The 44,449-nt window shown below is 51.0% G+C and carries 36 protein-coding genes (1 of these 36 running past the window's edge); 20 read left to right on the forward strand and 16 right to left on the reverse strand.

The features are described from left to right. From BS639_RS06455 to BS639_RS06475, 5 genes are all read right to left on the reverse strand, one after another. Positions 1-249, reverse strand: partial view of an MDR family MFS transporter gene (locus BS639_RS06455; RefSeq protein ID WP_267893480.1) — the start only. The gene continues 1,209 nt to the left of window position 1, outside the view; the window shows 249 of its 1,458 coding nt (coding positions 1-249); the start codon lies at positions 247-249; its stop codon lies beyond the left edge, outside the window. 280 nt (positions 250-529) lie between these two features. Then, complete coding sequence (gene bioD, locus BS639_RS06460) at positions 530-1,234, reverse strand: dethiobiotin synthase (RefSeq protein WP_055772330.1); 705 nt, start codon at positions 1,232-1,234, stop codon at positions 530-532. Positions 1,235-1,557: 323 nt separating this feature from the next. Further along, positions 1,558-1,953 (reverse strand): hypothetical protein, encoded by a 396-nt coding sequence (locus tag BS639_RS06465; RefSeq protein WP_084982598.1) that lies wholly within the window; start codon positions 1,951-1,953, stop codon positions 1,558-1,560. A 244-nt stretch (positions 1,954-2,197) separates the two neighbouring features. Further along, entirely contained in the window at positions 2,198-3,415 is a 1,218-nt protein-coding gene (mlc, locus tag BS639_RS06470; protein ID WP_084982599.1) for a sugar metabolism global transcriptional regulator Mlc, read from the reverse strand. Positions 3,416-3,563: 148 nt separating this feature from the next. Continuing rightward, the gene (locus BS639_RS06475; RefSeq protein ID WP_084982601.1) at positions 3,564-4,466 is read right to left on the reverse strand and encodes a LysR substrate-binding domain-containing protein; all 903 of its coding nucleotides are present in this window, start codon (positions 4,464-4,466) and stop codon (positions 3,564-3,566) included. A 128-nt stretch (positions 4,467-4,594) separates the two neighbouring features. On the opposite strand from BS639_RS06475, the gene BS639_RS06480 reads away from it, so the two are divergent. Together BS639_RS06480 and tus are read left to right on the forward strand one after the other, a co-directional pair. Beyond that, the gene (locus BS639_RS06480) at positions 4,595-5,896 is read left to right on the forward strand and encodes an MFS transporter (protein ID WP_084982602.1); all 1,302 of its coding nucleotides are present in this window, start codon (positions 4,595-4,597) and stop codon (positions 5,894-5,896) included. Between the two features lie 274 nt (positions 5,897-6,170). Continuing rightward, complete coding sequence (gene tus, locus BS639_RS06485; protein ID WP_084982604.1) at positions 6,171-7,106, forward strand: DNA replication terminus site-binding protein; 936 nt, start codon at positions 6,171-6,173, stop codon at positions 7,104-7,106. A gap of 88 nt (positions 7,107-7,194) precedes the next feature. Here the strand turns inward: tus and fumC are convergent, their stop codons facing one another. After that, entirely contained in the window at positions 7,195-8,592 is a 1,398-nt protein-coding gene (gene fumC, locus BS639_RS06490; protein WP_055772343.1) for a class II fumarate hydratase, read from the reverse strand. A 227-nt stretch (positions 8,593-8,819) separates the two neighbouring features. On the opposite strand from fumC, the gene manA reads away from it, so the two are divergent. After that, positions 8,820-9,998: a mannose-6-phosphate isomerase gene (manA, locus tag BS639_RS06495; protein ID WP_084982605.1), complete on the forward strand. Its 1,179-nt coding sequence runs from the start codon at positions 8,820-8,822 to the stop codon at positions 9,996-9,998. 167 nt (positions 9,999-10,165) lie between these two features. After that, complete coding sequence (locus BS639_RS06500; RefSeq protein ID WP_084982607.1) at positions 10,166-11,716, forward strand: YdgA family protein; 1,551 nt, start codon at positions 10,166-10,168, stop codon at positions 11,714-11,716. Between the two features lie 55 nt (positions 11,717-11,771). Here the strand turns inward: BS639_RS06500 and malI are convergent, their stop codons facing one another. After that, on the reverse strand, positions 11,772-12,806 hold the full coding sequence (gene malI, locus BS639_RS06505; protein WP_084982608.1) for a Mal regulon transcriptional regulator MalI: 1,035 nt from the start codon (positions 12,804-12,806) through the stop codon (positions 11,772-11,774). 240 nt (positions 12,807-13,046) lie between these two features. Here malI and malX point away from each other — a divergent pair, with 240 nt between their 5' ends. The 5 genes from malX to BS639_RS06530 all read left to right on the forward strand — a co-directional run bounded on the left by malX (position 13,047) and on the right by BS639_RS06530 (position 22,239). Next, on the forward strand, positions 13,047-14,660 hold the full coding sequence (gene malX / locus BS639_RS06510; protein WP_084982609.1) for a maltose/glucose-specific PTS transporter subunit IIBC: 1,614 nt from the start codon (positions 13,047-13,049) through the stop codon (positions 14,658-14,660). Between the two features lie 80 nt (positions 14,661-14,740). Further along, the gene (locus tag BS639_RS06515; protein WP_084982610.1) at positions 14,741-15,928 is read left to right on the forward strand and encodes a MalY/PatB family protein; all 1,188 of its coding nucleotides are present in this window, start codon (positions 14,741-14,743) and stop codon (positions 15,926-15,928) included. A gap of 168 nt (positions 15,929-16,096) precedes the next feature. Continuing rightward, positions 16,097-17,095, forward strand: coding sequence for an adenosine deaminase (gene add, locus BS639_RS06520; protein WP_084982611.1), 999 nt, complete (start codon positions 16,097-16,099; stop codon positions 17,093-17,095). 285 nt (positions 17,096-17,380) lie between these two features. Next, the gene (locus BS639_RS06525; protein ID WP_139804050.1) at positions 17,381-19,036 is read left to right on the forward strand and encodes a hypothetical protein; all 1,656 of its coding nucleotides are present in this window, start codon (positions 17,381-17,383) and stop codon (positions 19,034-19,036) included. Continuing rightward, a complete protein-coding gene (locus BS639_RS06530; protein ID WP_084982614.1) occupies positions 19,027-22,239 on the forward strand; it encodes a hypothetical protein in 3,213 nt (1,070 codons plus the stop codon). The genes BS639_RS06525 and BS639_RS06530 overlap by 10 nt, the downstream gene beginning before the upstream one ends. A 162-nt stretch (positions 22,240-22,401) precedes the next feature. On the opposite strand, the gene BS639_RS06535 is transcribed toward BS639_RS06530, so the two are convergent. The 7 genes from BS639_RS06535 to BS639_RS06565 form a co-directional block, all read right to left on the reverse strand. Then, entirely contained in the window at positions 22,402-23,448 is a 1,047-nt protein-coding gene (locus BS639_RS06535) for an oxidoreductase (RefSeq protein WP_084982616.1), read from the reverse strand. Positions 23,449-23,560: 112 nt separating this feature from the next. Then, positions 23,561-25,045 (reverse strand): alpha-amylase, encoded by a 1,485-nt coding sequence (gene amyA / locus BS639_RS06540; RefSeq protein ID WP_084982617.1) that lies wholly within the window; start codon positions 25,043-25,045, stop codon positions 23,561-23,563. A gap of 178 nt (positions 25,046-25,223) precedes the next feature. Continuing rightward, entirely contained in the window at positions 25,224-26,510 is a 1,287-nt protein-coding gene (locus BS639_RS06545) for a hypothetical protein (RefSeq protein WP_139804051.1), read from the reverse strand. A 95-nt stretch (positions 26,511-26,605) separates the two neighbouring features. Beyond that, the gene (gene araC / locus BS639_RS06550; protein ID WP_084982620.1) at positions 26,606-27,529 is read right to left on the reverse strand and encodes an arabinose operon transcriptional regulator AraC; all 924 of its coding nucleotides are present in this window, start codon (positions 27,527-27,529) and stop codon (positions 26,606-26,608) included. Positions 27,530-27,671: 142 nt separating this feature from the next. Next, positions 27,672-28,676: an L-arabinose ABC transporter permease AraH gene (araH, locus tag BS639_RS06555; RefSeq protein ID WP_055779552.1), complete on the reverse strand. Its 1,005-nt coding sequence runs from the start codon at positions 28,674-28,676 to the stop codon at positions 27,672-27,674. Positions 28,677-28,718: 42 nt separating this feature from the next. After that, positions 28,719-30,308: an L-arabinose ABC transporter ATP-binding protein AraG gene (araG, locus tag BS639_RS06560; RefSeq protein WP_055779555.1), complete on the reverse strand. Its 1,590-nt coding sequence runs from the start codon at positions 30,306-30,308 to the stop codon at positions 28,719-28,721. A 101-nt stretch (positions 30,309-30,409) separates the two neighbouring features. Then, positions 30,410-31,399: an arabinose ABC transporter substrate-binding protein gene (locus tag BS639_RS06565; RefSeq protein ID WP_084982621.1), complete on the reverse strand. Its 990-nt coding sequence runs from the start codon at positions 31,397-31,399 to the stop codon at positions 30,410-30,412. A 416-nt stretch (positions 31,400-31,815) separates the two neighbouring features. Here BS639_RS06565 and BS639_RS06570 point away from each other — a divergent pair, with 416 nt between their 5' ends. The 10 genes from BS639_RS06570 (at position 31,816) to nth (ending at position 42,123) form a co-directional block, all read left to right on the forward strand. Continuing rightward, positions 31,816-33,495 (forward strand): ribulokinase, encoded by a 1,680-nt coding sequence (locus BS639_RS06570; RefSeq protein WP_084982622.1) that lies wholly within the window; start codon positions 31,816-31,818, stop codon positions 33,493-33,495. Positions 33,496-33,555: 60 nt separating this feature from the next. Beyond that, positions 33,556-35,061, forward strand: a complete 1,506-nt coding sequence (gene araA, locus BS639_RS06575) for an L-arabinose isomerase (protein WP_084982623.1) — start codon at positions 33,556-33,558, stop codon at positions 35,059-35,061. A 315-nt stretch (positions 35,062-35,376) separates the two neighbouring features. Next, complete coding sequence (locus BS639_RS06580) at positions 35,377-35,817, forward strand: DUF2569 domain-containing protein (RefSeq protein ID WP_055779567.1); 441 nt, start codon at positions 35,377-35,379, stop codon at positions 35,815-35,817. A 12-nt stretch (positions 35,818-35,829) separates the two neighbouring features. After that, positions 35,830-36,411 carry an electron transport complex subunit RsxA gene (gene rsxA / locus BS639_RS06585; RefSeq protein ID WP_055779570.1) on the forward strand — a complete coding sequence of 194 codons (582 nt, stop codon included), beginning with the start codon at positions 35,830-35,832 and terminating at the stop codon, positions 36,409-36,411. Then, positions 36,411-36,977, forward strand: coding sequence for an electron transport complex subunit RsxB (gene rsxB, locus BS639_RS06590; protein ID WP_084982624.1), 567 nt, complete (start codon positions 36,411-36,413; stop codon positions 36,975-36,977). Before rsxA ends, rsxB begins: the two co-directional genes overlap by 1 nt. 1 nt (position 36,978) lies before the next feature. Further along, the gene (gene rsxC / locus BS639_RS06595) at positions 36,979-39,099 is read left to right on the forward strand and encodes an electron transport complex subunit RsxC (RefSeq protein WP_084982625.1); all 2,121 of its coding nucleotides are present in this window, start codon (positions 36,979-36,981) and stop codon (positions 39,097-39,099) included. Beyond that, a complete protein-coding gene (rsxD, locus tag BS639_RS06600) occupies positions 39,100-40,152 on the forward strand; it encodes an electron transport complex subunit RsxD (protein ID WP_084982626.1) in 1,053 nt (350 codons plus the stop codon). A gap of 9 nt (positions 40,153-40,161) precedes the next feature. Beyond that, positions 40,162-40,794 carry an electron transport complex subunit RsxG gene (gene rsxG, locus BS639_RS06605; RefSeq protein WP_084982627.1) on the forward strand — a complete coding sequence of 211 codons (633 nt, stop codon included), beginning with the start codon at positions 40,162-40,164 and terminating at the stop codon, positions 40,792-40,794. Further along, positions 40,787-41,479 carry an electron transport complex subunit E gene (locus BS639_RS06610; RefSeq protein WP_084982628.1) on the forward strand — a complete coding sequence of 231 codons (693 nt, stop codon included), beginning with the start codon at positions 40,787-40,789 and terminating at the stop codon, positions 41,477-41,479. Before rsxG ends, BS639_RS06610 begins: the two co-directional genes overlap by 8 nt. Further along, positions 41,479-42,123 (forward strand): endonuclease III, encoded by a 645-nt coding sequence (nth, locus tag BS639_RS06615; RefSeq protein WP_055779590.1) that lies wholly within the window; start codon positions 41,479-41,481, stop codon positions 42,121-42,123. Before BS639_RS06610 ends, nth begins: the two co-directional genes overlap by 1 nt. Before the next feature lie 124 nt (positions 42,124-42,247). Here the strand turns inward: nth and BS639_RS06620 are convergent, their stop codons facing one another. Further along, positions 42,248-42,751, reverse strand: coding sequence for a DUF2501 domain-containing protein (locus BS639_RS06620; RefSeq protein WP_055779593.1), 504 nt, complete (start codon positions 42,749-42,751; stop codon positions 42,248-42,250). A gap of 129 nt (positions 42,752-42,880) precedes the next feature. After that, complete coding sequence (locus BS639_RS06625; RefSeq protein WP_055780948.1) at positions 42,881-43,801, reverse strand: LysR family transcriptional regulator; 921 nt, start codon at positions 43,799-43,801, stop codon at positions 42,881-42,883. Positions 43,802-44,223: 422 nt separating this feature from the next. On the opposite strand from BS639_RS06625, the gene BS639_RS06630 reads away from it, so the two are divergent. Beyond that, on the forward strand, positions 44,224-44,449 hold a 226-nt coding region (locus tag BS639_RS06630; protein WP_158086924.1), incomplete at its 3' end, for an acyltransferase family protein.

Here is a 44,449-nt window from a genome sequence, read left to right on the forward strand (position 1 = left end):
AAGAAACGTGCCAATAAAAAACATTTTTCTACAGCCGTAAAGGTCCGCCAATCGGCCGTAGATAGGCACAGTGATAGCCTGGGTCAGCAAATAAATGGCGAACACCCAGCCAAGCAGCGAAAAACCACCAAGTTCTGCAATAATACTTGGCATCGCAGTGGCAACAATGGTCACTTCTACCGCCGCCATAAACATTGACAGCATGCAGGCGGTGAGGACTAAGGGACGGTGACGGCTGTTGACGTGGATGTCAGGTAAGGTATTAGTAGCGATGGTCTTTCTCCTGTTTCGTTCAATGGATCAGTATATCAGCGAGCTCTGAAGTGATAAGCGCTTATCGTATCAATTTGGGAGATGGATCCAGGCAATTTATTTGAAATAAATAGCGAGTATATTTTATTCAAAAGAGGAGCAGTGACGAGCAGATTGTCGATGTTTTACGATAGAGTAAAGCAGATAAAGTGACGTAGAAAAGTAAGTTAAACGGCCAAAGGGGTCACTTACTCAGGCCGTTCTGCTCGGTTAAGAATTACTTATTATTAGTCGCAGCTTTCGCTAAGGACGATTGGCCGACCAAGGGTGACAGGTCAAGAAATTTAGCCATTTCGCGCGACTCAGCACGGGGAAGATAAGGGATTTCACCTAACAGGGGAGCCTCTATATTTTGCCTAATGGCGGCAATGGTTTCGCCATAGTGAGCCAGACAGGGGTTAATTCTATTGGCAACCCACCCTAACAGGCACACGCCATCGGCAATGATAGACTGCGCCGCCATTAACGCCTGACTCACGCAGCCTTCCTGGATACCAACCACCAAAACCACCGGCATTTGGCTTTGTACCACCCATTCAGAATAGGACTGAGCGGGAGTGATTAATGTTCGCCATCCGTCACAGCCTTCTACCACCACGGTATCGGCCTCAAGGCGCATAAACTGTAGGCCTGCTGTTATCTGGTCGAAGAGATCTAGCGGCAGTTCGCTGGTAAAAATGTCCTCGTCGGATAAAGCAAACGGGGTTATTTTTGCAAGCGGATAAGATATTGAAGAGGATTTTTGTAGGGTAACCGCATCTTTATTACGTACACCATCCGCCAGTTCCTGACTACCGGTTGCAATAGGTTTATAACCTAGTACAATTTTCCCCTGCGCCGACATTGCCTGTAACAGAGCGCGCGAAACAATGGTTTTACCTACACGGGAATCCGTACCCGTTACAAAAAAATGCGTTAACATAGTCCAGTTTACTCCAAAATAACTCCATTTAATAATTAATCGCCTTGAGAGAAAGCGGCAAATGTGTATTTTAAATGACCAAATATGCGTAAATTCTAGGTGATTGTTAAAGTGAGCAACTTGCGTTAGCGCAATGTTTTGTCGAGTTAAGGTTTTGTTGTGGTATCACAGCAAAATAGCTCATCATTAAGATAGTCAATCTCAAGTTTACGAGTCATTATTTATGCAGGAAATACCTCAGCTGTACTACTCCGGGAAACTGCTCGCGAGATAGTTCTCTTTACTCAAGGTGAGAAAATGCAGGTGGCGAAAATTTAAAGAATTTAGAATGAACCATCGGGATTTTTTATTAAAAGGGTGTAGGTTTTATCGAACTCACCCGTTCTGGATAACATCCCGCCCCCTAACCCACCAGATACGCGTATTTTCACAATTCCTCCCTTCGTTGGAACACCTGTGATCTGGACACAATTGTTGGACACTGCTTCATCACAATATTTTATCTCAAGCCCAATGTTGTCCGGAGTGATATCAGCAAAAAATACCTTTTTACCTTCCATAGAATAAGAAAGAACACGACCACCTATTACTGTAACTTGCTCGTTATAATTCTTACCTATCGTACCATCATTAAGCTTATTTTTTTCCGGAATGAAGTCTGCATGCAGTGTACAAGCTGACAATCCAAACAGAAAAAATGAAAGCAGGATATTTTTCATGTTATTTTAATGATTTAAAAACCATTCCTCCGAAAAAGCGCTTGATAAAAAAAGACAGATCCCTACTTGGTTTGATCTGGTCAAAAACCTCACCCCATGAAAATAATTTCAAATTAACAGTTCCATTGGTTTGCTGTGTTAACGGCCCCTCCCAAACAATCCAGTGCGTAGGTAACAAAACGCTTATTTTATCGAATTTTCACTTATTGTTGCCGTATGGTTGAGGTTGTCATGCAACAGACACTTAACCTTGTAACAGCTTAACCAGAAGTGAGCCGTTATACAGTGCGTCTTTTACTAACGCCGCGCCGGGCATAGTTCCGTGGTTAAAGAACTGAGTGGATTCTAACTGGATATTCTCACTATAGGCGGGTAAACACTGCTGCTGAATACAGGACATAATCGCCGGGTGCAGTATCGCTTTTGCTTGATTCAACGGTGAGCCGATCAAGACTTTTTCTGGATTAAACAGATTGACCATAATAGCCAGAATTCTGCCAACGTTCTGCCCTACACCAATGATAACATCGCGCGCCAGTGCATCACCGCGGTTGGCGGCATCACACAGATTTTCTACCGTAATGAGCTGCGAATTTAGCAGCGAGTTATTAGCCACAGCAAGCCGCTGACGGACCAGTTCGAGAATATTATCAATGCTGGCGAGAGTTTCAAGACACCCGTGATTGCCGCAGTAACAGCGTTTACCGTAAGGATCAACCTGGGTATGCCCAATCTCAACTACGCTGCTGGTATTGCCGTGTAATACCTGCCCCCCCGTGATGACGCCAGCGCCGACGTTATCGTCAATAACGACTTGAATAACGTTGCGATAGCCCCGCGACGCTCCATACAGTGATTCGGCCTTGGTCCATGCCGCAATGTCGTGCTGAATAAATACCGGTAGACCACTGCGTTCGGCCAACACAGGACCCAGTGGCACCGATTCAACAGGATAGAAAGGCATTTTATGAATAATGCCGCGCGGAGCATCAATCATGCCCGGCAAGGTTATTGCCATTGCCGTGAGGCGTTCGAGCTTGCGCTGATGAAGAATAAAGAAGCTGTCGATATGCGCAACAACGCGGTCCAAGAAAGGCACGGGGTTTTCGGCAGGTAGAGGTACGATGTCTTCAACAACCAGTTTACTGCTCAGATCGCGCAGGCTAAGCGTAAGCGTGCCCAGACTGATGCGTGCAGAAAGGTAATGCCACGCCTGGGTGTCGAGAATAAGCCCCACCGCAGGTCGACCTCGACTGCCCGGCTCCTGATATTCAGTTTCCTGAACTAAATGGGCCTGCAAAAGCTCGCGAACAATTTTGGTTATGCTGGCGGGGGCAAGCTGGGCCTTCTTGGAGAGTTCGATGCGGGAAATTGGACCAAACTGGTCTATTAGTCGGTAGACTGTACCGGCATTAATTTGCTTAATTTGGTCAATGTGTCCCGGCTGGCCTTCCACTATCACTCAACTTGCCTCGTTATTTTTCGCGCTTCGAAATAAATATTAAAGGTTATGTTGTGGCTTTTGTCATTTATCTTCAACTATTTGATTCGATATGTGATTTAGAGCACACAATACCTTTGTCAATGCGGGAAATTTCAGCATTTCGCTTTTAATCGCCCTCCTCCATCATCATTTTAGCCAGTGCTGAGGCAGGAGCAGAAAGTGGCCGGTGTCGATGGCTGACCAGCCACACTTGCGTATTAACTTGCTCGTCTTTGAACGAAAGATATTTGACGCCGTCAACCTGTATTCGTTTATAGGATGCTGGCAGAATGGAAACGCCTAAACCGGCTGAAATGAGGCCAATAATGGTCAGCGCTTCCCCGACCTCTTGGGTAATAAAGGGCGTAATGCCTGCCTGAGCAAGGCGCTGCAATATGTCGTCATATAAAGATGTCCCTACATCTTTTGAGAAAAATACGAACGGTTGATCGGCCAAATGACTGAAAGTTAGTTCACCCAAAGGGAGTTTCGTCAGTTGATGATCCGCGGGTACTACCGCCACGAGAGGTTCTGATCTGAGTATGTGGTGCTGCAATACGTCAGGCAATATGCCGTTACGCATAACACCGAGATCGAGCGTCCCAGCAACTAAAGGTGCCATCTGCTGCTGACTGTTTAGTTCTTCTATACGAATATTCACCTGAGGATGGGCCATGCGGAATCGCTGAAAAGTGCGCGAGATTTTCTTCAGAAATGGTGCCGACGAAGTCAGTCCTATGGTCAATTTCCCCTCCTCGCCGCGATGGATACGTGCCGCCTGCTCCGAGATGTCATGCACTTTTCCAACTATGCCCTTAGCCTCTTTCAAAAACATCTCTCCGGCTTGGGTCAGTCGTACGCTGCGATTGTTACGATAAAGCAGAACGGCACCGATTTGCGATTCAAGTGATTGAATTTGCTGGCTCAAAGGGGGTTGAGACATGTTTAGCTTATCTGCTGCACGTCCAAAATGAAGCTCCTCGGCCACGGCAATGAAATAGCGTAGATGCCTTAGTTCAATATTGTTCACAAAAACCTCATTGAGATCTTTAAGATATCAAATGATAGTAATTAATATATTAGAAAAAGTATTCAATTCTGCGTAAAATTTTTTGACACCGCCTTTATGGTTTCAAAGTATTCTACTAAGGATAAAAAGTGAACATCACGCATCGGCAGTCCGCAACCCCAGCGGCTGGCCAATCGGTAAATGATGACGAACTGCAAGTTTCAATACCGCACGTATCGCCGCAAGAAAAAGACCTGTTCATTAAACGTGGTACGCCACAGTTTATTCGTGTAACACTGGCATTGTTCTCGGCTGGACTGGCTACCTTTGCCCTACTTTACTGCGTGCAACCGATAATGCCTGTACTTTCCCTGGATTTCGGTGTGTCGCCGGCGGCAAGCAGCCTTTCACTTTCCGCGGCAACGGGCCTGATGGCCATCGGTTTGCTGTTCACAGGGCCTATTTCGGATGCTGTTGGTCGTAAAAATGTAATGGTTGTAGGCCTAATGCTTGCCGCTGCCTGCACATTAATCTGTTCGGTGATGACCAGTTGGCACGCTATTTTGGTGATGCGTGCTTTGGTTGGCCTCTCGCTAAGCGGCGTTGCCGCGGTGGCAATGACTTATCTGAGTGAAGAGATACATCCTAGCGTAGTCGCCTTCTCAATGGGATTGTACATTAGCGGTAATTCAATTGGCGGGATGAGTGGTCGTCTGGTGACGGGTGTACTGACCGATTTTGTCTCTTGGCGCGTCGCTATAGCCTTTATCGGCGTATTAGCCTTACTCTCCGCCAGTATGTTTTGGAAAATACTTCCCGCTTCTCGTCATTTTCGAGCCAGCTCACTGAGCCTACGCAAGTTAGTGATAAATTTCAGGATCCACTGGCGTGACAGCGGGCTTCCCTTGCTGTTTGCCGAAGGATTTCTGCTAATGGGCAGCTTCGTGACCATGTTTAACTACATTGGTTATCGACTGCTTGGCGCGCCCTATCACCTCAGCCAGGCGCTGGTAGGTATTCTGTCGATTGCCTACCTAATGGGGACCTATAGCTCGCCAAAAGCGGGGGCATTAACCGCCGTCTACGGCCGTGGACCCATCTTGATTGGTGCACTGATCATGATGCTGGTTGGGATATTGGTCACTGCATTTACGTCAGTTTGGTTAGTATTTATCGGCATGGCGATGGTCACGGCGGGATTCTTTGCCGCTCACTCGGTAGCAAGCGGCTGGATTGGTAAACGCGCCCGCCGAGCCAAAGGCCAGGCATCATCACTTTACCTGTTTTGCTACTACGCCGGCTCTAGCGTTGCGGGTACATTAGGCGGCGTATTCTGGAATAAATTTTCCTGGACTGGGATCACCGGCTATATCTGCGTAATGCTGATTATTGCGGTTGGCATTGGATATCGACTGATGAAACTGCCGGAATCGCGCATTATCCGCAGTTAAAATGTCGCACAGAGTCACTAAAGGGTTGAGTTGAGTCGCAACCCTTTCCCACGCAATCAACCTCGCTTAACGTTCAAATCCCTTTCTATCTTACAAAGCGAATCAAGCTTTGACGCTGAGGTGTGCACTGTACTTTATCAACCGATAAATGTATGTTGTAACTAAATTATGTTGGTTGATGGTTATTGGCAGGCATTATTCTTTCTCAGAAGCTTAAGTATGCACCGTTAAGGTTACTGTACTATATTGTATGTTGTAACTAATTGGAGGGGTAATGGCGAGCTACGATTTGAAATTGCGCTTAAACGAGTGTTTTAAGGAGTTGGAACTGTCGACGGCAGACTTGGCTCGCTTTCTTAATCAACTGGAATTATTACAGGCGCGGGTGTTCTCTCTTCCTGATATTGAAAAAGGCAGCGAACATAATCCGGCGTCAATTATTGAGGTGACAGCGCATCAGGGCGAGGCCGCCCACCAGCTCGCTTTACAGCACTTTCAAAAATTATTCATCCATCATAACGGGTTGAATATTAGCAGTAAATCAGCGGTCAGGCTCCCAGGCGTACTGTGCTATGCGGTAGATCAATCTGAGTATCAAGCGGCTCAACTATTGATACAGGAAGTCAACAAGCTTAAGAGTGAACTCGAACACATCGTGACTGTGGAGTCTGGTTTGCCTGCCGACCAGCGTTTTGATTTTGTGCACAGCCAGCTGCGGGGGCTGATTACGCTAAACGCCTACCGTTCGATTGGCTATCTGCTGGAACCGGACTCTGTCAGGTTCGGCTGGGCCAATAAGCACATTATTAAAAACCTGAGTCGCGATGAATTGCTTAAACAGCTTGAAAAGAGCCTCGCCGCTGGCCGCTCTGTGCCGCCCTATACGCGCGAACAGTGGATGGCAAACGTGACCCGAGAGATAAACGACGTGCAAAGCCTGCCCGCGCACGCCATTTTAAAGATAAAACGGCCGGTTAAAGTTCAACCAATTGCGCGCGTGTGGTATCGAAACAGCCAAAAACAGGTGCAACATCCCTGCCCTTCACCCTTGATTGCCCTATGCCCTCGCAGCCCGATGATGCAAATTCCTAAGCTCGGTGAACTGCCAAACTACGACGCCAGTGCGGTTAAGCATAAATTTAAACCGGAGTCTCAGGCATTGAATCTATTGATTAAACGTCTACATCTTTACACCGATCAGCCGATTTAAAATAAAAAAAACTCTGCCTGTTGAGAGGCAGAGCTGTGAGTTACCCATTATTTTATAAGCTAATTTTTATTAACTTATAATAAAAAGGTTATTTTTTCATGCTGCCAACCATATCTTCCGGGCGAACCCACTCATCAAACTGAGCTTCGGTCAGATACCCCAGCTTCAACGCTGAAGCTTTCAGGGTCAGGCCTTCTTTATGGGCTTTCTTGGCGATTTCTGCCGCTTTGTCATAGCCAATATGGGTGTTTAAGGCGGTAACCAGCATCAGAGATTCGTTAAGAAGTTGGGTAATACGGTCACGATTTGGCTCGATGCCTACCGCACAGTGTTCATTGAAACCGCGCATGCCGTCGGCCAGCAGGCGAATTGACTGCAAATAGTTATGGATCACCATTGGGCGGAATACGTTAAGCTCAAAGTTGCCCGACGCGCCACCAATGTTAACCGCAACGTCGTTACCCAGCACCTGTGCGCAAAGCATGGTCATCGCTTCACACTGTGTCGGGTTAACTTTGCCCGGCATGATTGAGCTGCCTGGTTCGTTTTCTGGGATAGAGATTTCACCAATGCCGCTACGTGGGCCTGAAGACAGCCAGCGAACGTCGTTGGCGATTTTCATCAGTGAGGCTGCAAGGCCCTTCAACGCACCGTGGCCGTGAACCAAGGCATCGCAAGTAGCCAGAGCTTCAAATTTGTTTGGCGAAGTGACAAATGGCTGTTTAGTCAGGTCGGCAATCGCCTTGGCCACGCGCACGGCGTATTCAGGGTGAGTGTTCAAACCGGTGCCTACCGCCGTGCCGCCCAACGCCAGTTCGGCAATGTGCGGGATGCTGGCTTCAATGTGCACCAGACTATGTGCCAACATGGCAGCCCAACCGGAAATTTCCTGACCCAGGGTCAGCGGTGTGGCGTCCTGCAAGTGAGTACGGCCAATTTTAACGATATCTTTAAACGCTTCTGCTTTATCACTCAGCGTTTTATGCAGCTCTTTCAATTCAGGGATCAGGTGTTCGCGAACTGAAACCACCGCTGCAACGTGCATTGCCGTCGGGAATACGTCATTGGAGCTCTGGCTTTTATTCACGTCGTCGTTCGGGTGAATCAAACGACCTTCGCCGCGCTCGCCGCCGAGGATCTCACTGCCGCGGTTGGCCAGCACTTCGTTCATGTTCATGTTGGTTTGGGTGCCGGAACCGGTTTGCCAAATAGAAAGCGGGAACTCGGTGACGTGCTTGTCTGCCAGCACTTCGTCGGCGGCGGCAATGATTGCATTACCACGCTCGGACGGCAGCAGGCCTAAATCCATGTTAACGGTAGCGGCGGCGCGTTTAGTCTGAGCGAGTGCGTGGATCAGCGCTTTGGGCATTTTTTCTTCTGAAATACGAAAATGCTCTAGTGAACGCTGGGTCTGAGCTCCCCAAAGCTTGTCTGCCGGAACTTCGATTGGCCCCATTGAGTCTTTTTCAATGCGATGAGCTGCCATTACTGTCTCCTTACGCGGTTTCTTCAAAAAATTATAGGTTGCAGGGTACCGACGACGCTCCCAATGCCGTGCCGACGGATAGGCAATTATAACCATAAGGTTAACCAGTTGTTGAAGGAATTATCGGATTTGGCTGCCATCGCACTTTTTATTCATTATCAGTTGCTAAAACGACTTTACTCATTGTTTACTTGTCACCTATTTCTTTCTGAGACTGAGACCCACTAATGAATAAGATGCATAACAATGTACAAAATTACGCCTGGGGAAGTGTTGACGCACTGAGCGAGCTTTATGGTATTGCCAATCCGGACGGGAAACCGATGGCCGAACTGTGGATGGGTGCTCACCCTAAAAGCAGCTCTCGCGTGGAAGATGCCCAAGGTAATCAAATCTCGCTGCGTGACGTAATTAGCCAGGATTTAAACGCCAATCTGGGTGAGAAAGTGGCCCGCCGATTTGGCGAACTGCCATTCCTTTTTAAGGTACTGTGTGCCAATCAGGCACTGTCTATTCAGGTTCACCCAAGCAAAAGTAATGCGGTTATCGGTTTTGAGAAAGAGAACAAGGCCGGTGTGCCTATCGATGCGGCCGAGCGCAATTATAAGGATGCCAATCACAAGCCTGAGCTGGTTTTTGCCCTCACGCCGTTTGCTGCAATGAACGGTTTTCGTGAACTGGGTGAAATTCAATCGCTGCTACAGCCGGTTGCCGGCGCACATCCGGACATTGCCCGCTTTCTGATTAACCCTGATTTTGAACACCTTAAAACGCTGTTTGCTGCCCTTCTCAGCATGACCGGTGAAAGTAAATCACTGGCGTTGGACATTCTTGATAATGCCCTGCAAAGCCAACACGGCGAGCCTTGGGATACTCTTCGCAGCATCGCCATTGACTACCCTGGCGACAGCGGCCTGTTCTCGCCTTTACTGCTCAACGTTATCGAACTTCAGCCCGGTGAGGCAATGTTCCTGTACGCTGAAACGCCGCATGCCTATCTCAAGGGCGTAGCGCTGGAAGTGATGGCCAACTCCGACAACGTGCTTCGCGCCGGACTGACACCAAAATACATAGATATTCCCGAGCTGTTGGCCAATCTGCAGTTTGTGGCAAAGCCGGCCAATACGCTATTGACGACACCGGAGCAGCGCGGCAGTGAACTGATTTTCCCAATCCCAGTCGAAGATTTTGCCTTCTCACTGCATACGCTGGGCGCTGAACCGCAAACGCTGGCTCAGGAAAGCGCGGCCATTATCTTCTGTGTTGAGGGGCAAACGGTACTTTATAAAGGCGAGCAGCAGGTCGTTTTGCACCCTGGCGAATCTTGTTATATTCCGGCCACAGACTCGCCAGTGAGCGCCAGCGGCAACGGCCGAATAGCGCGCGTGTTTAACCAGCTAGGCTAACTTTTATTCATTATAACGCGGGTCATAAAGGGCATTTTTCCTAAATGTTTGCCGTTTGGTCGGTTTTTCTACCACAATGACAGCAGAATGGCGTTAAGTTTGATACCCTTAACGTTCTGATATTTAGGCTGTCGTTAAAGATAGTAGTTAAAAGGATGAACAGAACTATGAAAAAATCGTTAGTCGCTGTAAGCGTCATTGTTGTACTTGGCGCAGCCTGGACAGGCACCTCATGGTACACGGGCAAGATGCTCGAGCAGCACATGGGCGAAGTGGTTGCCGATGCCAACACTCAGCTTAAAGCGCATTATCCTCGCGCCGGCGTCAAGCTGGTTTATCAAGACTATCAACGCGGCCTGTTCAGCAGCAGCGTGCGCTTCGTGCTTCAGCCCGATGGCGATGCGCCTGAAAATGTCCTGAAACAAGGTGATGAAATTGCTTTCCTGGAATCTATCGATCACGGTCCGTTCCCGGCAGCACAGCTTAAAAAACTCAATCTGATCCCAAGCATGGCCTCGGTGCATACCGAGCTGCAAAATAATGCCACGGTGAAGGACCTGTTTGACGTGACCAAAGGCAAATCGCCGGTCAACGCCGATACCCGCGTCGGCTACAGCGGTGACACTGCGTCGGTTATCCACTTACTGCCGGTCGATTACCAGAAAAATACCAGCAAGTTTGAGTTTTCCGGCGCAACGGTCAATCTCGACGTTGCCAAAGACATGAAGAAGATGGACCTCGACGCCAAAACTGACAGCTTCTCGTTCACCTCACCCAATCAGTGGGGACAACTTGAAAAAGTGACGCTGTCGGGCCTCAACCTGACAAGCAACACCCATCAGGGGCAGTTCAAGGTATCCGTTGGCGACGGCAGCCTGAACGTGGACAATATCGGTATCAACATTGACGGCAAAGACGCTGCACAGCTGGCAGGCTTCAAGCTGAAAAGCAACTTTGGCGAAGATCAGCAAAACCTGAAAGGCCAGATAGATTACAGCCTCGACTCTCTGAAAATTCAGGGGGCTGATTTTGGTTCCGGTAAGCTTAGCCTCAAGATAGACAAGCTGGATGAACAGGCGTTGAAGCAGTTCTCAGACACTTACAATCAGCAGGTTATGCAGCTGATGCAGCAGTCTGAGCAGCTCGATCCGCAGGTTTATCAGCAGCAGGTTACCGCGATGCTGCTGTCCAATCTGCCGATTTTGCTCAAGGGTAATCCAAGCATCACCATTGATCCACTGAGCTGGAAAAACAGCAAAGGTGAAAGCACCTTCACGCTGCAGCTTGATATGAAAGATCCCGCGGCTTCGACAACGCCGGCGCAGACTGAAGATCAGCTGATTTCCCAGTTAGTAAGCAAGGTTGATGCCAAGCTGACTATCCCGGTTGATATGGCCACTGAGTTGACCACCCAAACCGCGAAAGTTGAAGGTTACAGCGGTGACGACGCCGAAAAATTGGCCAAGCAGCAGGTTCAAGGATTGGCAGCAATGGGCCAGATGTTCAAGCTGACTACCCTGCAAGACAACGCGATTACCAGCACTTTCCACTATGCTGACAACCAGGTTGACTTAAACGGTCAGAAAATGAGCCTCCAGCAGTTTGCTGGTCTGTTTGGCGTGTTTGGTGGACCGGAAATACCGGCTCAGCCAGCACCTCAACAGCAAGCAGTGCCCGCGCAGCCTGACGCGCCAGTGCCAACCGCACCGGCCCAGTAAAGACTCCGTACTACGGCGCAAAGTGTAGGCTTTGCGCCGCCCTTCCTCCAGACAATCAGGCCGATCCCCGCTCGATGATTGTTGAATGAATAATAATATCCTGAGTTTCCAGATTTTGCCCCGCAAGGCGCAGCAGCAGCCTTCTGGCGGTGGTATGCCCGATTTCACGTGCGGAGTTCGATACCGCCGTTAACGGGGGTTCAGTCAGCGCCAGTTCAGGCGAATCCTCAATGCCAATCAGAGCGACTTGTTTTTGGAACAGGCTATTGAGCGACCCGCCTGCCACCTGATTACCGGTGCGTAGCACACCAAAATAAGCCCCTAGAGCCACGGATGATTTATGACAGACAATGGCGCTGATTTTTGGATAGCGACGCAGTAAATCTTCTGCCGCATCAGCCGCCAGCCGATGCTGATAATCACACTCAATAATCCATTCGCTGCGAAAAGGCAGACCATACTGTAGCAAAGTGGCGCAAAAACCGCCGAGACGTTCTGCACGTGTTAACGAGTTGCCTAACCCACCCAAATAGGCAATTTGCTTATGCCCTTTGCGAATGAGGTATTCAGTGGCCATTTTAGCCGCCTGCATATTATCAGGCCGCACTAAATCCACGCCCTCAGTTCCACCGGAACGGGAGGCGCATATTAGCGGCACGCCCTGCTCCACGGCCTTGGCACGCATTTTTTCGTCGAGATAATGAATACCGCCGGCAATCACAATTCCGTCAACGCCGTGGGTCAACAACGTGTCGAAGCAGCGCGCCAGTCCGCTGGCGGCCGGTCCACTTTGCAGCAGAAATAGCACTTTACCCTGCGCTTCAAACATCTCACCTAAACCCGCCGTCATCTCGGCGTAAAATGGCTCGCAAATATCACGCACGATCAGACCCACCACGCCTGACTCGCCGCCGCGCAGCGAACTAGCCTGCCGGTTGCGCACAAAGCCAAGCTGGTCAATGGTATGATTCACCCGCTCACTGGTGGTTTGCGAAATACGCCCCTTACCGCTGAGCACCAGTGAGACGGTAGCGACCGATACTCCGGCCGCCAGTGCCACATCCGTAATGGTGATTTTTTTATGGCTCATGACTTACCGCTTAATCCTGTTATCAATGCATTAAACGAGACAACTGCCTCGTCAAGCTCTCTTTATAGCAGTTGAAGATAAAACGTTTAACCTAAATTTAAACCCTATATCAGGCTTACGTTGAATTATGTGAGCCAAGACACGCATTAATTAGGTAAAACGTTTTATCTTATCGCCGTTCACACATTTGCAATCTTGATGAATAACTTCACCCAGCCCACTTTTTTGCAGGGAGTTTTTATGCCAGCCAGTCGAAATCAACGCGTTACGCTCTGGGAGTTTTTCCAGAGTTTAGGTAAAACCTTTATGCTGCCGGTCGCCCTGCTGTCATTTTGCGGCATCATGCTCGGTATCGGCAGTTCCTTAAGCAGTAACGACGTCATTACTCTATTGCCTGCTCTCGGACATCCACTGTTCCAGTTGGTATTCATCTGGATGAGCAAAGTCGGATCTTTTGGATTTAGCTATTTACCGGTTATGTTCGCGATGGCCATTCCGTTGGGTATGGCGCGCGACAACAAAGGTGTCGCCGCTTTCTCCGGTTTTGTCGGCTTTGTTGTACTTAACCTCGGCACCAATTTCTATTTGACGGTGAAAGGCATTCTGCCCACCAACGATGCGCTGATCCTTAAAGCCAATAATATACAGAATATTCTTGGGATTCAGTCCATTGATACCGGTATTTTGGGTGCCGTCATCGTCGGCATTATTGTGTATCTGCTGCACGAGCGTTTTCACACTATCCGCCTGCCCGATGCGCTGGCCTTTTTCGGCGGGACCCGCTTTGTGCCGATCGTGACCTCAGTCGTGCTGGGGCTGTGCGGACTGGTGGTGCCTTTGATCTGGCCGTGGTTCGCTGCGGGAATTACCGCTCTTGGCCGCTTGATTCACGACGCTGGCGTATTTGGCCCAATGATTTTTGGCACCGGTGAGCGCCTGCTGTTGCCTTTTGGACTACAGCATATTCTGGTCGCGATTATTCGCTTTACCGAAGCGGGCGGCACGATGGACGTGTGTGGCCGTGAAGTGAGCGGTGCACTGACCATCTTCCAGGCTCAGCTTTCCTGCCCAACTACCCACGGTTTTTCAGAAAGTGCAACGCAGTTCTTATCACAGGGTAAAATGCCGGCCTTCCTGGGCGGACTGCCGGGTGCAGCGCTGGCGATGTATCACTGTGCCAAACCCGAAAATCGTCATAAAATTAAAGGCCTGCTGATTTCGGGCGTCGTTGCCTGTGTCGTCGGTGGCACCACCGAGCCTATCGAATTCCTGTTCCTGTTCGTTGCTCCAGCACTGTATTTATTGCACGCACTGCTGACCGGTCTCGGCTTCACCGTGATGTCGCTGCTGGGGGTAACAATCGGCAATACTGACGGCAACATCATTGATTTCGTGGTATTTGGTATTTTGCACGGCACCGCTACCAAGTGGTATTTAGTGCCTATCGTCGCCGCTATTTGGTTCGCCGGATATTACGTTATTTTCCGCTTCGCCATTACACGCTTTAATATTAAAACCCCAGGACGTGAATCAGAATCACTGCCGCAGTCTGCACCCGTCAATACCGGCAGCAAGTCTGGCTACAACGTGCCGGTTATTCTGAGTGCGCTGGGCGGTGCCGATAACATCATCAGTCTCGACAACTGTATCACCCGCCTGCGTCTGTCAGTGCATGATATGTCGCGCGTTGACGATGCCGTTCTCAAGGCAAATCGAGCAATTGGTGTCGTTCATCTTAACGAGCACAGCCTTCAGGTCGTTATTGGCCCACAGGTACAGTCGGTGAAAGATGAACTGGCTAACCTGATGCGTCAGGAAAGTCAGTCTTCAGCGTCACCTACGCTGGCAGTTTGATGGTTTGAAGTTTTGATGTTTAGCTGGGTGAGTTTATTCACCCAGCTTTAGTTTTTAAGGACTTATGCTTGTGAGGACTTATGTTCGATTTTGATACGCCAATAGACCGCCACGGTACCTGGTGCACCCAATGGGACTACGTTGCCGACCGTTTCGGACGCGCCGATCTGCTGCCCTTCACCATCTCAGATATGGATTTCGCTACCGCGCCCTGCATCGTCGACGCCCTGCACCAGCGTACACAACACGGCGTATTTGGCTACAGCCGCTGGCAGCAGCAAGACTTTCTTGGCGCTATTGCGCACTGGTACGAAACACGATTTAGCAGCCGCATTAAAACGGAAAATCTGGTTTATGGCCCTTCGGTAATTTACATGGTGGCACAGTTTATTCGCCAGTGGAGTCAACCAGGTGACGGTGTGCTGACATTTACCCCTGCCTATGACGCTTTTTATAAAACCATCAGTGGAAATCAGAGAAAAATCATATCTTCGCCATTGCATAAAAAAAATAATCAGTGGCTGATGGACGAATCTTTGCTGGAATCACAGCTTGCCGACCCTACCTGTAAAATTCTGCTGCTGTGCAGCCCGCACAATCCTACCGGTAAAGTCTGGACTGCCGCCGAGCTAAACACGCTGGCACAGCTTTGCCAGCGCTACGACGTTAAGGTAATCAGTGATGAAATCCATATGGACATGGTGTGGGGCATTAATCGTCATATTCCCTGGTGTGAGGTTGGCAGCAAGGACTGGGTACTGGTCACTTCCGGTTCAAAAACCTTTAATATTCCGGCATTAACCGGTGCCTATGGTCTGGTCAGTCATACCGAGGATGGCGCAAACTATTTGCAACAGCTTAAAAACACTGACGGACTTTCTTCTCCCTCAGTACTGGCTGTATTAGCGCATATCACCGCCTATCGACAGGGCGAGCCTTGGCTAGATGCGCTGCGTCAGTATCTTGAAAGCAACCTCCACTACGTTGCCCAGCGGCTTAACCAAGCTTTTCCATCCTTAGACTACCAACCGCCGCAGTCGACCTATTTGGCGTGGATTGATTTGAAGCCATTGGCCGTTGATGATGAAGCATTGCAAAAAGAGTTAATTGAACGACAAGGTGTAGCCATTATGCCGGGAGCCACCTACGGGCCAGAGGGCAAGGGGTACTTGCGACTCAACGTAGGGTGTTCACGCACAAAGCTTGAACAAGGCATGGATAAGCTCATTGCCGGCATTCACGCGGTGAGAGAAACGCCGTTGCGGTAGGCCAATTCAACTCGGGCAAGGATTTTTGCTTAATTCAAAGACCTTGTCCAACTTCCTGTGACCGTATGGCATACAATATCAGCAGTCAAACCAGAACGCCGTGCCAGCAGCGCTTGAAAACGCTATAATAGTTTGCACTTTATCTACTATAAAAAATGGGTGCTGCCAATGATTGACTCTCGTCTTCCCCTCACTGATATTCACCGCCACCTCGATGGCAACATTCGCGCCCAGACTATTCTTGATTTAGGTCGTCAATTCAATATTTCTCTGCCCGCCAACGAACTCGAAGCTTTACGCCCACATGTGCAGGTGATGGAAACGGCACCAGATCTGGTGAGTTTCCTGCAAAAACTCGACTGGGGCGTGGCAGTATTAGGCTCATTGGACGCTTGTCACCGTATTGCCCAGGAAAATGTTGCCGATGCGGCAAGAGCCGGTATCCACTATGCCGAACTGCGTTTTTCACCTTATTACATGGCGATGAACCATAAACTCCCGGTGGCGGGCGTGGTTGAAGCCGTGATCGACGGCGTACGCCGCGGCTGCCGTGACCACGACATTGATGTGAACCTGATTGGGATTTTGAGTCGTACCTTTGGTGAAGAAGCCTGTCTTCAAGAGCTTGACGGCCTGTTGGCATATAAAGACGGCATTACCGCGCTGGATTTGGCCGGTGACGAGCTGGGCTTCCCTGGCAGCCTGTTTCTCGACCACTTCAACCGCGGTCGTGATGCGGGCTGGCGCATAACCGTGCATGCCGGTGAAGCGGCAGGTCCAGAAAGTATCTGGCAGGCCATTCGCGAACTCGGTGCCGAACGTATTGGCCACGGCGTAAAAGCCGCAGAAGACCCTGAGCTGATGGACTTCTTGGCCAAGCATCAGATTGGCATCGAGTCATGCCTGACCTCGAACATTCAGACCAGCACTGTTTCGTCACTTGATAAGCATCCGCTGGCCACCTTCCTGCGCCACGGCGTACTGGCCTCAATCAATACTGACGATCCGGCGGTGCAAGGCATTGAGATTGCGCACGAATATAAAGTTGCTGCACCGGCTGCGGGACTGACGGCGGCAGAAATACGTCAGGCGCAGTTAAACGGCCTGAGCATGGCGTTTCTAAGCGATGCCGACAAGCAGCGTATCCGCGTGAAAGTCGAAGGGTAATTTTTCAGCGTCTAGATTGCATAACAACCTTAGTATTCCACTAGAAGTGGTGGAATTCTTTTGCAGCCCCTGTGCCTGCAGGGGCTGAGTATCAAAATCAGCCATGACCCAAATATGTCTGGGATGATTGCCAACTCTAGACAGCGCATCACTTTGTTCCCCCTGATAACCTCACAACCAATTGTACAAAAAACATAATTTTTCGCCCATTTACCAAAGCCCCCCCTGACCACATCATCCATCATCGCGGTAACTGATTTTCTATTTACCTTATAAGGTGTTTGTGTGCATTCCTCCTCCTCCCTCTCCCAGCGGCTGGGTCTTCATAAGCTCAATTCCGTACTGGACGCTCAGCGTACCCCAAAGCAAAGCCTCCCTGAACGTGTCACTCACGATACCCTAAAGCAGCTGCACCAGGTCATGACTCAGGGAAAGGGCTGGCAGGAAGATGAGGCGTTTTGCCAGACTCTGGAGGGTGTTCTGGGCAATGATGAGTTCCGCGAAGAATTCAAGAAAGACACCGGGCAGTCCTTGCACATGAGTGCAAAACATCTGTCTACACTTCAGGCAAAACAGCTGATGTCGTTTATCTCTGCGCAGCTCGTGCCAGAAGCCGCTCCCTGCGCAACACCTGACTTCTCCGTTTCGTCCGGCCAGTCATTGCAGAACGTCATGAAGGACTGCCTGAAACAAATGACCCTCGATGTTCTGCTTGAAACGAGTTTGAAACTGACCGGCATGGACATCCGTATCGCCGAAACATTTGTGCCGGTGATAACGTTAATCCGCGAAGCCCGAACCGCGCTTTTATCCGGGGACGGAAACCTGGCCGACCGCCTGAAGGGACTGACAGAGGCGCTGAATACCGCCCGAAACAGCCTGAAGCTTGCCTGTCCTGGCTCTGTTGTTTTCAAAGGCACAGACATTCTTTGTGACGTAGCGGATGTATTACACATGGGGCTGGCTTCCTCTGACCTGAGTGGGTTGAAAGCGCCGGTGGCAAAATTAGGCACCCTTCCAGGGCTGGCCTCCGCCGGCCAGGCGATGCTGCCTCTGCTTGAGCTGGGTAATCAGTTGCAGCAGTGGAATAACAGCAGCATAACGGGCCAGGAGCTGGTCCGGTCCCTGATAGACAAGGTGATGCCGGAACAGCTGTCTCTTCTGCTAAAGGTCGGAGAAAAAATAGCCGCAGGGGTGCAGTCTGGAAAGCTGCAAGCGAAAGGGCTACCGGAATGGCCGAAAACGGATGACAAAGTCGCCTGCCTGCAGTGGCTGAAAGCCGCCCTGACCAACGATTCATTACGTGAAACGCTGGCCACGGCCGACAATCAATGGCTTACGCAAACTCTGGGGCTTAACGCTGAGGAAGCCGGATACGTACAGACACATCTGCTGCAGTATGCGCAGCCTCTGGCCCGTTTTCCGGCTCAGGGCACGCCTGCAGAGTGGCTGCTGGCGCTCAAGACGATGCCCGGCCTTTCAGACATGGTCACCCGGGCAGACATCAGCCTGAATGTTAACCTTGGGGCCGTCGGCTCCCTGTTGAAAGACAACACGACCCTGTCCCGGCTTGGGGGCGTGGCAACGGCATCTGGCACCACGGGAAAGCTCTGGGAGGCACTGAAGCTGATTGACACTGGCAAATCGTTGACGGTAGTGAAAAATATATCTATCGAAACATTGAAGAAAACCTTCGGTGTGGCCACGGATGCGGCAAGTGCCATTTATTTGGTATTGAAAAAGGCTAACGCTTTTCGGCTCAGCGCCTATTCAGCCGGGCAGTCTGTCAGTGACCCCGTTCGGCTTTATCGTGACGTATTCTCCTTCATTAAGGAGGATGTCAAAAATAATCCTGACGATTATAAGAATGCCACCGTTGAAACTTTGCTGGCCACCGTGGCGATGGTGTTCAAGAGTCTGGGGGGAATCATGTGCCGATAAACTTTGGGGGAAATACGGCGCAGTGGCTGAATGCGTATGCGCAGGCAGACCCTGAGAAACTGACCGCCGTGGACAAGGTGCTGATGCACGCCGTGCTGGAGCCTCGTGCAATACTGGAAATCAAGCGAGCAATACAGCAGGAAGACACCGTACAGGCCCGAAAACTGCTTGAGCCTCTCAGCGATGCGCTGCAGTCATACGCGGGCGATTCGCCATTTTTGCGTCAAATGGCCGCTGCCCTGCCGTACATTCCGGCCCTGAATGAGGCATGGAAAGAAATCCGCGCCATGGACCTGGGTGAACGAAAGGCGCTAGGGAGTGACATTCAGATGCAGAATGTTCTGCTCACAGATATTTTGCGCAACAGTCGTGAGGTTGTTTCTGTTGACACGCTGGTATCGCGACAAAAGGCAGTCCTGGCCCTGCAGGAAAAACTGGGGAGGCTGCAGGAGCAGTGCGGAGACGCTAGCGGCCTGATGAATGTGTTGCAGGCCGAACTGGATGCAATGAAGGTTGCCGTCAACATGCAGACCGATGAAAGCCGAATGCGTCTGAGCGAGGAGCTGGAGCTGGTGCAGTCTGACCTGAATAGCCTGAAAAATCCGGCCACGCTAGGCGCATTGTCACCGGACGAGGTGTCTCAGGTCTTTGCTCGACAAGCCAGCCTCCACGAGAATGTAAAGAAAACCCTGGTAGAGGAAGGGGTATCACCTGCAGAGATAATGAAGGGACAACTTAAGGAGATGACCAATACTCTGCATGCCCTGCCCCTGGAGCTCAAACTGACGGACATGGGGTCACTGGTACACTTTGCGACAGAAGCCCTGACACGGCTGGCCACCAGCACGAAACCCAACCTGGTGAGCGCCAGGGGCGAGCTGGCCACGCTGGTGAGAAATGCGGCGTCAGACGGGCTGTCGGAAGTTGTGCGCTGGTCGGGAAACCAGATGATGAAACTTTTCACCAAAGAAGTGGAGCTGACGCCGGAGGAGAAGGCGTTGGGCATGTTTGTCATTGAGCAAGAGTTGAATGCGGGGCAGTTGGCGACAGGGGCGGCGGCGGGTGCGGCGTCGGGCGCGCTGCTGTCGGTGATGTTCCTGCTGCTTTCCGGGGAGGGCATACCGGGCCTGAAGGGGAGGAAAGAAAGTACGTCTGCGGTGACAATGCGCACGACAGCGACAGATATTAACGGGGAAAGTGACACTCAGACAGTGCGACTGACCCCGTCGCGGGCGGGGGTATACGCCTCCACCACTGAGCCGTTAAGCCGGGAGGGCAATGACCTGAAGAAATGGCTGATGCTGGCCCTGCCGGTAGTGGCTGGCGCAGCGGCGGGTGCCGGGATTGCGGCCGCCATCAATCCGGCTATAAGGGAAAAGCGAGGCGAAAATGATGTGCCGGACGAGACGAACCCAGTCATGACCGGACCCGGACAGTTGCATATCATTACCGGAGAGGATGGCATCACTAAAGGGATTAATGTGGGTCCTGGTCAGCGTCTGAGTCATTACAAAGATGCTGACGGGTCGATGAAGACCCTCCTTCTGGAAGCGAACCAGAGGCACCCTCTTATTTCAACGCTGGCGGCAGATCCCTCTGTGGGGTTGCAGGAGAATGCACCGGAGCAAGAAAGAGCGGGACGTGTAAGACGTGCGACAGATGCTGCTGTAAAAAGTCGACCAGAACGAAGCCTAGCCTCCCTATTAACAAATTATGTACAACCTAAAAAAGTTGAGGGAAACGAAGTTAAACAGTTGATTGATAGCAGAGAGCAGAACCGGCTTGCAGAACAGAATCGGCTCGCAGAGCAGAATCGAATTAACAGCACGAGAGGAAATTGGACACATGCTTTCATTGCAAGCAAAGTGAACAAATGGCTAGAGATGATAAACAGCGGCGCAGTGACCAGAATGGGCAGTGAATTGAACACTGGCGAGTTTATTCGTAGCTATATACAGGGAATTATTGACAGGCATCCAGATGCGGCCATACGTGACGGTCTGACATCCCCTGACAGTAAAATTATTATGAGAAACGGAACTGCACCGGGTGGAGGCGCCGTCGCGGTAAAACTGATTGACCTAGCTACGGGTAAATTCAATTATTATGATAAGTTCCCGGAATGGAAAGGTGAGAGAAAGGGATACGACACCAGTCCTCAGACAGTTGCATTTAGAAAGGAATTGCTGGATGACGCCAGTCCCTATATGGATAGTGACGGGTATAATGTTTCCAGTACAAAAGGTAAGCCACTCCCTGACCGCATCCAGGATGCATACATGACGCACCTGAACGGCATCAAGTCTGACAGTGCCAAAAAGGAGACAATAGCAGAGTTCTATAAGCTTTCTTTTTATAAAACAGCCAGCGCATTAGCCGATAATCCTGAGTTCGCAATTTTTAAACCGCAACTTGATAAGTATCTTGATGGACAAATTAAACCATTTCAGCTAGCCCATGATGACGGGGGGGACTTTTCAGAAATAGTCGCATTTCGTGTCGGGCAAAAAGTTCTTGCCTGGGATGCTGTGGGCACAAGCATAACATTCTCCGATACAGATAATGGCAGAAAGAGTAGTAATATACACGAATGGCTTCTTAAGCACCTGAAGGTGGATATGCAGGAGAGATACAAAAATGGAGCCGAATCTTTTCTGGAAGATACTTATCGCAAAATCCGCTTCGTGCCTGAATCTTTTGCCCCTAAACAATCCCCGCTGAATTTTAAAGGCATGGATGATATAGGACAGGATACTGTAACTACTCTGCTGGATCGTGCGGAAAAAGATATAAAGAGTAAAATCTCTACAAGAGGTGAATATTATCTTAACGGTCTTATTGATGGCCTATTCATCGCGGCAGGTCTTGGGTTGTCATATTTTGTTCCTGGCTCTGGAATTGCCTTGATACTGAGGGAAATTGCTCTCTCCGCTTCATTAACGTTTGCTAAGGATATAGTAAAGTTGTCAGTTGCTGATAGCGAAGAACAAAGAGATGCAATCACTTCCTCAATACCGGCAAATCTCCTTGCTGGCTTGGTTGTTGATTCTGGCGTTACACTAGGATTTAAAATAGCAGACCATATGCTGAAGGCTGGGGATTTTAAAATACCATGGAGTGTAGGCCTCGAGTCGGATGCCCTGGTCGGTTATTCCTCGTATGAGGCAGCCAATAGATTAAGTGAACAATATACAAATGAGTAAGCGCTCGGGATTATGTCGAAATAATTAAAGCTAAGTTATACTTTCGACCGATAAATTCGAGTTAAGGTTGAATAACACTCTGTTTTAAAGGTCGTTTTTTAGCCATTGCCTATATCCTCTTTAATTTAACACATTATCGAAATATAGGCATTGACACAATTTTCAGGAATGGGGAATCAACACTGTCTTTTGCTGCTGTGCCGATTGTATTCCTAACTCAATTAACTCCATCACGCGAATAGCCTGCTCGGCGGTCACCGGATTTTTACCCTGCCCGTTGATGGCGTCGCGCACTCCAGCATAATAAGCCGGATAGTTTCCTGGAATAGTCAGCAGGCTTTTCTCTGCCATCACTCCGTTGTGACTCAGCGTCACCACGCCGTCACGCATGTCGTAACCCCAGTCAGGCTGCGGCAAACGCTCGCCGGCTTTAAGGCGATCTTCCTGCGGGTCAAGGCCGTACTTAATGTAACTGCCCTTTTCACCCTGCACAATATAACGTGCGGTTTCAGCCGCCGCATACACGGTGCCGTGCAGCACAACGCGACGGCGAGGATAGGTTAATACGGTGTTGAAATAGTCCACCGCCTTGGCACCCGGTCGCAGCATCGCCTGATCGGATTGAATAGCATCAGGTACGCCAAACAGCTCAATCGCCTGGTCTAACAGGTGTGAACCCAGGTCGTACCAAATTCCACTGCCCAGCTCCGCCGACTCACGCCAGCGCGTTTGTACCTGTGGACGGAAGCGGTCGTAATGAGATTCAAAATAGACGATTTCACCGAGTGACCCTTCTTTTATCAAGGCCTTAAGGGTCAAAAAATCGGCGTCCCAGCGGCGGTTGTGAAAGACTGAAAGCAGTTTTCCTTTTTCTTGCGCCAGAATATTCAGCGAACGCGCTTCACCCAGCGTTACGGTAAACGGCTTATCGACTATCACATGCTTACCGGCTTCCAACGCCTGCTGCGCAAGCGGGAAATGGGTCGTATTTGGTGTCGGGATCACCACCAGATCAACAGTTGGGTCATCGAAAACCTGCTGCGGTGAGTCGACAACCTTCACTGACGGCCAGTCCGCATGCACCTTGGTCGCATCACTGCTCGACACCACCGCCAGCTCCAAGCCCGGCGTGCCGGAAATCAATGGAGAATGGAATGTTTTACTGGCAAAGCCATAGCCAATAATCCCAACGCGTAAAGCAGTTGTCATGGTGTGCTGTCCTTAGAATTGTTGCAAAAATGTTGAAGTAGTCTACCTCAAAAAGGCATTGATTCATGCACTTGTATCACAGTATCTTGCCTCGTTGAGGTAGCGCAACGTGCTATGCCCCTTCCTTCACCCATACGCTAACGCTGCCGCCGTTGCTGCGAAACTCAGCGGCGCCCTGGTCATCACACTGCACCGCAGAATCGACATTGCCGGTGATGTCCTTCCACTGGCTATTAGCAAACTCATCACCAAGAATGATGTGTTTAACGCCGTCGCCTTCGTTAGACATCACCACCACGCAGCCAGGTTTTTCCGCCGTTCCACTGCGTACAAAGGCGATACAGTGCGGATCATCCAAATAATCGGTTTGCACTCCCCATGCATACTGCTGGCGCGCGCTTATCAGGGTTTCAAGTTCTGTGACTTTGTTGAGCTCAATTTGGTGGGTATTGCCGTCGTCGCCGCTGTCTTCATAGCTTGCGCCAAACAGGTCAGGATAAAAAATGGCCGGCAGGCCCTGCTCGCGCAGCAGAATCAGCGCATAGGCTAAGGGTTTGAACCAGGGTTCGACCGGAATTTCGAGAGACTGCAAAGGTTGGGTGTCGTGGTTGGCCACGATAGTCACCGCATGCCAAGGATCGGCCTGCACCAACGAGCCGTCAAACACGGTGCGCAAATCGTAGTCTTTTCCACCTTTGGAGGCATTATGGAAGTTAAGCAGCAAAGGGGCATCAAACAGCATGGTCTTGCCTTCAACCTGATGGATATACTGCTGCAACTTGTCCGTTTCGAATGACCAATACTCGGCGACGATGAACATCGGTTCACTCGCGGCTTCTTGAATGCTGTCGATCCACTCTTTATAGAACCACGCAGGAATGTGCTTCACCGCGTCAAGACGAAATCCACTGCAAGGAACCTGTTCAATCACCCAGCGGGCCCAGAATTTGAGCTCCTCTCTGACGGCATTGTTGCGAAAATCAATATTGGCGCCCATCAGGTAGTCAAAGTTGCCAAACTCATCATCAACTTCCACGTTCCAGCCTTCGGCCGTGTAGTCGTTTACTATCTTGAATACGCCCTGTTCATCAGGGTTTTCAATGTGATCCACACCGCTAAAGCAATGATAATCCCAAACAAATTCAGAGTATTGTCCGCCGCGTCCGGCAAAGGTGAAACGCGTCCACGCCTCGGCGTCGATCACCTCTTCATCAATTTCTTCACGGTTTTCCTCAGAGACGCGGTTGACTTTAATCTGCTCTTTTTCGTCGGCACCCATTTTGTGGTTGAGCACCACGTCGAGCAACACGCCCACATTGTGAGCGCGAAGCGTTTCAACCGCGGCAACGAACTGTGCCTTATCACCGTACTTGGTGGCGACGCTGCCTTTTTGATCAAACTCCCCTAAGTCAAACAGGTCATAGGTGTCATACCCCACCGAGTAACCGCCCGACTCCCCTTTGCTGGCCGGTGGCAGCCACGCCATGGTAATGCCGATAGAGGCCAGCCACTCGGCCTTTTCGCTAACTTCCGGCCAGAGTTTTCCGCCATCAGGGTAATACCAGTGAAAAAATTGCAGCAGCGTTGGATTTTCCATGTAATGCATTTCCATCTGTGGGAGGTCATTAATAAATAGCCCACTTTTAGCGATAATGCATCAGCCGCCGCTTCTCGGTTCAAATCTTATTACGTTCAGCAATTCTGCATCGTGCCAACCTACAGCCTGTTTTCTGGTCATTGACCCACAGTGCTCGAGAAACAGTGCTGTCGGGTACTCATGCTGTCGTATTTTCGTTTCGCATCCGTTTCGCAGACCTAATCACGTCATCAGGTGCGGGATGCTGCATCGGTGGCGGCGAGGGAGCAAAAACACTGCCCGGAGACCCCCGCCCAGAATGCAGTTCACGTAATATGGCCTGATTGAATTCTGTCTCGAAGTTATCGTCGATATCCTCTGAACAAGAAAGGGACGGGAGCGGCAGGCGCGGGTAAAATACCTTCAGCCTACCGTCAGAATCAGCTCGCTGCTGTTGCCTGTGGGTTGTCATAACTTTATTTATCATCACTAGGGTGACTTCGACGTTAACGCTGCGCAGGCAGGACCACAGCTGTAGCGCCGTGAATGCAGGCCCCCCTTCCACGCGGAGCAGCCTCTCCAATCTTGGTCTAATCATCGAGTTATTGTCGAACCACAGCCAGTTTTGCAACAGCCATTTTTTTATTTCTGGTTCGACAACCACGTGGAGCCCCGCCATCACCTGCGATATGCATTCAACTCTGACTCTGACACCTAATCTTTGAAGGACGGACCTCAGCTGCGGCGGCGTAAAGGTTGGGCATTCTTTCAGGCGCAGCAGTGCCTCAACCTGCCGTTCTTTAGGCGTTACTAAGCAGACGAGATGCCAGTTTTCCATCACCCACTGGCTCATTTTTGGCGGGACAACTGTGCGAATGTTTGCCATTGCCAAGTTTATCGCCCTAGCCGCCACATGAATTCCTTTCTCACACAGTGCCGCCTGCAACTCTGGCGCCTTCAATGGCGGGCATCCTTCCTGGCGAAGCAGCGCCTCCATCCGGTTTTCCAGAGCGCCCCCCTGCTCAATCCAATGCCATCTGTCTGCTAACCAATCTCTTAATTTTGAGCTAACCACCACCCTAAGGGGCGCCAACGCTTTACTTACCGTTGCAATTTCCACCTCCACGCCAATCCGTTTCAGAATGGCCAGCAGCGGTTTTGCTTGCAAGTCCGGACAGCCTTTCCGCTGCACAAGCTCCGCCACTCGGAGTTCCAGAGATTTTTCATGATTGACCAGACGCCAGTTTTCTTGTACCCAATGGATCTCTTTTGGCGTAATTCTGTAGCGATCCATTATCATTGTTGTAAAAGATTTTACTGTTGACTGGCGTGAATTATTTTCGGACGCAGAGAGCGTGGGCTGTGGGTAACTTTGTGATACACCGGAGATATTTGCCACCATTAAACGTGGTGGCGCGTGACAACAGGCAAGTGAGGATACCGCAGCAGACATTTCTGAGGATGTGGTTATCGAAGAAATTTTCATGAGTCGCGTCCATTGCAACAGAGTGACTATTTTCACTGGTGGCGACATTATTGAGTTGATGACTGCCGATTAAAAGATTAATCGGCAGTCATTTTTCAATATTGATAAGTGGCAGCGTTTTCACTCTGGGTGCGATAGGGTTTGGCGGGATAATTAATCTCAATGCTGCGGCGGCGAAAATCACTTGGGCTAACGCCGACTCTTTTGCGGAATACGCGGGAGAAATAGAGCTGATCGTCGTAACCCACTACGCGGCCAATGGTGGCTATCGACTCCTGAGTGGTTTGCAACAGCAGTTTGGCGCGGATCACTCTTTGGTCTTCTCGCCAGCGCAGAATGTTTATCCCCACTTGTTCGCGGAAAAGATGCGCAAGGCGTGAAGGTGAAAGGCAAACATGGCGCGCGACCTCATCAATGCGCAATTCACCGGCCAGATTGCCGGTAATAAACTGACAGGCTTCAATCACTCGTGGATCCATGATTTTTTGCGGACTTTGCGGATCTTCTTCCATTGCACGCAGCAGCAGCCTTTCGAGTAAGTTCATGCCCAGCTCTTCGCCAAATCGACGCCCAGACTTTTGAGTCTGTTCGATATTAGCAAACAGGCGGTCAAACTCAAGCAGCAACGTGTTGTTTGGCAAGGATAAGCGACCTACATCGCGCGTTTTTGTATGCCACTCAAGCCAGTCAGCCCAGTAGGCACGTGGGCGAAAATAGACCCAACGATGATACCAACAGTCACTGTGGGTGGAACGACCGTAGAGATGTCGTGCCTTGGGCGGAAACAGCAGCAGGTCGCCGGGATTGCAGTAAAAAGTGTCTTCGCCGTCAAACACCTTTCCCTGGCCCTTCACGGTTAGATTAAGAATAAAACCCTTCATACCACCGGGCCTGTCGATAGAAAAATCGAGCGGACCGTCGGCCTGAATAGGCGTCATTCCTGCAACCAGATAGGCGTTAAAGCTGTAACCGGGAAGTAACGGATTCGACTGCTGATCTTCAATCATACGGTGATACATCGGGCCCCCTTAAATCATCACGCTGGTCTAACCATTCTATCGGGCAATAGAATTACTGCCCGATTGCGTTAAAGAATTGTGAAGGAAATACACTTTTCTCGGCATTTAACCTTCGAAAGGCCCATTTAAAAACTGGAATCGTTTACACAGTCCGTTTGGCCTTCTGTTTATAGCGGTCGAAAATCACCGCAGCCAGCAGAATTAGACCGCGCACCACGTACTGAGAAAACGGTGAAATATTCAGCAAGTTCATGGCATTTTCTACCGTACCCAAAATCAGCACGCCAGCGACCACGTAGGAAATTTTACCGATACCGCCTTTGAGTGAAACGCCGCCCAGCACGCAGGCCGAGATAACAATCAACTCATAACCCAGTGAAGTCATAGGCTGGCCGCTGGTCATGCGCGAAGCCAAAATAATACCGGCCGCCGCTGACACCAGCCCTGAGAGGACAAAGATAATGATTTTAGTGCGCACGACCGGCACCCCGGCCAGACGCGCTGCCTCTTCGTTACCGCCAATCGCCAACGTGTTGCGGCCAAATGTGGTTTTGTTGAGCAGCAGGCCAAAGGCAATCAGGCAGCCCACGGTTATCCAGATAGGCGCAGGAAGCCCAAACCAGTTGGCGTAGCCAAGCGCAAAGAAGCGTTCGTCTTCAATGCCCACCGCCTTACCGTCGGAGATGATATACGCCAGTCCGCGCACAATTTGCATGGTGGCCAGTGTGGTGATCAGGGCATTAATTTTCAGGCGTGCAATCACAAAACCGTTAACCAAACCAGAAAGCATACCCAGCAGCAAACCGGCGCCAACGCCAATCCATAGGCTTTCGGTCATGTTTATCACCACCGCCGTGGTCACGCCCGCACAGGCAATCACCGAGGCAACCGACAGGTCGAAATCTCCAGACGCCAGGCAAAACAGCATGCCGCAGGCCACCATGCCGGACATTGATATCGCCAGTCCCAGCCCTTTCATGTTGATAAATGAACTAAAGTTAGGCACGAAGATGCTGCAGGCAATAAACAGCGCGGCAAACACCACCAGCATGCCGTAGCTGTCCCAGATGCGCATCAGGCTTCGGCCCCCGCGCGAAGCGGCGTTCGGCTGCTCGGATTTCGTCGTATTCGTTGTCATACTGGACATCATTTAACTCCTGCTTTTGCTTAAATCCGCACTGGCGCGCACTCAGGCGGCATCCGGGGTGGTTTCTGGGTTCAATTCGGGGGTACGCAGCATCGCCAACCCCAGCGCTTTCTCTTCCGTTGCCTCTTCGTGCGTCAGTTCTCCGGAAATCGAGCCTTCACGCATCACAATAATTCTGTCGGCCAGCCCCAGCACTTCCGGCAAGTCGCTCGAGGCAAACAGCACGGCGATCCCTTGCTTAGCCAAGGCATATATCACGTTATAAATCTCATGCTTGGCGCCCACGTCGATACCTCGCGTTGGCTCATCGAGCAGGATCACTTTCATCTCTTCCGACAGCCAGCGGCCAAGAATGGCCTTTTGCTGATTACCGCCTGACAGATTCATGATTAACTGCTCCGGCCCCGGCGTTTTGATGTTTAATCCTTTAATTTGTTTATCCGCATTAGTCTGCTCCCAGCGGTTGTTGATTAAACACCCGGCCTTCAGACTTTTACGACGCGCACTGATGTTGATATTGTCGCGCACCGAGTGCACCGCAATGATTCCATCTGCCTTGCGGTCTTCAGGGCACAGCATGATCCCGTGGCGAATCGCGTCGATAGGCGAAGAAATTTTCAACGGCTTGCCATCGAGAAAAAGTTGTCCGCCGGTTATCTTGGTGCCGCCAAACACCCCTTTCATCAGTTCACTGCGCCCTGCGCCCACCAGCCCAAACAGGCCGACAATCTCGCCCTGACGCACTGTCAGGCTGATGGTGGATTTCACGCCTGGGGCCTTCACCTCATCAAGCTGTAAACGCACATCACCCAGCGGGCGTGGCTGATAGCCATAAACATCCCCTAGGTTGCGCCCCACCATTGCCTGCACAAGGCTGTCGTGATTGACCTTCTGCATATCGTTGAAGGTGCGCACATAGCGCCCATCTTTAAACACGGTGATGGCGTCGCTGAGGGCAAAAATCTCCTCCATGCGGTGTGAAACATAAATAATCACCCGCCCTTCGGCGCGCAGCTCGCGGATAACCCGAAACAGCTGCTCGATTTCGCGCGCCGACAGCGAACTGGTCGGTTCATCAAAAGCGATAACTTTGGCATTACGCGCCAGCGCTTTAGCAATTTCGACCATTTGCCACTGGCCGATAGAGAGATATTTCAGCGGCGTATCGGGGTCGATATCCAGCCCCAGATGCTCAAGCTGCAGCTTCGCCTCATAGCGCAGCAGTTTGCGATTTACCCAGCCACGACGGCTTGGCAACTGGCCGAGGTAGATGTTTTCCGCCACCGTCATTTCAGGCACCAGGTGCAGCTCCTGATAAATAATGGCAACCCCCGCGTCGAGCGCATCGGTGGTGTGATTAAAGGTCACCGGCTGACCTTTAAGCAGAATTTGTCCCTGACTTGGGCTGTAGTTCCCGCTGAGAATTTTAAGCAGCGTCGATTTTCCCGCTCCGTTTTCACCCATAAGTGCGTGAATTTGACCGGCATAGCAGTCAAAACTAATGCCATCTAGCGCCTTGACACCGGGGAAGGTTTTACCGATCCCCTGAAAAGTTAAATAGGGTTTACGGAGATCAAACGCTTCCAGAGAAGGAGTCGGCAGCGACGACGATGTGGGAGAGATTGAAGACATAGCGGCAACCTTTTGAACATAAACTTGTTTAAACGCGATGGGTCTTTATGCTGGAAAAACCCATCGCCAACTCTGTGGCTTAGCTAGGCAACTGAACGCCGTTATTTACCGCCTAGACCTTTTTTATCCAGCTCGACCTTAAAGTTGTCGCGGGTGATCAGCACCACGTCGGTGACTTCGGTAAACTTCGGTGGCTCTACGCCCTTGGTTACCCAGTCATTAAGCATCTGAATGCTTTTATAGCCGTGCACGTCAGGGCTTGGCAGCAGTGATCCGTAGAAACCGGTCTGCTCTTTTTTCGACAGTTCGTTAACCGCGTCAACCCCGTTGATGCCAATGCCAATCACATTAGCCGCGTTGAAACCTTGTCCCTCGGTGGCACGCACGCCGCCAAGAACGGTGTTGTCATTCATGCCCAGAATTAGCCAGTTTTTAACCTTGGGATGCTGCACCAGCAGTGAGTTACCGGCGTCAAGCGCGCCAGGAATATCATTGGATTTAGTCGGCACCTTGTAGATTTGTGCCGCAGGGAAACCGGCGGCCTTCAGCGCATCCATTGACCCCGTCGTACGGCGACGTGCGGTGTCGAGCTCATCGGCTGTGATCGCCATTACGCCCGTATCGGCCACGTTCCAGCCACGTTTCTTCATCTCTTTATAAAGCTCCTGCCCCTGACGCTCGCCAATTTTGCTGGCGGCCATCATCACCAATGGCACGTCGTCCATGGGTTTACCTTTGGCATTCACAAACTGGTCATCGACGGCAATCACCTTCAGACCATAGCTTTTGGCCTTAGCCATAATTGCCGGGCCAAGCCGCGGGTCGGGGGTGCAAATAACAAAACCTTTGGCACCGTTCGCAGCCAGACTGTCTATCGCATTCAGCGTTTTTTCACCGTCGGGAACGGCAATTTTAATCACCTGGAAGCCCAGGTCTTTTCCTGCTTTGTCTGCAAATCGCCATTCAGTCTGGAACCACGGCTCTTCCGGTTGCTTGACTAAAAAGCCCAGTTTCTCAGTGTCCGCCATAGCTGAATGTGACATAAAAGCAGCCAGTCCAATTGCCGCCAGCGCCTTAGTGAATTTATGCATGATGCTCTCCGACTTTTTATAGTTGTTACCGGCACAAGTAGGTGCTGGCGTGAAAACGTTATCAGTAGGGTGTTTCTTAAAAAACCACCTAACAAACCTTGCTATACGGGTATCGGTGATTGAGTAAAATTAAGTCGAGGTAAGTTTTAACTGGAATGATTTCTTAATATGTAGAGCGCTATCACAATTAAAAATTACAGCCATTCTGTGCATATATTCAGCGATTTTAACCAAATCGTAACTTTATGACCGCCCTCACATAACCGGTTTAGGGAGCAGAAAAGTACATACTTCCAGCTAATGTCTCCTCACTGCCTTCCCGCCGCTGCTCCTATGGTTATCCACAGCAAAAGCCAGACGGGTTTGAACTGGCTAAAACCAGAGACGTTAAGCAACTAACTTTTGAGGGGACAACCATGGCGCAGGGTGCAATTGCTCTTGGTCTGGATTTTGGCAGCGATTCGGTGCGCGTACTGGCGGTGGATTGCCACAGTGGCAAAGAGATAGACACCGACGTGGTTTACTACCCGCGCTGGCAGGAAGGATTGTATTGCCACGCCGGAAAAAACCAGTTTCGTCACCATCCGTTGGACTATATAGAGGCGATGGAAAGTGCGATTAAGAATCTGCTTCAGCGCCTGGGGCCAGACGCCAGCGCGCGCATCATCGGCATCGGCGTTGACTCCACCGGATCAACGCCTGCGCCGATTGACGAACGCGGGCAGGTGCTCGCACTGAGGCCGGAATTCGCCGATAACCCCAACGCCATGTTTGTACTGTGGAAAGATCACACCGCGATCAACGAGGCCGAAGAGATAAATCGCCTGTGTCGCGGCGGCGAATTCCCCGACTACACCCGTTACATCGGTGGCGTGTATTCGTCGGAGTGGTTCTGGGCCAAAATCTTGCACGTTTCACGCGAGGACAGTGCGGTACGTGAAGCGGCTGCCTCGTGGGTGGAACTGTGCGATTGGGTTCCCGCCCTGCTCTCCAATACCACTGCACCGGCGAGCATTGTGCGTGGCCGCTGTAGCACGGGGCATAAAATGCTCTGGCATCCTTCATGGGGCGGCTTCCCGCCGCGTGATTTTTTCGCCGCGCTTGATGATTGTCTGGTCGAGAATCTGCCTTATCCGCTGTTCAGCGACACGCAAACCGCCGAAAAACCGGTTGGCAAACTCAGTGCCGAGTGGGCACAGCGCCTGGGACTCTCCACCTCAGTGGTCATTTCCGGCGGTGCCTTTGACTGCCACATGGGCGCGGTCGGTGCCGGTGCCCAGCCCTATACGCTGGTTAAAGTGATCGGTACCTCAACCTGCGACATTTTAATTGCCGACCAACAGCGGGTCGGCGATCGGGCCATTGCTGGGATCTGCGGTCAGGTTGACGGCAGCGTGGTACCGGGGATGGTTGGCATGGAGGCGGGACAGTCGGCGTTTGGCGATATGTATGCTTGGTTCAGCCAGATACTTAGTTGGCCGCTGGTGCAATTAGCCAGCCGTCATCCCGAGTTGAAACCACACATCAGCGAGATGAAAAAGACCCTGCTTTCCGACCTTACCGCCGCGTGGGCCGCTAACCCAACGCTCGATAATTTGCCGCTGGTGCTTGACTGGTTCAACGGCCGCCGTACGCCTTTTGCCAATCAGCGTCTGAAGGGGGTGATCACTGACATCAACCTCGGGACTCAAGCCCCCGAGCTGTTTGGCGGTTTTATTGCTGCCACCGCCTTTGGGGCGCGCGCCATTATGGAGTGCTTCGAGCAACAAGATATCCCGGTAGAAAACGTGCTGACGCTGGGCGGCATCGCCCGTAAGTCACCGGTTATCATGCAGGTTTGTGCCGACGTGATGAACCGTCCACTGCAAATTGTGGCCTCCGACCAGTGCTGCGCCTTGGGTGCCGCCATATTTGCCGCCACTGCCGCCGGTGAGTTTGCCTCTATTCCTCTGGCCCAGCAGTCAATGGCCTGCGCAATAGAAAAAACGCTACTGCCGGACCCGCAGCGCGCCGCGCAATTTCAAAAGCTTTATGAGCGCTATCAACGGTGGTGTCAGAGCTCTGAACCGCTTTTTAACGCCGCGACGCCGTCTTGAATTACCCGCTGGCGACCGGCCAGCGGCATCACCTTACCGTTAATCGTGCAGGAGCAAAAAATGGACGCATTTAAACAACTCGAAGTCTGGTTCGTGATCGGCAGTCAAAATTTGTATGGCGCAGAAACGCTGCGTCAGGTGAAAGACAATGCCGAAAAGGTGGTTAACGGACTTAACGCCTCGGCCAGCCTGCCGATTAAGCTGGTGTTAAAACCACTGGCCACCACGCCGGACGAAATCACCACCGTCTGCCGTGAAGCTAATTACAGCAATAACTGTATCGGGCTGATAACCTGGCTGCACACCTTTTCTCCGGCCAAAATGTGGATTGCTGGACTGAGCATTTTGCACAAACCTTTAATGCAGTTTCATACCCAGTTCAATGCCGAGATCCCTTGGGACTCAATGGATATGGACTTTATGAATCTCAATCAAACGGCCCACGGCGGCCGCGAGTTTGGCTTTATCGGTGCGCGCATGCGCCAGCAACATTCAGTGATTACCGGCCATTGGGAAGATAAAGAGAGCCATCGCCGCATTGCGCAGTGGATGCGTGTTGCGGCGGCGAAAAATGAGAGTCAGCAGCTCAAACTGGCGCGATTTGGCGACAACATGCGTGAAGTGGCGGTCACCGAGGGAGATAAAGTTGCCGCGCAGATTACATTCGGATACACCGTCAGCGCCTACGGCGTGGGTGATTTGGTGAGTGTCATCGAAGAAGTAAGCCGTGGTGACGTCGATACATTAATTGAGGAATATGAGTCTAGCTACCAACTCACCGATGCAGTGAAACTCCACGGCGAGAAGCGTGAGAACCTGATTGACGCCGCGCGTATCGAACTGGGCATGACCCGCTTCCTTGAGCAGGGTAACTTCAAAGCTTTCACAACTAACTTCGAAAACCTGTATGGCATGAAGCAGTTGCCGGGGCTGGCCGTGCAGCGTCTGATGCAAAAAGGTTACGGCTTCGGCGGCGAAGGTGACTGGAAAACGGCGGCGCTGCTGCGCATTATGAAAGTCATGGCCAGCGGCCTGAACGGCGGGACCTCGTTTATGGAGGACTACACCTATAACTTCCAGACGGGCAATGATTTGGTGGTCGGCTCACACATGCTCGAAGTTTGCCCGAGTATTGCTACCGGCGAAAAACCCATTCTTGACGCGCAGTATCTTGGCATAGGCGGCAAGGCTGATCCCGCAAGGCTTATTTTCTCGACCCCCGCGGGTCCGGCAGTGAATGCCAGCGTTATCGACATGGGTGACCGTTTCCGTCTGCTGGTGAATTTGGTCGATACCATTGAGCAGCCAAAACCGCTGCCAAAACTGCCGGTGGCGCGTGCCATTTGGAAAGCCCAGCCCTCGCTGGCTACGGCAGCAGAGGCGTGGATCCTTGGCGGCGGCGCGCACCATACTGTGTTCTCGCAGGCGCTGGACATCGACTACCTGCGCCTCTACGCCGAACTGCACAACATAGAACTGCTGGTTATCGACAATCAAACCACGCTGCCTGATTTCAAAAATGAACTGCGTTGGAACGACGTGTATTACAAGCTTTATAGTCATTAATTATTGGTTTTGGCGCTTTCCCCCGCTGACTTAAGCGGGGGAAAGCAGGCATGAGGGAACACATGACTGATTAGCGTACACGCCGTCTTCAACCACTCTTTTCGTTGAATAATTCATATTCAACCCTCCTATTTTTCAGGCAAAAAGTGATATTTTTTACGCTGTTGCACAGCAATCACATGATCACGATAGCGACGAATCCATTCCCGCGTTAAGCTATTGCGCCTTGAATGTCTAAATCCGCCGTCAACCGCACTGCCGATGCAGGCTGCGCTTGGTGAGTCGGTCTAAAATATCAATGAAATAGGGTTATTTATGTCTCAAAATTCTGGCTATCAGCGTATTGGCGGCTGGCTATTGGCCCCAATGGCGTACCTGATCGTCAATTTGATGAGTGTCGTGTTAATGCTGCTGCTTTATTCAATGGCCATATTTAAGCCGGAATCGCGCGAGTATTTAATCACCAACTCTCAGGCATTTACCATGCAGTGGTATTTTTCCGTGGTCACCACGCTGGTCATGGGCGTATTTACGCTCACCGCGCTGTGGCAATTTTGCCGGCGTGTAAAGTCATTGCCGAAAACCTATATAATCTGGCTGCTGTTTACCGTTCTACTGGCCGTGAAAGCCTTTGCTTTTTCGCCGATTAATGACGACCTTGCCGTGCGCAATTTATTGCTGCCTCTGTTGGCAGCTGCACTGCTGGTGCCCTATTTCAAGCGCTCCCGTCGGGTTAAAGAAACTTTTACACAATAGTTAGGCACTATCATGACATCATACCTTTTACTGTTTATCGGCACTGTGCTGGTAAACAACTTTGTTCTGGTTAAGTTTCTTGGCCTGTGCCCGTTTATGGGTGTGTCCAAAAAACTCGAATCGGCCATCGGCATGGGGCTCGCCACGACCTTCGTTATTACGCTGTCCAATATTTGCTCGTGGATTGTCAACACCTTTATTCTGATGCCGTTAGGGCTGGTGTATTTGCGGACCATGGCGTTCATTTTGGTGATTGCCGTTGTCGTTCAGTTCACCGAAATGGTCGTGCGTAAAACCAGTCCGTCGCTTTATCGTCTTTTAGGCATTTTTTTACCGCTTATCACCACTAACTGCGCAGTATTGGGCGTTGCGTTACTCAATATAAATCAACAGCTGAATTTCATGCAGTCCGCTCTCTACGGCTTTGCGGCCTCGATTGGCTTCTCGCTGGTCATGGTGCTGTTTGCCGCCATTCGTGAGCGCCTGGTCGTTGCTGACGTTCCTGCACCGTTTCGCGGTTCATCTATAGCCTTAGTCACCGCGGGTCTGATGTCTCTGGCCTTTATGGGCTTTACCGGGCTGGTGAAATTCTAATGTTTGAGTTGTGGGTTGCTATTGGTTCACTCAGCGCGATGGCGTTGGTGTTTGGTTTGCTGCTGGGTTATGCCTCTCGCCGTTTTGCGGTTGAGGGAAATCCGGTGGTTGATCAGATAGACGATATTTTGCCGCAGAGCCAGTGCGCTCAGTGCGGTTACCCGGGCTGCAAGCCTTACGCTGAGGCGGTAGCCAACGGCGACAAAATTAATAAATGCGTGCCCGGCGGCGAGCCGGTGATGCTGAAACTCGCGACGTTACTTAATGTCGATCCGCAGCCATTGGACGGCGACGCCGTTGAGGCCGTGCCGGTTCGCAGAATTGCTTATATCGATGAAAGCAACTGCATCGGCTGCACAAAGTGCATTCAGGCTTGCCCAGTAGACGCCATTGTTGGCGCGACGCGTGCAGTTCACACCGTCGTCACTGACCTGTGTACCGGTTGTGACCTCTGCGTTGCGCCCTGCCCAACCGACTGCATTGAAATGCTGCCGATTAAAACCACCACCGCGAACTGGAAATGGGACATGAATACCATTCCAGTGCAAATTATTCATGCGGAGTAACATGTTCAATCTGTTTGCTACGCTCAAGAAAGAGAAAATCTGGGACTTTGACGGCGGTATTCATCCGCCCGAGATGAAAACTCAGTCCAGCCTGGTGCCTCTGCGCCGAATGCCTCTGCCTGAGCGTTTTATTATTCCTTTGCAGCAGCACTTGGGGCCTGAAGGCGAGCTTTGTGTAAAATCGGGTGATCGAGTGTCAAAAGGCCAGCCGCTGACCACCGGCCTTGGCCGTACTGTGCCGGTTCATGCGCCGACCTCCGGCACCATTAGCGCCATTGAGCCACATATCACCGCGCACCCTTCAGGTTTGAAAGAGCTGTGTGTAATTATTGACGCAGACGGAGAAGACCGCTGGTGCGAACGTCAGTTTGTAGAGGACTACACTCAGCTCGATGCCGCCGCGATTAACCAACTGATTCATCAGGCCGGTATTGCCGGTTTGGGGGGAGCCGGTTTTCCTACGGCCAGCAAAATTCAGGGCAGCCTTGAGCGTACCAAAATTCTCATTCTTAATGCTGCCGAGTGTGAACCTTATATCACCGCTGACGACCGGTTGATGCAGGAGCACGCCGATGAAATTTTGCTCGGCACACGCATTATGTGTCACATGCTGCATCCCGAGCAGGTGTTGATCGGTATCGAGGACAACAAGCCCGAAGCGATCGCCGCCTTAAAGGCCGCCATTAAAAAAGAAAAACACGCCGGTGTTAACATCGAGCTGCGCGTAGTGCCGACCAAGTACCCTTCCGGCGGAGCAAAACAGCTGACCCGCATTCTTACGGGTAAGGAAGTGCCTAAGGGCAAACACTCCTCTGCCATTGGCGTACTGATGCAAAACGTCGGCACCGTATTTGCCATTAAGCGCGCGATTATCGATGCCGAACCCCTGATTGAGCGCGTGGTTACCCTCACCGGTGAGTCGGTAAAAAAACCAGGCAATGTCTGGGCCAGACTTGGCACGCCGGTGGCACATCTGATGCGCGAAGGCGACTTTGAGCCGCAGAATCAACAAAAAATGGTGATTATGGGCGGTCCACTGATGGGCTTTACCCTACCGTCACTTGATGTACCGATTGTTAAAATCAGCAACTGTCTGTTGGCACCGTCGGTCAGTGAAATGGGTCAGCCCGAGCAGGAAGAAGCCTGCATCCGCTGTAGTCTTTGCGCCGAATCTTGCCCGGCTGGTCTGTTACCGCAGCAGCTTTACTGGTTCAGTCGCGGTCAGGAACATGAAAAAGCGCGCAACCATAATCTGTTCGACTGCATTGAGTGCGGTGCCTGCGCCTACGTGTGTCCGAGTAATATTCCGCTGGTGCAGTACTACCGACAGGAAAAAGCCGAGATCCGTGCGCTGGATCTTGAAGCCACCCGCGCGACCGAAGCCAAAGCGCGTTTCGAAGCCAAACAGCTGCGTATGGAGCGCGAAAAGCTGGCTCGTGAGGAAAAACATAAAAAATCTGCCGTTAAACTCAGCGATGAAGATGCCCGTGTCATCACGCCACGCGTCAGCGCTGTAGAGCAAACTAAGCCTGCTGAAAACGAGAAAGACACCGATCCTCGTCAGGCAGCCCTCGCCGCCGCGATAGCGCGAGCCAAGGCTAAAAAAGCCGCCGTTGTCGCCGATGTAGAGGAAGTGCCAGTTTCCAACGAACCGATCGCCACGCCTGCCGACATGCCGATTGAAGGCGATGCCCGTAAAGCGGCCGTAGCTGCCGCCATTGCCCGCGCCAAAGCTAAAAAAGCAGCAGCAACTTCAGGCAACGCCGCACCTGAAATTAACGCTGAAGTTAAGGCAGACGTTGAATCAGAGAGTAAGGCGAAATCAGTCGAACCCACCGCCGATGCCATGCCAGAAGATAAACGCAAAGCCGCCGTAGCTGCCGCCATTGCGCGTGTCAAAGCGAAGAAAACCGCACAAGCGCCTCAATCCACTGAGCTTGCCGCGGTTGATACAAAGCAATCAGTGACACCGTCACCTAAGGCGAACACTGCGGGCCTGGCACAATCAGATTCAGAAGGTGATCCACGCAAAGCTGCGGTAGCAGCAGCGATCGCCCGCGTAAAGGCCCGAAAAGCCGCTCAAGCTCTGACGTTGTCGAGCGAAATGTCGAACGAGGAATAGATGGCTTTTAGAATCGCAAGTTCTCCTTTTACCCACAACCGCCAGAGCACCCGCTCAATTATGCTGATGGTTGTACTGGCCTGTATTCCGGGCATTGCCGCGCAGGTTTGGTATTTTGGTTACGGCACGCTGGTGCAGGTGGCGTTGGCTATTTTAATCGCCATTTTGGCGGAAGGAGCCGTACTACAGTTACGCAAAATGCCGGTTGCAAAACGGCTTGCCGACAACACCGCACTGCTCACCGCCGTACTGCTTGGCGTAAGTTTACCGCCGCTTGCCCCGTGGTGGATGATTGTTATTGGCACCGTTTTTGCCATTATTATTGCCAAACAGCTTTACGGTGGACTGGGGCAAAACCCGTTTAACCCGGCGATGGTGGGTTATGTAGTGTTACTCATTTCGTTCCCGGTGCAGATGACAACCTGGCTGCCGCCTGACGCCCTGCAGGCACATCACGTGGGCTTTGTTGATACGCTGCTGACCATTTTTGGCGGACACGATTCACAAAATATGACCGCCTATCAACTGCAAATGAATGTCGATGGTATCACGCAGGCCACGCCGCTTGACGGATTTAAAACCGGTCTGCGCTCAGGACACACGGCGGAACAGGTGTTACAGCAACCGCTGTTCAGCGGCATACTGGCCGGTCTTGGTTGGCAGTGGGTTAATCTCGGTTTTCTGGCCGGTGGCGTGTTCCTGATGTGGCGTCGGATTATCAGTTGGCATATTCCAGTCAGCATACTGATGATGATGACTTTCTGTGGCACGCTGGCTTGGGCACTAGACCCAGGCAGTTATTCACCGCCAATCATCGGTTTATTTTCCGGTGCTACCATGCTGGGCGCATTCTTTATTGCCACCGATCCGGTTACCGCGTCGACCACGCCAAAGGGGCGACTCATTTTTGGTGCGCTTATTGGGCTGCTGATTTGGTTGATTCGCGCCTACGGTGGCTATCCTGACGGCGTTGCTTTTGCCGTGCTGCTGGCGAACATTACCGTTCCGCTGATCGACCACTACACTCAGCCACGTGTTTACGGCCATCGCTAAGGAAAAAGTATGTTAGCTACAATGCGCCGCTATGGGATGACCTTAGCATTTTTCGGCATCCTGATGACAGGTATGACGGCCTTGGTTAATCTTTTAACCAAACCGACAATTGAACATCAAGCCTTGTTGCAACAAAAGAGCTTGTTCGATCAGGTGATCCCTGCAAGCGTGTATGATAACAACATGCAGCAGGAGTGTTACAACGTCACTAATGCATCATTGGGGACGGCAACGCCTCACCGCATGTATCTGGCGCGCAAAGACGGCCAGCCGGTTGCAGCCGTCGTTGAGACCACTGCACCGGACGGATATTCTGGCGCGATTCAGCTGTTGGTTGCCGCTGATTTTCATGGCAAAGTGTTTGGAACTCGCGTGCTTGAACAGCATGAAACCCCCGGACTCGGTGACAAAATTGAAGTCCGTATCTCCGACTGGATCAAAAGTTTTGCCAATCAAACGATTAACGGCGCCAGCGATGCCCGCTGGGCGGTTAAAAAGGACGGCGGCATGTTTGATCAATTCACTGGTGCGACCATTACACCGCGGGCCGTGGTCCGTTCTGTAAAACGTACCGCACTCTTTATTGAGACTGTGCCTGCGCAGCTTTCCCACCTCACCCCTTGTGGAGCACGTGATGAGTGATGCAAAAACACTAATCGTTAACGGACTGTGGAAGAACAACTCCGCGCTGGTTCAATTACTCGGCCTCTGCCCACTGCTGGCTGTAACCTCCACGGCAACTAATGCGCTGGGGTTGGGTTTGGCTACCACCATGGTATTAACCTGCACCAATGCCATGATTTCAGCCTTCCGCCGCTGGGTGCCGAGTGAAATCCGTATTCCTATCTACGTGCTCATTATCGCCTCGGTGGTCAGCACCGTGCAGATGCTGATAAATGCCTATGCGTTTGCGCTGTATCAGGCGCTGGGGATTTTTATCCCGCTTATCGTTACTAACTGTATTGTGGTCGGTCGCGCAGAGGCTGTCGCCTCCAACAGTCCGATACACCTCGCCGCACTCGATGGCCTGATGACTGGGCTAGGCGCGACGGCGGCGATGTTTACCCTGGGCTCTATGCGCGAAATCCTTGGCTCAGGAGTATTATTTAATGGCGCAGACCTGTTACTGGGAAGTTGGGCCAAAGTGCTGCGCGTGCAGGTAGTGCATCTGGATAATCCATTCTTGCTGGCGATGTTACCGCCGGGTGCCTTTATAGGCCTTGGCATGCTGCTGGCGGGGAAATATCTGATTGACCAACGAATGAAGGCACGCGCCGCCGCCCGAGCAGCCCATTCGCTGCCGCAGGGTAATACCGAGAAAGCCTGATGAATAAAGATAAACGCATCAGCATTCTTAAACGCCTGCGCGAAAACAATCCGCATCCGACCACTGAATTGGTGTACACCACGCCTTTCGAATTGTTAATTGCGGTACTGCTCTCGGCTCAGGCAACCGATGTCAGCGTCAATAAAGCCACAGCCAAACTTTATCCGATGGCTAATACGCCGCAGAAGGTGTGGGACTTGGGCGTCGACGGCGTTAAGGAATACATCAAGACTATTGGTCTGTTTAACGCCAAGGCCGAGAACGTGATCAAGACTTGCCGAATTCTGCTTGATAAGCACGCCGGTGAAGTTCCTGAAGACCGCGCTGCGCTTGAAGCACTGCCAGGAGTGGGAAGAAAAACCGCCAATGTCGTACTCAATACGGCGTTTGGCTGGCCGACCATTGCCGTAGACACGCACATTTTCCGCGTCTGCAACCGCACACGTTTCGCGCCTGGAGAGACGGTTGAAAAGGTGGAAGAAAAGCTGCTAAAAGTCGTCCCCGCTGAATTCAAACTCGACTGCCATCACTGGTTTATTCTGCACGGGCGTTACACCTGCGTGGCGCGAAAGCCGCGATGCGGATCATGTCTGATTGAAGACTTGTGTGAGAGCAAAGAGAAGGTCTATCCGGAAGGATATTGATTACAATAGCGTTTTTATTGAAAATATCAAATCAAGGGCATGCGCTGCGCTCACTGAGCAGAGGCCCAGTAAGCGCAGCGCATGGATTTATCTTTTAGAACCCGACATTTTCAATTGAAAACCATTACAAGAATGACTTAGCCTGCTTCAATACCACGTCACAGGCTTTCGTTTTCACCTTTTCTTTCAACTGCGTCAACCCGCCAGAGTCGAGACTGCTCAAGTCAACGTTCTGACCCTTACCGGTATGAAGAATACCGTTGAGGCCGTCCTGATAGTCGGCCTTTTGAGTCGTTCCAGCGTTCTGGATCCCAAGTTTATCCATCAGTTTGTCTTTAACTGACGTGGCGCTAGTAGCCGAAAGCACGTTGTTTTTTACGCAGTATTGCAGAATACCTGCTGCATTGGTGCTGCTTTTCGACGTAAGATTGCTGTTGCTGCCGCCGAGCAAAGAAGTGAGCTGGCTCATTGAATAGCCTCCCTCAGAGCCACCGCTGGCATTGCCACCGAGCTGCTGGTTGGCGGCGTCAGATAAAGATCCAAGCAGGCTGTTTGCCGCCTGTGCGCCGCTGGCCATCAGAAGTCCGCTGGCTGCCAGTGCCAATATGCTGGTACGAAATGCTTTCATCTTTTGCTCCAATCCATTATGCGATTACACGTGGTTTTCATTTCTTAAATTACTCGAGCTTCTTACGCTAATCTTGGCGCGATTACCCACGCCCAGCAATAGGAATATGTCGGATAATGCCGTGCAGATTCAGATGTTTGTTATGTCTACATCACGTTTTGCTAACCATTGGCTTGCGGCACCAAAGAAGTGTTGCGCCAACGGCGTTGCCCTGCCCGCCTGCGCAACCACCAGCGCGGCGTGCCGAGTCATCGGCGTAATGTTCAGCGAACAGCGTTTTAATGACGGTGACATCTCGTCAATAAGATGTCCGCGAGGCACCAGAGCACACCCTAGGCCAACAAACACACCCTGCATCAGCTGAAATATCGAGCTGCTTTCCAAAATTGGGCGTAATTCCAGCCCGCTACTGCGGAAAAAATTATCAAGATAACGACGGAAATAACGGCTGGGTTCTGACAAACAGAGCGGCAACTCGGCAACCTGCTGCGCGTTAAGCTGGGCAAATTGCTCGAGTTGAGGAAAGTGTTGCGGGTTGTAGACAAGGTCGACGCCGCCGTCGTGCAGCGGAAAGAGCTGAAAACGTAGCTCATTCAGGGTTGAGAATTCGAAAAATCCGATGCCGATATCAACCGAATGACTGGCCAAGTCCTCGATCAACCGATCGGCACTGACTTCAGATACCCGGTAATCCAGCCCAGAATGCTCTTCGCCGATCCCTTTGAGTAAAGCAGCGAGTGAAATACTGCACTGAGGCATAACCCCAATACGCAACGTACCGCTTAGCCCCTGTTTTAATGAGGCAACCTCAAGCTTCAATCCCTCGTAAACGGAGACAATCTCACGCGCCCAGCTCAAAACACGATGGCCTTCTGGCGTGAAACCTTCAAAGTTGTTTCCGCGATTGATCAGACTAAGATCGAGCTCTTTCTCAAGGTTTTTTAGGCGCATTGACAACGTCGGCTGGCTTACAAAGCTGATTTGCGCCGCGCGCCCGAAGTGTTTTTCTCGTTCGAGATTACACAGATAAATGAGTTGTTTTATGTCCAAAAATGCTCGCATTTAATGAGTTAGATTGAAAATTTTTAGTCCATGTCATGTTATGTACTGACCCCTGTACTAACTTAGAACTGAGCATCAGATAATGGGCTCTGACTTTTTAAATAAAAACATAATAGCTGACCTGCGCGCCGTGCCAAAACAAAATCCCTCCCGATGTCTGTGCGCTGAACCCAAGCATGCCACCAAGATAACCTTGTCCTTAAGAGTTCATTTAAAAATATTGATATAGTGCGCAAATCTGAAAGGTAAGCGTTGACCAAACGAAAGACCACCCCCTACTATCTTCTGGCTGGAAAAAAGATCTCACCAACTATTTAATAAAAATACATTTTCGCATTATAACTTTGCCACTGTAAGCATTAACAGATCCTAATGGCAAAGTGAATTCAGCCTACTTTATGGATGAAGAAGTGAAAAATAAAACAATAGATAGCTTAAAGCTAATTTTTGCGGTGACCGTTGTTGCCATGCATGGCTTTCTTCTTGAATCACAGTACAACCGCTACATACTCGGGATTTTAACCAATGGATTGTTCAGATCTGCTGTCCCTTTCTTTTTTATCGTCAGTGGTTACCTCTTCTTTAAAACGATAAAGAATAACACGACTAAAAAATGGTTTTCCCATATTATAAAAG

Source organism: Rouxiella silvae (genome assembly GCF_002093625.1).
Lineage (GTDB): Bacteria > Pseudomonadota > Gammaproteobacteria > Enterobacterales > Enterobacteriaceae > Rouxiella > Rouxiella silvae.

What these genes read in the sequence shown, in the direction of transcription:
- malI (WP_084982608.1), bottom strand. Translation starts at nt 12,806, where the DNA reads ATGAGCCATAAAAAAATCACCATTACGGATGTGGCACTGGCGGCCGGA.
- BS639_RS06570 (WP_084982622.1), top strand. Translation starts at nt 31,816, where the DNA reads ATGGCGCAGGGTGCAATTGCTCTTGGTCTGGATTTTGGCAGCGATTCG.
- BS639_RS06620 (WP_055779593.1), bottom strand. Translation starts at nt 42,751, where the DNA reads ATGAAAGCATTTCGTACCAGCATATTGGCACTGGCAGCCAGCGGACTT.
- add (WP_084982611.1), top strand. Translation starts at nt 16,097, where the DNA reads ATGATTGACTCTCGTCTTCCCCTCACTGATATTCACCGCCACCTCGAT.
- araH (WP_055779552.1), bottom strand. Translation starts at nt 28,676, where the DNA reads ATGTCCAGTATGACAACGAATACGACGAAATCCGAGCAGCCGAACGCC.
- BS639_RS06565 (WP_084982621.1), bottom strand. Translation starts at nt 31,399, where the DNA reads ATGCATAAATTCACTAAGGCGCTGGCGGCAATTGGACTGGCTGCTTTT.
- araA (WP_084982623.1), top strand. Translation starts at nt 33,556, where the DNA reads ATGGACGCATTTAAACAACTCGAAGTCTGGTTCGTGATCGGCAGTCAA.
- rsxB (WP_084982624.1), top strand. Translation starts at nt 36,411, where the DNA reads ATGTTTGAGTTGTGGGTTGCTATTGGTTCACTCAGCGCGATGGCGTTG.
- rsxG (WP_084982627.1), top strand. Translation starts at nt 40,162, where the DNA reads ATGTTAGCTACAATGCGCCGCTATGGGATGACCTTAGCATTTTTCGGC.
- araG (WP_055779555.1), bottom strand. Translation starts at nt 30,308, where the DNA reads ATGTCTTCAATCTCTCCCACATCGTCGTCGCTGCCGACTCCTTCTCTG.
- fumC (WP_055772343.1), bottom strand. Translation starts at nt 8,592, where the DNA reads ATGGCAGCTCATCGCATTGAAAAAGACTCAATGGGGCCAATCGAAGTT.
- BS639_RS06545 (WP_139804051.1), bottom strand. Translation starts at nt 26,510, where the DNA reads ATGAAAATTTCTTCGATAACCACATCCTCAGAAATGTCTGCTGCGGTA.
- rsxA (WP_055779570.1), top strand. Translation starts at nt 35,830, where the DNA reads ATGACATCATACCTTTTACTGTTTATCGGCACTGTGCTGGTAAACAAC.
- BS639_RS06465 (WP_084982598.1), bottom strand. Translation starts at nt 1,953, where the DNA reads ATGAAAAATATCCTGCTTTCATTTTTTCTGTTTGGATTGTCAGCTTGT.
- bioD (WP_055772330.1), bottom strand. Translation starts at nt 1,234, where the DNA reads ATGTTAACGCATTTTTTTGTAACGGGTACGGATTCCCGTGTAGGTAAA.
- araC (WP_084982620.1), bottom strand. Translation starts at nt 27,529, where the DNA reads ATGTATCACCGTATGATTGAAGATCAGCAGTCGAATCCGTTACTTCCC.
- BS639_RS06500 (WP_084982607.1), top strand. Translation starts at nt 10,166, where the DNA reads ATGAAAAAATCGTTAGTCGCTGTAAGCGTCATTGTTGTACTTGGCGCA.
- BS639_RS06535 (WP_084982616.1), bottom strand. Translation starts at nt 23,448, where the DNA reads ATGACAACTGCTTTACGCGTTGGGATTATTGGCTATGGCTTTGCCAGT.
- rsxC (WP_084982625.1), top strand. Translation starts at nt 36,979, where the DNA reads ATGTTCAATCTGTTTGCTACGCTCAAGAAAGAGAAAATCTGGGACTTT.
- malX (WP_084982609.1), top strand. Translation starts at nt 13,047, where the DNA reads ATGCCAGCCAGTCGAAATCAACGCGTTACGCTCTGGGAGTTTTTCCAG.
- manA (WP_084982605.1), top strand. Translation starts at nt 8,820, where the DNA reads ATGAATAAGATGCATAACAATGTACAAAATTACGCCTGGGGAAGTGTT.
- nth (WP_055779590.1), top strand. Translation starts at nt 41,479, where the DNA reads ATGAATAAAGATAAACGCATCAGCATTCTTAAACGCCTGCGCGAAAAC.
- BS639_RS06515 (WP_084982610.1), top strand. Translation starts at nt 14,741, where the DNA reads ATGTTCGATTTTGATACGCCAATAGACCGCCACGGTACCTGGTGCACC.
- BS639_RS06580 (WP_055779567.1), top strand. Translation starts at nt 35,377, where the DNA reads ATGTCTCAAAATTCTGGCTATCAGCGTATTGGCGGCTGGCTATTGGCC.
- rsxD (WP_084982626.1), top strand. Translation starts at nt 39,100, where the DNA reads ATGGCTTTTAGAATCGCAAGTTCTCCTTTTACCCACAACCGCCAGAGC.
- tus (WP_084982604.1), top strand. Translation starts at nt 6,171, where the DNA reads ATGGCGAGCTACGATTTGAAATTGCGCTTAAACGAGTGTTTTAAGGAG.
- BS639_RS06610 (WP_084982628.1), top strand. Translation starts at nt 40,787, where the DNA reads ATGAGTGATGCAAAAACACTAATCGTTAACGGACTGTGGAAGAACAAC.
- amyA (WP_084982617.1), bottom strand. Translation starts at nt 25,045, where the DNA reads ATGGAAAATCCAACGCTGCTGCAATTTTTTCACTGGTATTACCCTGAT.